This is a genomic window from Winogradskyella rapida (assembly GCF_042675845.1).
GTDB classification, from domain to species: domain Bacteria; phylum Bacteroidota; class Bacteroidia; order Flavobacteriales; family Flavobacteriaceae; genus Winogradskyella; species Winogradskyella rapida.
Map to the genome: position 1 here is coordinate 704,668 of NZ_JBHTKM010000063.1, position 57,671 is coordinate 762,338.

Sequence of the window (57,671 nt, forward strand, 5' to 3'; positions counted from 1 at the left end):
AGATGGCTTCAGTACTTGGGCTGGCCCTATAAACTTTACTACAGAAATAAGTTGCCCAGAAATTACTGGTTTAACAATTGATAGCTTTACAGATACCACAGCAAACATAAGCTGGACCCCAGGAGATATTGAAACAGCTTGGGAAATTGTAGTTCAAACTAGTGGCACTGGTACACCAAGTTCAGGAATCCCTACATCAACAAATCCTCATTCATGGTCTGGATTAACAGAATTAACAACTTATGAAGTGTACGTAAGAGCCAATTGTGTTTCGGATGGCTTCAGCACTTGGGCTGGTCCTATAACCTTTACCACTACTTGTGGAGCTATTACTCCACCATATTCTGCTAATATGGAAATAAATGTACCCGACGTCTGTTGGAAAGAAGCGGGAAGCGGAGAAGTTAATGCTGGTCCCGGAGACATTGGTGAATCAGACTGGCGTGGATACAGATCATATGCTTTTGGACCTTCTAATGCCATAAATCTATATAGTAATAATGATAGAGAATGGCTCTTGTCCCCAACTTTCGATTTGACTTCTGGAGGGCCATTTCAATTAGAAATTAATGTAGCTGTTACAAATTGGAATTCAACAACTGCTGATGACTCAATGGGTTCTGATGATGAAGTACAGTTATTAATCACTACCGATGGCGGCACCACATGGAATAATTTAACGACTTGGAACGCGGCAAACGAACCTGAGGTTACTGGAACAGAATATACAGAAGATTTATCATCTTACTCAGGTAATGTACAATTTGCAATTTGGGCTTCTGATGGAACAATTGACGACTCAGAAGATTATGATTTCCATGTTGGGAAATTTAAGCTAGGAAGTCTCAAAGACACTGACACCCAAGCCAAAAACCCTAACAGCTCAATTGCATCTAACACTATTATTGCTTCCAATGTCACTACAGTTGCTACATCAACGGATGCATTTAGCTTTATTATTGAAGACCTAGCCACTTCAGATTTTTTACCAACAAATGTTACAAGTATGCGTTTTGTACCAGGCCTGAATAACACCGCAGATTGGACAGACCACATTCAAGGCATTACACTTTATGATGAGAATTTAGTAGATTACACACCTACTACTACAATTACCGATACAGCTATTATTTTAGATTTTGATACTCCTATAGCAATAGCAAACGGTACCGCTTTGGAATTTGTTTTAGGGTTCTACTTAAACACCAACAACATTGTTGATGAAAGTATTATTCAATTTCAAATAGACGCTGCTTCCAATGGTTTTGTAGCCGATAACAACGGTTCTGGTTTTGCTGATCCTTTTTCAGGCACTGTTATTGGTGAAAACATCACACTAGATGTAGTATCCACTGAAATTGCTTTCTCTGAACAACCTTCCAATACATACGTAAATGAAATAATGACACCAGACGTTACTGTAGCTGCTATTGATACAAATGGAAACATTGACGTTAGTTATGATTTGGATATCGAAATAACTTCTACTGGTTCCTTAATCGGAAGCCCTATAACAGCAACAGCCGCTAATGGTGTTGCAACATTTGCAGGTTTAACTCATACAGTAGTAGACACTGGATTAGTATTCACTGCTGATGATGATTTACACCCAACAACAACTAGTAGTGCTTTTGATATTGAAGCCATACCTGTTGGACCTGTCGTTATTGCTATTCAAGATTTTGATGGAACTACTCCAGAATGGACATATACTAATGAGATTAGCTTTTTCGATAACACATGGGGTAGTGATGGCTTTTATGGTATAATTAATATTACCTCCGCTTCACCAATAGATTATGAAAATATGCAAGGGAACATATTAGGAGAAAATGACCTAGATGATGAAGACGATAATGGAACATCAGGATTTGCCACTACAACATTTGCAACGATTGACATTTCAACCTATAACAATGTAGAATTAACTTTCGATTGGGATGTTGTGGGTTATAACGCTAATAATGATGATGCTCGATATGAAGTATTCTTTGATGGTGTTGGCCAAGGTACGGTTTATCTTTTAGATGGCGATAGCAGTACTGAAACCGATGAAGGAACAGTTACTGTTTTAATCCCTAATACAGTAAGTAATGTATCTCTAGAAATTGAAATTAGAAATAATGGAGGTGGCGGTTTTTCTGGATTTGACAATTTCAAACTTGAGGGAGAAATGATTCCAACCTCAAACACCTACACCTACAACGGCACATGGTCACCAAGTGACCCTAATGGTACAACGACTGCCAATGATATTATTGCCGTGACTTCCGGAAATGCTATTATAGATACAGACACTTCTGTAAATAATATTACAGTTTCAGCGGGTGCAGCACTTACAGTTAATTCTGGTGTTACCCTAACGGTTGGTGGTGCTGAAGGTTTAACCTTAACGTCAACATCTACGAGCTACTCGAGCCTAATTTTAGATGGTTCTATCTCAGGTAGCATCTATTACGAACGTCATGTCAATGGAAACGCAGGTTTAGGGGACACAAACGCGGTAGGCGATAATGATCTCATTAGTCCGCCACTATCTGGTGAAACCTTTTCTGATTTTGCTACTGCAAACGACAGCAATTTATTAGCTAATCCTTCTGACCCTACAGAGAAAGCATTTGCGCTTTTTAATAAAACTACAGGGGTTTATGAAAATTATAATACAAGTACTAATGCTAGCACTTTATTAAACGCTGGTACCGGATTTAGAGCTACAACCTCTAATACCGCTACCCTCAGGTTTAGTGGAACTGTTGAGACTGCAGATTTCCCTATTGATATTATTCATTCTGGGCCTGCTTATGCCGAATGGAATTTAATTGGTAACCCTTATCCTTCCTATATCACTATTGAGGACTTATTAAATCATGTTGTTGGTAACGAAGAGGGTACTGACATTAAAAACATAGATTTATTAAATGACACTTCTGGTATTTATGGCTATGACGGTAATGAAGATAATGGATGGGATGTTATTAATTTGGCCAATGCCCCAGGACGCTTAATGACGCCTGGGCAAGGTTTCTTTGTGGCTGCAGATGCAGATCAGGTCGCAAACTTTGATTTTAAATTTACGACAGCCATGAGAACTTCTGGTAGTTCGGATGACTTTATTGTTGGTCGTACTGCTGATGTCTTGACTTATTTAGAGTTAATGGTTCAAACTGAAACAAACCAATACACAACACAGCTATACTTTAACAGCAATGCTTCACGAGGCTTAGACCCTGGTTATGACGCTAAAGTATGGGGAGGAACAGTACCGAGTTTCGCTCTATATTCACATTTAGTAGAAGACAATACAGGATTACCGATAGCGCTTCAATCTTTAAATACCACAGATCTAACTGATGTTACGGTACCTTTAGGGGTTCATGCTAATCAAGGTGAGACCCTTACATTTAATATCGATAGCGCTCATTTACCAGAGTCTACTTTAGTTTATTTAGAAGATACTGTAACCAACACTTATACCTTACTTAACACTAATGATTACGTCTTAACGCCAAACAGCAATATTACTGGTATAGGACGTTTTTATCTACACCTATCGAGCAATACATTATCATTACAAGATAATGCTGTTACAGCATTAAATATATATACCAACACTGCAGATCAAACTATTGTTATCTCTGGTCAGATTAATGATAAGACAACCGCTACTATATATGATATGCAAGGTAGAATAGTAGTGCAATACACCTTAAACAGTAATGAAACCGTTCAGACACTTGACACAAAACATATGGTGAAAGGTATTTATGTCATAGACCTAAGTAACAAAACGCAAAGTAAAACCCAAAAGATTATTATAAACTAAAAACAGCTACATAAGCACTCATTTTAACGTCACTTTTAACATTTAAACGGTTAAATATAGAATTATTAAGATGGGTGCTTTTATTTATTTCAATATTATATATATTGCAACAAAATACAAGTATTGAAACGGGGATAACAACAAGATTTTTAGCCCCACTTCATCTGATTTTGGCTTATTAATTATGATTTTTAAACGTAAAAGCTTACATTTAAAAAATTGAATAATTTAAGCTTAAATTATTATTTTTGAACTCAAAATTTAGGGCAAGAGCCATGAAGAAAGATAACAAGACCGATAAAATTACAAGAAAAGAAGCCATTTCTAAAATGGGTAAATATGCTGCATTAACGGCAGTAGGAACGTTTGTGATCTTAAACCCATTATCATCTCAAACACAATCAACCCCTCCTGAAACTGGGGGAAACCCGTTCGGTTAAGGATAATATTTTGAATACGCACTTAGCACCAACATTATGCATGTGCTTTGGTGATTATTGGGTCTTATGGTACACCACCTCCAATAGTTATAGCATTATCCATTCTGATTATAAACAACTTTTAGATGCATACTTTTCCTCAAATACTGAGTTCGAGTATGCATCTCAAGTTTTAGAGGTTTTTTCAGAGCAAGAAAGAATAAGGCTTTTAGAACATATAGGCCTATATCTAAAAAACTGCAACATCCCACTTACGTTACCCCTTAAGCCTACTGGAACACTAGATTCCACAAAGCGGAAAATTGTAAAATATTACCAAATTGCGTCGAAGACCATTAAAATTTCGTTTTGTTCAGAATTGGTTTTAAAGACCATCCACCCCGCCCTAGCTCAATATACTACTGCCCCCACGCATTACGATGTTAATTTCGATATCTATTTAAAGGAGAATACGCTCTTTTTGTATCAAAATGAAAAACTTATAACTTCTGTTTTAAAAACAGATTACCATCATATTCAGGGCAAATTTATGATGCGCTTACTTTGCACTATACACCATAAAAAAGAAGCGGACTGGATAGGAACTTTACATGGTTCTACAATTACAGATGGCCATTCCTCTATTTTATTTGTTGGAAAGTCAGGTAGTGGGAAAAGCACCTTATCGGCCTTATTAGCAACACATGGCTTCCAATTATTAGCCGATGATGTTTCGCCGTTATTATCTAAAGATCAACACATCTATTACAATCCATCGGCCATATCCATAAAAGAAGGGGCTTTTAAAGTCTTACGTCCTTTGGTAAAAGGCTTTGAAAATTTAGACATTGTAAACTTTAATAAGGTAAAAGGTCAATTAAAATACCTCCCCTGCTCACAGCCTAAAGCAACACACTACCCCTGTAAAGCTATGGTTTTGGTGAATTATAAAGCCGACTCTGAAACACAACTCGAAGAAACCTCTATAAAAGAGCTTTTAGAAACCATTATTGAAGACTCTTGGTTATCACCGAACCCTATACATGCTGAGCAATTTTTAAATTGGTTAAAATCTATTAAATTGTATCGACTAACATATAGTAATACGGATAGTGTTAATGAAACCGTTGCAACACTATTTACACAGCTTTAAGACTGCTGAATTTTAAATGAGTTAACCATTAACGTCCTTTATGAATCCTATTATAAGCACGGATAAAATTATAGCAAACATCTTGAGTTTTGAATACCCAAGAAGTGCCTTAGAGAACCAACTGCGTGAACCACATTTTAATTGGGATGCTATTGTTGTTGAAGGAAGTAAACAATTAGTTTTACCTACCATTTACTGTAGGTTAAAAGCTAAAAACCTATTAGATATCCCCCCTGCTGACTTAGTACATTATTTAGAAGAGATCACTTCTATTAACAGGCAGCGAAACCTTAGAATATTAGCGCAAGTCCAAACTATTTCTAAGATTTTAAAACAGCATCATATTGATCATGTTTTTTTAAAAGGGACCGCACTTTTAACTTTAGGGTGTTATGAAGATAATGCGGAACGAATGGTTGGAGATATTGATATTTTAGTTGAAAAAGACCAAGTTCAAAATGCCTTTGAGCTATTAAAACATTCCGGCTATCCTAAAACCAATGGCTTTGATTATGAAACGAAAGATTATAGACATCTTGATCGCTTAATCTCAGACCACGAACTTGCAGCTATAGAAATTCACTCTGAACTTTTCAAAAAAAAGCATTGGTCCATCATAGAAGTGGAATCGGTTTTGCAAACTAAGACTCTTAAATCTAATATCCCCCTACCCAACCTAAAGTACCTCAGCCTTCACATCATCTTAAGTTGGCAACTTAATGATCACGGACACTACTATAACACCTATAGTCTTAAATCTATTTACGATATACTCGCTATAAAAACGCATAAGGACCGTCCGCTATTGGACGCATTATTAAACCTAAAATACGTTCAATCGTATTTTGAATTGGCTAAACTTAATTTTATTGACGTCTCAGAAATTTCGTCTAACCGTTACATGCATTATAGAGGAAAATGTCATTTCTTGACTAGCCGATATCGGAGTTTACAAACGGGATTGACTTTTTTGAAATCCACTCTTAAATTTATTGGAAATCGACTCCATTTACTCTTTACGAACACAAGCTATTTGAAACATATCATAGCTCATAAAATTCTAAAAAGATAAAAATTTCAGTAAAAATCATTACAACTTCTATACTGTAACTGTCTATTACATTTTACTACCATAAACAATAGCATTTCAAGTTATTATATTCATAAAACTTCGTAATATTATATGGAAAAACATAAAAAAAACGATCATAATTTTAAAATAATCCTGTATTATTTTTTTTTGTCAAAAAAAATAATAAGTTTACAGCAATGTTTGTTTTGTAATCCATAAAGTTTACCTTTGACCAAAATCATTTTTATATGAAAAAATTACTTTTACTCGCATTCATATTAACTCTTAGTTTTTCATCTTTTGCACAACGCTACAATGAAGATTGGACTTTAAGTTTTGGAGTCAATGCCTTAAATACGTTAGGAACACAATCTCCTATTAATAGTCCTGATGATTGGAGTTTTCAAACCCCAATTTCTGCGGCTATCGAATTTAGTTGGGTACCTAATTTAGCCATAGAACAAGCAATAACTTTTAATGGTTTTAAAGAAAGTTCTAGAGTAGATTTCGGTGATATTGAAGAAAACTATAATTATGTTTCTTTAGACACTAATGCAAAATATTATTTTAGAGAATTAATTTTTGGACGTGGACGTCATTTGAGTTGGTTTGATATCTATGCTAATGCTGGTTTAGGTTTTTTCCATATTGAAGATTCAAACGTATCATTTAATTTAGGGGGTGGTGTTCTTTTTTGGTTAAATAGAAATCAAACATTTGGAATTAGAGCGCAAACTCTTGCTAAATTTGCTTTTAACAATTCAGATGCTGGCTATGAAAACAACCATTACCAATATCATTTACAAGCTGTATTTAGATTATAAGTTTATACGCTATAACATATATAAAGGTTCACTATTAAAGTGAGCCTTTTTTATTACCCTATATTTCTGAAGGCCAACACGGGTTACCCATATATTTTCACTCTAACTCTATTTATGGAGCTGCACACTCAAAACAACTAATAGCCCGCAAACTTAAAGTTTAACATCTGTTTGATCAGTTTATAAAGTACCGGAAATTGCTTGTTAAATTCGGCAGGGGTTTCTATAAAATTTTCAAGCAATACAGCAAAAAACTCATATTGATTGGTATAAGCATAGGCTCTAAAATATTTAGAAGCAATAAGCTTACGCCGTACACTTTCGTTATTTTGAAGGTATCGCGTTAAATTCTTAAAACCTTGATTAAATATTAAACTACTAATATCATTACGTTGGGCAGCATTTAAATGTACCGCGTGTCCAAACTCATGAATTCCAAGATTTAAATTATCATCTCCTATTTTATAACCGTATTTAAAATCTTCCCAAGAGAAAACAATAGCCTTATGCCTCGGATTAGTTTCACCTTTATGATAAGTCCCATTAATTTCTGAATAATAGACTTGCGGATAAATGATTACCGTTTCAATGACTTCTAATAAATAATTCTTAAATCCGAATGTTAGCATAATTGCTGTTGCTGCAATCGTTACTCGCATTTGTTCTGTAACCTCCAAATCCGAATGTCCCACAAATTCTTTTTCCTTAATAAACGTCGCTACTCTGTGATGAAAATACGCCTGTTCTTTCTTTGCTAATTGATTATAAAAAGCACTCTCTTTTTGTAAGATAGAAAGTTGTTTCGGCGTCAATCGATTTCGTTTTAAATAGACATGTGCAAACACAGGTTTCTTATAAAATGAGGCGTAATAAAACTGGAAGAGCCAGGCTAGACGATACAAAATATAGCCAACAAGTAGCACAAGACCCAAAGGCCAAAGCCATGTTGATAAGAGATTATTTTCGAGCGTATCGTGCACTATTGGTAACAGCATTCACAAGGCTTTAAATTCATGAAGCTAAATCTAAACTATAAAAATTGAACGACAAAAAAATACCACACTACAATATCTCGTAGTGCGGTATTTTATAAGCATTATTTTTATGATGTGACTTGAAATTTTTAGTGCAACTTAACCTTAATAAAGAAGGCCAACACCCCATCTATTTATGGGAAAATACCACGTTGAATATATGCTTTTTCAATACGTTGTATAGCAATACAGAATGCTGCCGTTCTTAAATCTACACGTTCATTTTGCGCATAATTATAGACACGATTGAAAGAGCCATTTAATTTTTTACGAAGCTTTTCTAAAACCTCTTCTAAATGCCATATTTCACCACTTCGGTTTTGTAACCATTCAAAATAGCTACCAATCACACCTCCTGAATTACATAAAATATCTGGAATAATGATAATCCCACGTTCTAAAAGAATTTTCTCTCCTTCAACGTTTGTAGGACCATTAGCTCCTTCAGCAATTAATTTGGCCTTAATACGTGGGGCATTCTCTTTAGTAATTTGATTTCCTAATGCTGCTGGAATACAAATATCACAGTCAATAGCAAAGAAATCATTCTTATCTACAAGTTGAGACTTTGGAAAATCCATCACAGTTCCACCTTTCTTTTGTGTGTAGCTAAACAGGTTTTCAACGTCAATACCTTCTTGGTTTTCAATACTTCCTTGAGCATCTTGCACACCAACTAATTTAGCTCCGTCCTGCTCTAAGAAAAGCGAAGCCCAATACCCAACATTACCAAAACCTTGAACAATAAAACGTTTTCCGCTTAAGTCCATGTCATTTCTCTCTGCCCAGAATTTAATAGTTAAATAAACCCCAAATCCCGTTGCACGGTCACGTCCTTCCAGTCCACCACTTCCATCGGGCTTACCGGTAACAACATGTTGGTTAGCACTACGCAAGGCTGGAGGTCTCGTACTCATATAAGTATCGGCAATCCAAGCCATGGTCTGACTGTTGGTATTAACATCTGGCGCAGGAATATCATGTTCTGGTCCAATATTATCCGCAAGAGCGTAAGTAAAACGACGTGTAATACGTTCTAACTCTGATTGTGAATATAAAGACGGATCTATTTTTATTCCTCCTTTACCACCACCGTAAGGCAAACCTGCTAATGAGGTTTTCCATGTCATCCACATAGCTAAGGCACGTGCCGCATCTAAGTCTACAGTAGGGTGATAACGCAAGCCACCTTTATAAGGACCTAAAGCGCCATTATGTTGTACCCTATACCCTGTAAAAACTTCAACATTACCATTATCCATTTTCACTGGGAAATTAACTAAAATTTCGTTGTTGGTAATGCTTAATATTTTTCTAATGTTTGGATGTAGGTTGATGTGATCCGCAGCACTGTTAAATTGCTCCATGACGTTATCCATCATTCCTTTTAAAGGCACAGCCTTCTTTTTAACCTTTAACTCCTTTTTTGAATTTTCCATTTATGCGTATCTTATTTTTAGAATTACATATAATTTTGCCGCAAAAATAACAAATTCTTAAATAACAAGCGTTTTTTTATCAAATAACTAATTAAGCTTTTATCGCCATATTTGTTTTTTGCACTTATTATTACCGAAATAGCTTGTACAACGCTTAAACGCTGAGGTTTTGCTTCTGTTACTTTTAAGACTTTATTTCATTATCTAAGGTAGTCTTCTCATCATTAGCCATATAAATGGTCCGAGTTGGGAAGGCCAAATCAACACCTTCGGCCTCAAAGCGCTTCTTTGCACTTTCATAAACGTCGCATTTTAAGGTGAATGAATTCCCAAAACTTGAAGACCAAGCCCAAGCTCTAATCACTACCGAAGAATCGTTGAATTTTGTTAAGGCCGTTTTTACGATTGGTTTGCCTTGTTGTTTGTCTGATTCAGAACGGTTATCATGAATTAACGGATGATTTTCACATTCTTCCTGAAGTATTTTTTTTGCTAAGGTTACATCGCTGTTATAGGTGATACCGAGTTCAATATGCTCACAGCACTTCAGCTCTCCTAAATCGTAATTAATTAACTTTTCTTTATTTATAACCGCATTAGGGATCACGATCATTTTATTCTCAAAATTTCTAATTACCGTATGACGTAAGGTAATGTCCGTCACCGTTCCTACCATGGTATCCGTTACTTTTATAACATCCCCTATTTTAAAGGGCTTAAAGGACACGATAAAAATACCTCCTACTAAATTAGATAAGGCTTCTTGAGAAGCCACCCCCGCAATTAAAGCTAAAACACCCGCACCACCTAAGGCCGTTTGCGCTACGCCTTTTAAGGATGGAAAGGCCATTAATGTAAATAACAAGCCGATAAAGCAAATGACAAACACAGACACATACCTGAGAAACTTGTAGGTTGTAGGATCAAAATCGTGAGTGACCTTTTCATCAATACGATGCTTAAACCACATATTACAAACGGTAGCCGTAATAATAGTGATTACTGTTACCGCTCCAATATAGCTGGCCAACTTAAAATAATCAACCAATAGCTGATCTTTGTCTCTATCTACAAAAACGGCACTCAAGGCTATAATCCCTAAAATCAACCACAATAGATTAAGCGTAATCCGCACTAATTTCATAGATCTCACAGGAGCATCGGGTAAGCGTTTGGCTTCCTTTTTTACTAACCACTTTATGATAAACTTTGTTGATAAACGCAGTAAAATCACAGCAGCGATAACCGCCAGAACGTAAAGAATTAAATTTTTATAGGTACTTATAAACTCTATCATAATAACTGAAATTTAAACGGATGAAGGATGCCTTCTCCTAAGCAATAATAAGGTATTAAAGCTACACTTAAGAAGAAATTATAGCAGTATTACTTATAGCTTACGCTTAGCTTCTAAAATGCCTTTCAGATTAAACACCACAAGGTGATCTACAATTTGTGCTAAGGTATATTCTTGGGTTAATTCGCGATTAAGAAGTAGTATATCTATTTTATAAATGTTAAGCAGACAAAATAACCTTAGGTCTACGGAAGCCACAATATCGCCAGATTTTTGCGCTTCTTTTAATAAATTTAAAACAATGGTAAAGGTGACATAATCACGTTCGTGCTGGTAGCGCTTAAAGGCTTTAGGATAGTATTTTTTCAATTCTATGTAAAACGTTGTGGAATTCGTCGAGAGTTGACGAATTCCATAACGATACATTAAAATGACTTTTTTTAAGGGTGAAATATCGCGATTTAGAATTTTATTGAAAACGGCATGATGCCCTTCAAAAATAAAATCGACACTTTTTTCAACCAAATCTTCTTTACTCTTATAATGCACATACAGGGTCTTTTTGGAAATGCCGAGATGATTAGAAATATCCGCCATTGTGGTACTTCTAACACCGTAATTTTTAAAGATAGGAATAATACTGTTTAACATATTTTCCGCTGTATGGACAATTTACAAAGCGTCAAGAATTTAATTCAAGATTATTTCCAACCTCCACCTAGAGCTTCGTAAAGATCTACCACCGCAACCAATTGTTGTAATTGGCTATCAATGCTATTAAGCTCTGCACTTAAGGCACTTTGTCTTGCGGTTAATAAATCTAAATAGTTAGCATAACCGTTTTTAAGTAATTCTTCTGAATTGGCTTCTGCAATACGCAAGGCTTCCACTTCATTCTTTCTGAATTCAAACTTTTTCGTTTCAGCTTTATAAGCATATAAGGCATTAGAAACCTCACTTCCGGCCACTAATAAGGTCTTTTTGAAATTCAACAACGCCGTTTCTTGATTGGCTAAGGCCACTTCCTTCTGAGTTTTTAACTTTCTTTGGTTAAGCAAAGGTTGTGTTAATCCCCCAACCACCGTTGCAAACAGCGAATTAGCACTTAACAAATTATCTAACTCTAAACTCTGAAGCCCTCCAGAAGCTGTTAAGGTCAATGAAGGATAGAAGCTACTATTCGCTACGTTGGTAAGCTCAAAATTCTTAATTAAAGAATATTCAGCCGCCATGACATCCGGACGATTACGCAACAATAATGTTGACACTCCTAATGTCAGTTCTTGATCTATCTTTTGCGTTTGCAAAGGACTTCTTTCTAATTCCTGAGGCGTTCTTCCTAACAAAATACTCAACGTATTTTCAGCTTTAAAAATGGCCATCTCAATATCAACCTGCAAGGCTTTAGCACTATTGTACTGCGCTATATTTTGGTCTACAGCAACCTGAGTTACTTGTCCGGCGTCTTTTAACGCTTTAATGGTCTCTACACCACTCGCTCTTGTTTCAATGGTCTTTTTAGTCACTTCTAACTGGGCATCTAAAGCCAAGAGGTTGTAATAGGTATTCGCAATACTAGAAATCAGTTGCGTTTTCACCGCTTGATGAGCCGCAACGTTTTGCAAATACTCCGCTTGAGACGCACGCTTCCCAGATCTTATTTTTCCCCATACATCGGCTTCCCAAGATAAATTGGCCGTGATATCATAGGTGTCTAAACCACCACTAAATATAGTACCAAACTGACTATTTTCAGAATATTCTTGATGCGTGTAATTAGGCCCAACACTCAAGGTTGGCATAAATCCTGCCTTACCTTGTTTGGCGTATGCTTCTGCCGCAATCATTTGCTGAATGGCAATACGTACATCCATATTATTCTGCAGCCCGTCTTCGATATACTCTTGAAGGTAAGGATCTGTAAATAAATCTTTCCAAGAAACCTCAGCGATAGACACACTATCGGTAGGCAGGTTCTCTGTTCTATAAAGCGCTTCTGTTTCAAGATCTAAATCTGGCCTTACATAGTCTTTTGCTACAAAACAACTTTGTAATGTAAATGCCACGACTAATAATAAAGCAGCTTTACTGAAATGTCTATGTTTTATAATTCCTGTCATAATTCTTAATCTTCAATAGTTTGTACTGCGGGTTGGCCTGAAACTTTTTCTTGCAACCACTGAAATAATATAAATAATATTGGAATAACGAAGACTCCTAATAAGGTTCCGATTAACATTCCTCCTGCGGCTCCTGTTCCAATAGAATTATTTCCTTCTGCACCTACACCTTTTGCTAATACTAATGGCATTAAACCTAAGATAAAAGCGAAAGAGGTCATTAAAATAGGACGTAAACGTGCCTTAGCACCATGGATTGCTGCATCTACAATACTCTCGCCGTTTTTACGACGTTGCAGCGCGAACTCAACAATAAGAATTGCATTCTTGGCTAATAACCCAATAAGCATAATTAAGGCAATTTGGAAATAGATGTTGTTTTCTAATCCTAAAAACTTCGTACTTATATAGGCTCCAAAGACACCAAAAGGCAACGATAATACCACTGCAAATGGTAATAAATAACTCTCGTACTGGGCACTTAATAAGAAATAAACAAACAGAATACTTAAGATAAATATAAAGGTGGTTTGGTTCCCGGCACTTACTTCTTCTCTTGTTAATCCTGAATAAGCAATAGTATAGTTACTTGGTAATTTTGCGACTTCTTCCTCAATAACTCTAATAGCATCACCCGTACTAAAGCCGTCGTTAGTGGCTCCAGAAATACTGGTAGAGTTTAATAAATTAAATCGTGTAACCGATTGCGGACCATAAACACGCTTTAAGTTTACAAACTGAGTGATCGGTGTCATTTCACCTGAATCTGTTCTTACATACATGCTATTTAAAGCACTCTCATCGGCTCTATCTTCTGGCAAGGCTTGAATATAAACTCTAAATTGTTTTCCGTATTTAGAAAAATCAGAAGCATAAATTCCACCAATATAACCTTGTAAAGTAGAGAAAATACTACTTACAGAAACGCCTTTTTCTTTTGCTAATGGTACATTAACTTCCATTTCGTACTGTGGGTAGTTGGTACTAAAAGCCGATTGTGCGTATTTAATTTCTGGATGACTCATTAAAGCCATAGCAAACTCTTTATTCGCTTTATCTAGGTCTTTAAATTCGCCGCCAAACTTATCTAATAAATTCACTTCGAATCCTGCCGAGTTACCAAATCCACGAATACTTGGTGGAGAGAAGAAAATAATGTTTGCTTCTGGTAATCCTGCCGCCACACCAAATAATTTTCCGGTAATGGCCTGAGCAGAAAGTGAAGGATCTTCACGATCAGTCCAATCTTCTAGCTTAATAATCCCCATTCCGAAGTTAGATCCTGCACCGTTAATTAAACTTCGTCCTTTAATAAAGTTAACACCAACAACGCCTTCCATATTTTCTATTTTGGAATATAGCTTTCTAGTCACGGCATCTGTTCTATCTAAAGAGGCCCCTGCTGGCAATTCAATATTTGCAAATATGATTCCTCTATCTTCATTCGGCACAAATCCTGTTGGCGTTGTAGTCGAAGCCCAATAGATTCCCACACCTGCAATAATTAAAAGCAATACCGATACAAATTTTCTTCGGTATAAAAACTGAAGTGATCTTCCGTAACGTTCTATAGTAGCATTAAAACCACGATTGAATAAGGTATAAAAACGTTTTAATGGCCCTTTACCTTTTAATTCTTCATCTTCTTTATGCTCTTTTAAAAGTAAAGCACATAAGGCAGGACTTAAGGTTAAAGCGTTTACGGCTGAAATAAGAATGGCAATAATTAAGGTTACCCCAAATTGCTCATAAAACACCCCTGTAGGTCCGGTTACAAACGTCACAGGAATAAATACCGCTGCCATAACCAAGGTAATGGATATAATGGCACCAGAAATCTCATTCATAGCAGTTAAGGTTGCTTTTTTCGGATTGTGTTCTCCTTCATCCATCTTAGCATGCACCGCTTCCACGACCACAATAGCATCATCCACCACAATACCGATGGCAAGGACTAAGGCAAATAGTGTTAATAAGTTGATGGAATAACCAAAGACATTTAAGAAAAAGAAGGTACCGATAATAGATACCGGAACGGCGATGGCCGGAATTAACGTAGAGCGGAAATCTTGTAAAAAGATGAATACCACTAAGAATACCAACAAGAAAGCTTCTAATAAGGTATGTACTACTTTATCTATAGATGCATTCAAGAATAAACTGGTATCATAAGGCACAAAAATATCTAAACCTTCAGGTAAATCTGCTTTTACATCTTCTAAAGTTGTTTTAATATTTTCAATAATTTCTTGGGCATTAGAACCTTTAGTTTGAAAAATCCCCATAAAGACTGCTGGATGTCCTAAACTCGTCGCATTTGCCGCATAAGATTGTGCATCTAATTCAATAGTCGCAACATCTTTTAATCTCAAAAACTCACCATTACCTAAGGCTTTAATCACAATATCACTGTACTGTGCTTCGTCTTTAAAACGTCCACTATAAGTTAAAGTGTACGAAAAGGATTCTCCGTTATTCTGTCCTAATGATCCTGCTGCAGCTTCTAAATTTTGTTCTGCTAAAGCAGCTGAAACATCAGAAGGTATAAGGTTATAAGCCGCTAATTTTTCAGGGTTTAACCATATACGCATCGCGTAATCTTGTTGCGAAAATAAACTTACATCACCAACACCACCAATACGTTGCATGGCAGGGATGACGTTTATCTTTAAATAATTCTGAATAAACGTGGCGTCGTAATTTTCACTTTCAGAATACATGGAAATAAACATTAAAGCACTGGTTTCTTGCTTCTGAGTTATAACTCCGGTTTGTGTAACTTCTGAAGGTAATAATGGCGTTGCTCTCGCTACACGGTTTTGCACGTTTACCGCCGCAATATCCGCATCCATTTCTTGATCGAAATACACCGTAATTTCTGCAGTTCCGGTATTAGAAGCCGTAGAGGTAATATAGGTCATTCCCTCAACTCCGTTTATTTGTTCTTCAATAGGAATGATAACACTTTCTAAAACCGTTTCGGCATTTGCACCGGTATAACTTGCCGTAACCTTAATGGTTGGTGGCGCAATATCTGGGTACTCTTCAATAGGTAAGCTGGTGATACTAATAACGCCAAGCAAAACTATGATAATAGAGATAACTGTTGAAAGCACAGGTCTTTCAATAAATGTTTTTAACATAATTACTAAGTTTGTTCGTTAATTAGTTTCTAAATAAAGTCTCGATAGGGGCAATAGCCTCTTCAAACGGTGTTTCTTGTGGCGTAATCACCATTCCAGGACGTAATTTTCCAACTCCAGAAACCACAATTTTATCCTCTGCCGATAAGCCCGATGCTACAACGTATAAATTATCTACAGTGCCTTGAACGTCAATAATTGAAGTTTCAATTTTATTATCGGCTACCAGTTTAAAAATCATCACATTTCCTTGTTGCTCAAACGTCGCACTCTGTGGAACAACGATTGCATCTTTATACTCTACAGGAAATCTAATTTTACCACTATTTCCGTTGGTTAAAATTTCATTAGGATTATCAAAAGCAGCTCTAATTTTAATGGTTCCTGTACTTTGGTTGACTTGACCTGTACTTGTTTGAATACGTCCTTTTTCAGAATATTCTTTACCATTTGCTAAAATCAAAGTTAAATCTGGCGAATTTTTAATACGCTCAGCCTTAGTTTTCCCTTCTGATTGTTGCAGATGATTAATGTACTGCGCTTCATTAAAACTAAAGAACGCATAGACTTGGTCAATTTCGCTTACTGTAGTTAATGGTGAAGCATCACTAGGACTAACTAAAGTTCCTTCTCTAAAGTTTATAGCACCAACGTAGCCGTCAATAGGACTTTTAATAGTTGCATACCCTATATTAGCCGTTACCCCACTGTAGTTTGCTTTTGCTTGTGCTAAATTGGCCTTCGCTGTTTCTAATTGTACAGCACTAATAATGTTCTTTTCAACCAATGGAATTAACTTATCCACCTCAACTTGAGCCACATTAATACGCGCTTTAGCCGCACCTGCATCTTGATTTAAAGACTGTGTTTCTAACTTAAACAACACTTGTCCTTTACGTACTTTTTGACCTTCATCAACTAAAACATCTTGAATATAACCCGATGTCTTTGCTCTAACATCACTATTTACAATACCTTCAATCGTGGTAGGGTATTCTTTATAACCCGTTACGGTTTTAGTTTGTAATGACGTCACAGGAATAGTTGGAGGTGGCGCTTGAGTAGCAGCAGCTTGTCCTTCTTTGTCTCCACAGCTTAAAACAAGGAAAAATACACCGAGTGCTAAAATTGAGTATAAATTATTCTTTTTCATTTTTTATAAGGTTTAAATGGTAATATGGTTCGTTATTATTTTAGTTTTTAATTCTTTTATAGAAGTGGTAGCCCCATCTAAAAAGGCGATATAATCGTTATGAAAATTTAAATCAAACCGATCTTCATCTCCGTCTTCGAGTTGCTGATTAATGGTATCCTTATAGTTTTTTATCTCTAAGTGTAAGCCTTTGATGTCTTCCCATTCTTTCACCATATTATCAATGTGCTGAAGTATGGAATCCTTATTGATAATAAAATACTTCTTACGATCTCCCGTTTTGGTGAAGTACACAATCTTTTTAAGATCTTGAAGATGGTTTAAATGTGTAGAAATGGTACTCTTACTCGCACACAGAATATTCACCATATCTTCAAAGGTGACCCCTTTTTTACCGGTGAGAATGATATAAGATAAAATTCTTGCAGCAACAGGAGCCAACTGCTCTCTTGTTTCTAAATGCACCCCTAGCTTTTCAACTAAGGCCATTTTTTCTTTACAAATAGTATTCGTCATTGTTCACTAATTTCTTGTTATGGATATGAAAAAAATACAACATCCACATCATTTAGTTTGCAAATATACCAATTGGTTCGGTACTAACCGAACCAAACGAAGTTAACAATTTGTTAAAACACTTTAGACCATAAAAAAAGCCTGCACACAATATGTACAAGCTTTTAACTATAATTTGTTCGTCAAGTTTTAGACGACTTCTTCTATCTTTTTGGGCGAGGTTAAATGCAGAATAACATAACCTACAATTGCAGAAATAAAGGAACCGATAAGGATTCCTATTTTTGCCGAATCTACATATTCTGGTGATGAAGCAAAGGCTAAACTTGCAATAAAAATAGCCATCGTAAACCCGATTCCGGCTAAGAAAGCAACACCTATAATTTGAATAAATTTAATATCACTTGGCACTTCAATAAGCTTAATTTTTTTAGCTATAAATACAATGAGGGTAATTCCAATCCCTTTTCCTAAAATTAAACTGATGATAATATTAATCACTAAAGCCGTATCTAAACCTTCAGATCCACTGATAAGCACCCCTGCATTGGCTAAGGCGAATATTGGGATAATGAAATAGGCCACCCAACCATGTAAATTGTGTTCTAAGTGCTGTAATGGCGACTGAAATTTAGCCGACCAATCATCTAAATCGTCAATTAGTTGAATTTGTTCTGTAGACAAAATAGGCGCCTTCAGTATACTCGCTTTCTTTATACGCACAAAGATACGTTCTAACTGCTCTACAAAAGTCGCGGTCTTAATCTTTTGACGAATTGGCACAGAAAAGGCCAATAAGATCCCGGCCACCGTTGGGTGTAATCCCGCTTTTAAGAATAAAAACCATACAGCAATACCTAAGAAAAATAACAAGAATCTAGAATAAATCCCTTTATAAGATAATACATATAAAAAGGCCAATAAGGCTGCGGCAATAAGGAGTAAGGAAATTTTAATAGTACCACTATAAAATATAGCAATTACAAGTACCGCCCCAATATCATCTACAATTGCAAAAGCGGTTAAAAACACCTTTAAACTTAAAGGCACACGGTTTCCTAAAACATTTAAAATAGCTAATGAAAAGGCAATATCTGTAGCCATTGGGATTCCCCATCCTTTGGTAGTTTCAGGATTTTGATTAATCAATAGAAAAAACAATACAGGAACAATCATTCCCCCTAAAGCCCCAACTAAAGGAAAGGCTATTTTTTTAGGTGAATTTAACTCTCCAATAAGCAGTTCTCGTTTTATTTCTAAACCGATAAGGAAAAAGAAAATTGCCATTAAGCCATCGTTAATCCAAAGAATTAAAGGTTTTTTAAATTCAAAACTTTCAGTAACGATTCCGACATCATATTGCCAAAGATCTCTATAAATATCACCAAACGGAGAATTAGCCCAAACTAATGCGATAATAGTGGCCAGCAATAGCAAAATACCACTGAAACTTTCAAATTGAACGAATTTCTGAAATGGGGTGAGAAATACTCTTCTGATCATAAATATTGATTTGATACTTTATTGGTTAATTCCAAAGATAAGATAACGAGATTTTAAAAATAACTGAATTGCAGTCCTTTTTTAATCCATATCTCATTGATTAATTATTTTATTTATTTCTTAATGAAGTGCACTTTAGCTACAATTTCCAAAGTACGTTTATCTTAACAAGATAGTAAAACGATTATGTTTTTCATAATCGAAGCGTCAAGAACCTCATTATTTCAGACTTAAAACATGTTTAAGTCTTAGGTATTACGCCCTATAAAGGCATCTATTGAAAACCGTCCTGGACCGGTTAAAAGTAAAGTTATATAGCCAATACCATATAAAAGTCCTTTCTCCATAACTCCAAATCCATCTCCAATATGAACTATAAAAACCGCAACGAGCATGGTAACAATTAATGGGATTAAAGCCCAACGTGTTGCCAAACCGAGCACTAACAATAGGCTACAAATTACTTCTGCAAAAACAGCCAAAACTAATGAAGGTAAAACTCCCACACCAAACGGATCTGCAAAACGCAATTCCTCACCACTAAACAAGGTATTCCACTTACCAATACCATGGCCAAAACACATACCTAATCCTAAAAACACTCTTAAGATTAAAAGTCCTATATCGGTTAAAAACCGATGTCTATTGCTACGAAGTGAATGCATTAATGACTAAGATTAAAAGTTGCTAATGGCGCTCTCTTCCCTACACTTAACGTTAACACGTTAGCGTTTAAGGTGTAATTTTGCGCTGTATTAAAAACGGCTAAAATTTGAGATTCATTTATTTTAGACTTTAAACACATCATCTCTGTCGTGGCCAATTCTGAAAATTGAATACGATATCCTTCTTCTATTGTATAACGTCCTGTAAAGGTATTACACCCCGCATTTCCGCTAATCCTATGCGTCTCCACATCTAGAGTAAAATAAATCTGCTGCCCCTCTTTAAGCTTACCTTCTACAGTCGCACCGTTTAAAGTTGATAAAACCCATTTGCTATTCTCTAGCGTTTGCTGTGTTTCATTCTTGCTTGTTACAGCAGATGCTGTAGGTGTTCCTTTAGAGCTGCTACAGCTTAAGCCCAAAACAAAAACTAAAGAAAACAGTATTGGTGTGATACGCATTATTGGTAAAAATTGATATTTACAAATATAGAGTTAGTTCAAAATCATTAAAGCAACCAAAGATTAAAGTATTGTTAAAACTAAGTTAGCAACAGTCCGTAATGTCGAAAAACTTCGTCTTTATAAGCCTCTTTTTACATGGACGTACTCATTCCCTTTTCAAAAGGGTCTATTGCTAATACCTTCAGCAAAGCTTTAAAGACGACTATGTCAATTTAACCCAATTGAAATAAAATTCCTTCAAAAGAAATCCGAGAAAGGACTACTCCTCTGAAAAGCAATAGATGGAAAAAAATATAATACAATTCATCACAAACTAGGTCACTTTAATTCATTTATTGAAAGGGTAATCTTATCTTCGCGCATTCTTAAAATTAGACTTATGAAAGTTCGCGAGTATTTTATTTTAATTTCAATTGTAACGACGTTATCGTTAGTCATTATAGCCCAATATTGGCCTCCAATACTATGGGCATTTTTGGTGGTAGCGCCTTTAATTATAATGGGAATCTTTGATATTTTTCAAAAATCCCATACCATACGACGAAACTTCCCTCTATTAGGACGTTTTAGATACATCTTAGAATCTATCCGACCTGAGATTATGCAGTATTTTGTAGAAACGGATACGGAAGGGCGTCCATTAAATAGAATTTTAAGATCCTTAATATACCGAAGAGCTAAAGGCGAAAATGACACGGAACCTTTTGGAACGCAAATGGACATTTACCACTCGGGTTACGAATGGTTAGAGCACTCCATGTATGCTAAAACCAATCCTAAAGACATTGGGGAATTTCCACGTTTAATTATTGGTGGAAAAGATTGTAAACAACCTTACTCTTCGAGTTTATTAAATATCTCTGCCATGAGTTTTGGTTCGTTAAGTAACAATGCCGTCCTAGCCTTAAACAAAGGCGCTAAAATGGGAAATTTTGCTCATAATACGGGTGAAGGGGCAATCAGTGATTACCACTTAGAACATGGTGGCGATTTAATATGGCAAATTGGAACGGGTTACTTTGGATGCCGACATGACGATGGGACGTTTAACGAAGTTACCTTTAGAGAAAATGCTTTGCGTCCTCAAGTAAAAATGATAGAGATTAAACTTTCTCAGGGGGCGAAACCTGGACATGGAGGAATTTTACCTGCCTCTAAAAACACCGAGGAAATTGCAAAAATAAGACACGTAAAACCGGGTATTGCGGTACACTCTCCACCTTCACACTCTGCATTCTCAGATCCTATACAATTTATGCATTTCATAAAAAAACTGAGAAGCCTTTCTGACGGTAAACCAGTTGGATTTAAACTCTGTTTAGGGAGAAAGCAAGAATTTATGGATTTTTGTGAAGCTATGATCTTTACAGGAATTCGTCCTGATTTTATTACTGTTGATGGTGGTGAAGGAGGAACAGGAGCCGCTCCTGTAGAATTCTCAAACTCTATGGGAATGCCATTAAGAGAAGGACTTATTTTTGTTCACGATACCTTGGTTGGTTTTGGACTTAGAAACGATATTAAAGTTATTGTGGCCGGAAAAATAATTACTGGTTTTCATATGGCGAGAGCCTTAGCTTTAGGCGCTGACGGTTGTAATAGTGCAAGAGCGATGATGCTGTCTATTGGTTGTATACAAGCCTTACAATGTAACACCAACACTTGTCCTGTTGGGGTGGCCACTCAAAATCCTTCCCTTGTAAAAGGTTTAGTGGTTGAAGATAAAGCACCACGTGCAAAACGTTACCATGAGGCTACAATTCATAGTTTCTTAGAGTTGGTTGCTGCAGCCGGACTTACAAGTCCAAAGGATTTACAGCGAGAACATATTAGTAAGCGTGTGGGACTTTACGATGTTAAAACCTATGCTGAAATTTATCCTAATATTGAGGAAGGTTGTTTATTAAATATTGATACCATTCCTGAAGAATATAAAAAATTCTTCCACCTCACACGTATTATGAAATAAAATACCAGATAGATTAGAACAATGCTTTCAGAAATGAAAGCATTTTTTTTATTTCTAGATCTAAAAAACGATGAGCTTTTGAAAGATGAAAACGCATTAATATTTCTCAAGTTGGTTTATTCTATTATCTTTATTACAACTGCAATTTAGCTTGCAACGAAAACCATTCAGTCATGATTAAACTCTTGAAATCATTTTAACACGCATCAAAACTCAATTTAAAGAATTATTAGACTTCTTTAAAAGCACCAATTTTTCTAAAGCTCTATTAGTAGGCATAGCCATGAGTACGCCTATAATTTTAGGTATTGCTTTTAACCAGTTTGAAATTGGACTTTCACTCTGCCTCGGCGCCATTTGGTGTTCTCCGAGTGATGTTAGTGGAAGTTTAAAACATAAACAAATTGGCATCTTGGCCTCTTCAGGACTTGTGGTAATCATTAGTTTTATTGGCGGTTACCTTAACATGACCAACTATTTGCTATTCCCTATTTTAGGACTACTTACCTTTTGTATTGCCTTTATTTCTATCTATGGTTTTAGAGCCTCCTTAATAAGTTTTTCTGGACTCTTGGCCTTAATCTTAAGTTTTGCTAATATCTCAAAAGGTTTAGAGGTTTATCAATTTGCATTGTTTGTCGGGTGTGGCGGCTTATGGTATCTCACCTTATCCACTTTATCTTACTACCTCAATCCTAAAGCGCAAACCGAAGAACTTTTGAGTAAAACCTTTTTACTCACGGCCGATTTTCTAGACACCAGACGTCAACTCATCGGAACACAACCCAACCGTGTGGCATTACAAAAGCAACTGATTAACCTACAGAGTGAGCTCATAGAACACCATGGCACCTTACGTGAAATACTCATCTTATCACGGAAAAATTCAGGAAAATCAAATTACAACAATAAACGTCTACTGGTTTTTATTCAATTGGTAGAAATCTTAGAAACGGCCATAGCCAATCCGGTAAATTATGAAAAAATGGATGCCCTTTTTGAAACGCATCCGGAACTTAAGGCCGACTTTCAACATTTAGTTTTAGAATTATCACAGCAATTAGGCGTCATTGCTAAAAATTATAGGGCGCAAAAGTTTCCTTCAAATAGCATCTTAAATGAACGTTTTAAAACCCTTGAACAAGACATTTTAAAATTCAAAAGTGAACCAAATCAAAAGGATTATGAACGTTATCTCATGCTTCAAAATCTATTAGATTACCAGTTGAAGCAAATTGAAAAAATTAAGAAGATAAAATGGCTATTGGGCAATCCGGAGTTAACCTCTAAAGATGCCTTAAGTAAAGAAAAGATGAATCGGTTTATTGTATCTCAAGATTATGATCCTCGGATTATTCTTAGAAACCTCAGCTTTAAATCTACAATTTTTAAGCATTCCTTACGCTTGGCCGTGGCGGTTATGCTGGGTTATGGCATTGGTTTAATGTTCGATTTCCCTAATCCGTATTGGATTATCTTAACCATTATTGTCATTATGCGTCCTAGCTATGGCCTTACTAAAACACGTTCTAAAGACCGTATTATTGGAACCCTGATTGGCGCCGCCATAGCAAGTGTTCTTGTTTTTTTAATCAAAGACCCTTACCTCTTTGGTAGCCTGGCCATCATCGCATTGGTGATCGCCTTTTCTATGGTTCAGAAAAATTATAAAGCCTCAGCAACTTTTATAACGCTAAGTGTTATTTTTATTTACGCCATCTTACAACCCGATGTTATTCAGGTTATTCAATTTAGAGTTATAGATACCGTAATTGGGGCTGCAATATCTTTTATAACGATGCGCTGGTTATGGCCGGCTTGGTCCTTTATGGAAATTGGTACGCCTATTACCGAAGCCATTAAAGCCAATAGCGCATTCTTTAAATCCATAAGTACTTTTTATATCAATAAAGGCGCTGTACCCACCAGTTTAAAGGTAAACCGAAAGGACGCTTTTGTACAGATGTCTAATCTGAGTTCGGCCTTTCAACGGATGGCACAAGAGCCACAATCGAAACAAACACATATTGACGAGATTTATGAGCTCGTAGTTATGAATCATAGTTTTTTATCCTCACTATCGTCTATCAATACCTTTATACAACATCATAACACAACGGCTGCTTCAGATCAGTTTATAGCTATTTCTGAACAAATTTTAAGTCATATTGATAAGGCTTATGAGCACTTAAAACAAATTGATTTTGAAACCTTCAATTCTACAAGTTCTAAATCCAACTTTAAGAGTGCGCCATTAGATTTTTCTGCAGATCAACTGACCTACAATAGTATTATGGCCTCTAATAACCAGCACATCCACAGGGAAGCGCATTTGGTATGGGAACAACTGTATTGGTTATACGGTTTAAGTGAGAAAATGCTACGATTAGCGTCTAAATATACCTTAGAACCACAAGACGCTTAAACATTAGAAATAAAACCACCATGCTATAAATGAAAAAAGATGAAAGTTTCCTTTCATCTTTTTCTTGTGCATGAGATGACTCTAATTAATCTTAGCCGCTTCTCTTAAGATATTCTCCGTTAACGGTTTTTTAGAACAAATGGTATTTAAGACAAGTTCAAAGCCTCCTTATAATGTTCCGAACGACTTAGTAAAATTGTTTCTAGAAGTCTTGTAACATCTGCTTGCCATTTTCTAGCCATATCTAGCTCTCCGCTTAACCCTGTTTCCGTAAGGCTATTAAAGAACTCTAAATCTATTCGTGGTTGACCAGCACTTGGAGAAAAGGTTAGTAATACCTTGTCTATAACCTCGTTTGTTTTGGCCCCGTCTTTAACACGTCTTGTGGCTTTATTAACGTCGCAAACTTCAATGGTTTTTAAGTCTACAGATTGTGATTGTACCACACCATTAATCGTTTTGTGAAAGAATAATATATTTGTTTTAATATCTAAACCAATCGCAAAGTTGCTTTGTGCATCGACACGTGTTAAGGTACAATTCTGTTTTGTCGCCTCGGCTTTTAAAGCTTTTTTTAATTGGCGTTGTTTTTTATTACTACCGTATATGAAAAGTACAAACGGTAAAATGATGATAGCAATAACTATTGCATCGATTATAAATAATCCTGATCCCATAATTTTTGAATTTTAAAAGGGTAATTTTTAAGTTGTATGTATTAGTATGTAGGAGGTGTAAAACCTCGATAAGAAGTGTCTAGTTTAACTATAGACAGACCAATACTTACCAAAAGGTATGAAAAGGATACAGTGTTTTTTTTACGCGTAGAATTTTAAAACCGTGCCAACCTGATTTAAGGTATTGTGCAAACTGCACTTTAAAAACTTGCAGACTGCGATGGCTAACACCATAGATCTTAACCAGCTTTTTATTAGGCGGACCAGGTTCTTCACTTAAAAGGTTTAAGACTCTATAGTCTGATGTAGGCGCATCGAAAAATGCGTTTGGAACTATAGAAACCTGAGAGATTTCATCTTCAGACTGTGAACTTAAACTTTGTTTAAAAACATCATTATGGTCACTGGGAAATTGGTGTGCATTGGCAAGGGTACCAAGCAGAACACAAATCCATATGATAAACGTTTTAAACATGTTATAATTTAAATGCAGCTACAAAGGAAAAGCATATTTTTGAATTATTTGATAAATTGCTGTTAATTAATTACCGAACGTATTTCAACTTTATTAAGTTTATAGCAGTCGCCTTGGCTTCTACGACGTTAAATTTATATTAAAAGCGCATTTGGCCATACTAAATACGGCAACATTTAGTTTTTTTCATTGAACGAGCTTAGCTATGGAACAGACCTTAATTCGACTGAAATTTTAGGGATTGAGTTAATCCTTTTTTAAATGCATTAAGCCATTTATTTTAAGACCCTTATCTTGTTGTTGTCTATGCTGTTAGTACTAGCGGCTTGCAGACCTTTAAAATTAATTAGTAGGAAGCAAAGCACTTTTGAATGAATCACGTTTTATGAACATAAATAAATCGCATATCCCACTTATCGTTACAACCCTTTTTGGCATCATATTATTGGCCTTGCAAAAACCGGTAACCGATTCTCTGGTTAAAAAGAGTGATAAGCTTGATGCCCGATATTCCAAAATATACAACATTAAAAGCACGCATTTTTTACCTGAAATTTTAAATGAGATCAGTGGCTTTACTTGGTTAAGTGAAAATGTATTCGCATGCATACAAGATGAAGATGGCTTTATTTATATTTATGATGTTGCTAAGAAAGACATGATTTCTACCATTAAATTTGGTACTTCAGGAGATTATGAAGGCTTAGCAATTAACAACAAGGATGCCTATGTGATGCGAAGCGATGGCACTATATACGGCGTGGAAAATTTTAGAAGCGATAGCCTCCATGTTACAAAATACAAAACGCTCTTCTCTGGAGATCATAATATTGAAAGCTTAACCTATGATAAGGATAACGACCGTTTATTAATAGCGCCAAAGGATGAAGGACTTTACAACGACAACGAAAAATCGATTTATCAGATTCCATTGCAGACCTTAGTTATGGATAGTCTCCCAACGATTAAAATTGATTTAAATGCGGCTATATTTAAACCTTATAAGCATAAAAAAATTCACAAGACCTTCAACCCTTCTGATATTGCCGTCCATCCTATAACCAAAGAGATTTATGTCTTAGAAGGAAAAGATCCGAAGCTTTTAATTTTGAATTCGGAAGGAAAACTATTGCACTTACATCCCTTAGATGAACGTAAGTTTGGACAACCTGAAGGGATTACTTTTAGTCCTGAAGGACGTTTATTTATATCTAATGAAGCTACAAAAAGTGGAAGTGCTACTATTCTAGAAGTGGAATTAAAATAGTTTCTGTCAAGCTTGGCCGCAATTAAACCAAAAAGATGCGTAGGGGTATCATGCCTCTCTATTCGCTCCGCTTTGAAAATAGTTGCAACAAAAAAACGCTCAAGCAAGCTTGGCCATAATCTAACCAAAACGAAGCGAAGGGATTGCGATGCATCCCTATTCGCTCCGCTTTGAAAATAGTTGCAACAAAAAAAACGCTCAAGCAAGCTTGGCCATAATCTAACCAAAACGAAGCGAAGGGATTGCGATGCATCCCTATTCGCTCCGCTTTGAAAATAGTTGCAACAAAAAAACGCTCAAGCAAGCTTGGCGTTTTTTCTTATGAAACTATTTATTCGTGACCGCGAAGGGATTCGAACCCCCAACCCTCAGAGCCGAAATCTGATATTCTATCCAGTTGAACTACGCAGCCCTAATTCCTATTTAAAACAGGAATTAATTTATTTAAGACAGTTTTGCCTTTACAATATTTGAAATGGTTTTTCCATCCGCTTTACCAGCCAATTCTTTACTTACCATTCCCATTACTTTTCCCATATCTTTCATACCCTCAGCACCTGTAGACGCAATAGTCTTCATAACCACAACAGTAATTTCTTCCTCGGTTAATTGCTTTGGTAAAAACTTTGCAATTACTTCAGCCTGTGCCAATTCTGGTTCTGCTAAATCTTTACGATCTTGCTCTAAAAATATAGCAGCGCTATCTTTACGTTGCTTGACCATTTTAGATAAAATTTTAATCTCTTCTTCTTCAGAGATCTCTTCTTTAGAACCTGTAGCGGTTTGTGCAAGTAATATTTCTGACTTTACAGCTCTTAATGCAGCTAAAGCTGTTTGATCCTTTTCTTTCATCGCTGCTTTCATAGCAGTCATTACATCAACTTGTAAACTCATAGTGTTGTTCTTTTATTAAGAAGCGCAAAGATACTAAAACTTTCGTTTTTGCGACTACAGTTGGCCTTTAATAAATGGCTATTTCTAATAAAAAAAGCCTCAAAAAAAATATTTTTTGAGGCTTTAGTATAAGCTGTTAATAACTTTGAATAATCTCGAGATTAGTCTACATTATCATGTAAAAAAGAATTATTACTTCTTAATTGAATATCGTCATTATCATCAGTTCCGACAGACATTCTAGAGCTCGTATTTTCAGAAGAATGCTGTGCATCTTCTAAATTCACTCCTTGACGTTTGTAAGCCGGTACCTTTTCAATTTCGTTGATCTTAGCATTGTTGAACTTATAGTTGAAATCTTTCATTTTTCTTCTACGTTCATCGGCTCTAGAAATTAACAAATCTGAAATAGGACTATTCATTGGGTCAATCTCTTCTTCAGGCGCTGTATTAGGCTCTGGAGCGGCAATCGTTTTCTTTTCAAAAGTAATCTCTTCCTTGACCTCCTTTTTCTCTGTCTTAGTGTTAACTGGAGACTGCACCGTATCAAAATCATTTAAGCTGTAGCGCTTTTCACCTTGCTCATTAACTTTGGCTGTAGATCTAATTTCTACAGGCTCATTAACGTCTATATCATTTACCTCTTCATCTAAACTAAAGAAGGTTTTATTCTCTTGCTTTGGTGGCTGCTGGTCTTCAACAGGTTTTGGTGTTGAATTAGACAGGGGCAAATCGAAAGTTAGGGTAATCTGCTCTTCTGGTTCAGACTCTACAGGCTTTGTTTTATGCTCTACTGGTGTAATGATAAATTCTTCTGGCTCAACCGGAGTTTGTGGTTCTGGTTTAGAGTCTAAGACTTCTTCATAGACAATATTCATGCTTTTTAAGAAATCTGTGGTCTTAATAAGATCAGCTTCATGACCTGTTTCGTCCTCAGTTTCATTTGAAGGCTCTTCTAGATTTTCTTCATCTAGTAACGTATGACGAACAACAGGCGCCTCTTTCTTTTCTTCTAATACGATATCTGGAGTGATGATAGCAGGCGTTTTTTCTTGCGTGCTAATTCCTGGCTCTTGAGTTTCCTCTAAAGCGTGTATCACTTTCTTAGTTTCTGTATTAGAGATTTCGTTCTGTTGATCTATATTAAAACCCGTAGCAATGATGGTTACAGAAATAGATTCTTGTAATTCTTCATCTTCACCAACACCCATAATGATATCTGCACCATGTCCAGCTTCATTTTGAATATGATCATTAATCTCACCTATTTCATCAATAGTAATTTCCTGAGAACCAGAAACGATCAGCAACAATACGTTTTTAGCTCCTGTAATTTTATTATCGTTAAGTAACGGCGAATCTAAAGCATTCATAATTGCTTCTTGTGCTCGCGTTTGCCCTGATGCCGTTGCCGACCCCATAATGGCAGTACCACTATTACTCAATACCGTTTTAGCATCACGTAAATCAATATTTTGTAAATAGTGATGCGTAATAACTTCAGCAATACCACGAGATGCGGTTGCTAAAACTTCATCGGCTTTAGAGAACCCAGCTTTAAAACCGAGGTTTCCATAAACTTCACGAAGTTTATTATTGTTAATAACGACTAAAGAGTCTACATGTTGACGTAATTTTTCAATACCACGTTGCGCTTGTTCATTACGCATTTTACCTTCAAACTGAAAAGGCATGGTGACAATCCCAACCGTAAGAATATCTAATTCCTTAGACATCTTAGCAATAACAGGAGCTGCACCCGTACCTGTACCACCACCCATTCCGGCAGTAATAAATATCATTTTAGTGTTGGTATCTAACATTCTACGAATGTCCTCTGAACTTTCAACAGCGGCTTGTTCTCCAACTTCAGGATTGGCACCAGCGCCTAATCCTTCCGTTAAATTAACGCCAAGTTGTATTTTATTGGGAACACCACTATTCTGTAGGGCTTGAGAATCTGTATTACAGATTACAAAATCTACCCCTTTGATCCCTTGTTGAAACATGTGGTTGATAGCGTTGCTACCACCTCCTCCGACACCTATGACCTTAATGACATTTGATTGGTGTTTTGGCAAATCAAATGAAATATTTCCAAATTCGTTGCTGTTACTCATAATTATTATGGGTTTACTATTTATTCTATTCTTTTTCAATTGGGGCAATTTTTCAACTGCCCTACTCTTCTCTTATCTCTCTTAAGGCAATTTAGAATTACCCTATTGTACTACTCTGTTTTATCTAAAAAATCTTTAACGCGTTCCGTTAATTTATCTAAAAATGAACGGCGTTCTTTTACGGGCTCGACTTCCACCTCTTCTTCTGGCATCGGTTCTACAAGCTCTGGCTCTGCAACAACTTCTTCTTCTACCACAACCTCTTCTTCAATAGCTTCGGCTTTTTTACGCTCTTGACGTTTTAAGCCATCCATAACTAAACCTACAGCGGTTGCAAATAACGGACTCGCAATGTCTTCATCACTACCACCAGCTAAATGCTCATTAGGATAACCGATACGTGTATCCATCCCTGTGATGTATTCTACTAATTGCTTTAAATGCTTTAGTTGTGCTCCACCACCGGTTAAGACAATCCCTCCAATCAGTTTTTTCTTCTGCTCTTCGTGACCGTAATTTTTTATTTCTACATACACCTGTTCTATAATCTCTACCACTCTGGCATGAATAATTTTAGACAAGTTTTTTAATGTTATTTCTTTTGGCTCACGTCCTCTTAACCCTGGAATGGAAACAATTTCGTTATCCTTATTTTCTCCTGGCCATGCAGACCCAAACTTCACTTTTAAAAGCTCTGCTTGCTTTTCTATAATAGAACAGCCTTCTTTTATATCTTCAGTAATGACGTTTCCTCCAAATGGAATCACTGCTGTATGACGAATAATACCGTCTTTAAACACGGCCAAATCAGTCGTTCCACCTCCAATATCAATTAAAGCTACTCCGGCTTCTTTTTCTTCTCTACTTAACACCGCATTAGCAGATGCTAAAGGTTCTAGTGTGATGCCCTCTAAATTTAAGCCCGCACTTTTTATACAACGGCCTACGTTTCTTATGGAAGAGACTTGGCCTACAACCACATGAAAATTCGCTTCTAAACGACCACCATACATCCCGATAGGTTCTGTAATTTCAGCTTGACCATCAATTTTATACTCTTGTGGCAAAACATGAATAATTTCTTCCCCAGGAAGCATTACCAATTTATGCACTTGATTAATTAACCGATCTATATCCTCTTCATCAATTACCACATCAGAATTCGGTCTGGTAATATAATCACTGTGTTGTAAACTACGGATATGCTGACCAGCAATGCCCACAGTAACATCTTCAATTTTTTCAGAGGCTGCTGCTTCTGCTTCTTGAACGGCTTGCTGTATAGACTGAATGGTTTGGGTGATGTTATTAACAACACCACGATGCACACCCATACTTTTAGCCCTACCTAAACCTAGAATCTCAACTTTATCGTACTCGTTTTTGCGACCAATCATGGCCACAATTTTTGTGGTTCCTATATCTAAACCTACTGAAATATTATGTTTGTCCATAGCTTACTTTTTGGTGCAAATAACTTGTTTATCAAATTTTAAATTCACGACATCATAGTGGTCTAAAATTTGGTCTTTAAACGCCTTCTGATAAAACGCTTTAAAATTGTTAATCTTTTTCTCGAGATTTTTTAAAGTTCCTAAATGAACTTTAAAATTACTTTTCCGAATTTTAAAATCGATAGTGTCATCCTCATTTTGATGGATTTCAATAACGTGTTTTTTTAAGAAATCATCTTCGTCTGCAAATTTCGCAAATTGATAGACAGTTTCAAGCTTATTTTTCTTAATATTTCCGGTAACAAGTGGAACTCTTGCTGCATAGTTAACAGACAAAGGCATAAAGCCACCTTCATCATCGATATAATATGAGGCATTGGTATGAACTCTTGCTATAGGTTTTTTTTGTTCTACTTCCGCTGTAAGCCCGCCGTTTACTGACATAAACACTTCGGCCTGCTTTATCATTGGATTAGAATTTAGGGCAGTCTCTAAGGCATTCAAATCTATAACTTCTTTAGGCAGCTCTGCAACCGGTTCTTCATTAAGTATTAACAATTTACTAACATTTACTTCGGTGATAAACATCCTGTTAGCTCCCAAAAATGTGATTTTTGGATCCCCAACTTTACGCACCTTGTTCCTTTGGTTAGAAAAAGCAAATAAAAAGCTCACCAACACAAGTAACCCAATGACTTTTATGTAATTAAAATTAATTTTTGACATCGAAAGCTTCTTTTATACGTTTCACTTCTTGTCCTATATCTCCAGCACCAATAGTTAACACCACTTGGGCCTTAGATTTCTCAATTTCTTTAATAAGCGCTGCCTTTTCCACTAAAGCTTTACGCGGGTTTTCTATCTTATCTAAAAGCCACTGCGAGGTCACCCCTTCTATAGGCAATTCTCTTGCCGGATAGATGTCCAAGAGTAACAGTTCATCAAACTTAGAAAGGCTTTCTGCAAACGCATCGGCAAAATCTTTAGTTCTACTGAATAAATGCGGTTGAAAAATGGCTAATACCTTTTGATCAGGATACATTTCTCTTACCGCCTGATGCACGGCTTTAATTTCTTCAGGGTGATGAGCGTAATCGTCAATAAACACAAAATCTTCTGTCTTTATTTGATAGGTAAATCGACGCTTCACACCTTTATAAGACGCTAAACCTTTTTTTAAGTCGTCATAACCACATCCGTATTCTGCCGCCATCGCAATAGCAATAAGCGCATTAGATAAATTATGACGTCCTGGTAATTGAAACCTAAAATCCTGTTCTATACCTTTAGGTGTCTTAATATCGAAGACGTAACTTCCGTTTTCTATCGTAACATTTTGCGCGCTATAATCCGCTTCTTCTTCAACCCCATAGGTAATACCGTCTAATGGTAAACCTTGTTTTACAAACAATTTCCCGCCCGGCTTAAGACATTCTGAAAAGGCCTTAAAACTTTCAACCAAAGCTTCCGCACTTCCATAGATATCCAAATGATCGGCATCCATAGAGGTAATGCTAGCCAAGTTTGGCGATAAGGCTAAAAAGGAACGATCAAATTCATCCGCCTCAACGACGGTAACTTCAGTACCATTCAAGATTAAGTTAGAGTCGTAATTTTCACTTATACCACCTAGAAAAGCCGTTACAGGACTATCACAAACGTTTAAGAGATGCCCTAAAATACTCGTCGTAGTGGTTTTACCATGCGTTCCGGCTACAGCCAAACAAAAGGTTTGTTTTGTAATGACCCCTAAAATAGCAGAGCGCTTAAGAATGTTGAAATTGTTGGCTTTAAAATATTCTAATTCCGAATGGCCTTTAGGAATTGCCGGTGTATATACCACTAAAGTTGATTCAGCTTCTAAAAATGAGGTTTCAATTTCTGAAACATCATCATTAAAATGAATCACAGCTCCTAAATCTTGAAGCGCACTGGTAATCTCTGTCGGGGTTTTATCGTAACCGCCAACATGCTTACCATGGGCCACAAAATAGCGTGCAATGGCGCTCATACCGATGCCACCGATGCCAATAAAATAGACGCTATTTATACTTTCGAAATTCATTATTTATGCAACATTTTTTCAACCTCATCTACAATATCTCGTGTGGCGTTGACCAAGGCTAAAGCTTCAATATTTTTACTTAATTCTTCTCGTTTAGTTTTATCTGTGATTAGTGCTGAAAATTCTTTCTGAAAATCAGCTTCTAAATCCTTTTCTCGTATTAATATAGCCGCCTCTTTATCTGCAATAGATTTGGCATTTTTAGTTTGATGATCTTCCGCAACATTAGGCGACGGAATAAAAACCACCGGTTTTCCTACAATACACAATTCTGAAACCGATATAGCTCCTGCTCTTGAGATTATAATATCTGAAGCAGCATAAGCCAAATCCATTTGATTTAGAAAAGCATGCACCTGAACATTCTTGTGCGTATCGTATTTGCTATACTGCTCATAGTATAATTTACCACATTGCCAGATCACTTGGATGTTTTGAGCTTCAAAAAAATCAATATTCGCTTCTATAAGCTGATTAATTCGTCTTGCCCCTAAACTTCCTCCGAGCACCAATAACGTTTGTTGCTCTTTATTCAATTTGAAAGCCATTTGACCTTCAGCACGTTTATCTTTTACTTGCAACAAATCCTTACGAATAGGATTTCCTGTAAGCTTAATTTTCGCTTTTGGAAAAAAGCGTTCTAAACCATCATAAGCAACACAGATCGTATTTACTTTTTTAGACAACAACTTATTTGTGATGCCTGGAAACGAATTTTGCTCTTGAATTAAACTCGGGATCCCATTAGAGGTTGCCACTTGTAATAGAGGTCCACTAGCAAAACCACCGGTACCCACAACAGCATCGGGCTTAAAGCTTTTTATAATTTTACGAGATCGCCATAAGCTGCTCATCAATTTAAACGGAAAAGCTAAATTCTTCAGGGTTAACTTACGCTGAATTCCAGAAATCCACAAGCCTTCAATTTTATATCCTGCTTGAGGCACCTTATCCATTTCCATACGATCTGAAGCCCCAACAAAAAGGAATTCGGCATCAGGGTAACGCAACTTTAATTCATCTGCAATAGCCACTGCAGGATAAATATGCCCTCCTGTACCTCCTCCTGAAAGGATAAATTTGTATGTTTTAGTTTGCTTCAATCTCTACTTATTTTTTAAATCGTTTCGCTTAAAATAGATAGCGGATTATCGTCTGCTATTTCCTGTTCTTGCTCTCTTTCTTTTAGCACTTCGCGCTTAGCGCTAACACTTAGTATAATTCCGATGGATAAACAGGTCATCCAAATGGATGTTCCACCGCTACTAATTAAGGGTAAAGTCTGACCCGTTACCGGAAACAACTCTACCGCAACACCCATATTTAATAAGGCTTGAAATACGATAGGCAATCCCACAGCCAAGACCAATAATTTACCGAAGATGGTATCCGATTTATGGCTTACCACAATAATTCTAAACAACAACCACATGTATAAAACCAAAAGAAAAACACCACCATATAAGCCATACTCTTCAATAATAATGGCAAAAATAAAATCTGAAGACGACTGTGGTAAGAAGTTCTTCTGAATACTTTTCCCTGGTCCTAAAGGTGTAATCCCTGTCGCAATAGCAATTTTGGCTTTCTCTATTTGGTAATCTGCTTCAGTATCTTCTCCATTTGAAAAATTTTCTACACGACTAATCCAAGTGTCCACACGGTTAGGCATGGCCCCTGGAAATGCTTTAGCCACTAAGATAAATATGGTTAAGGCCACAAGACCACTCAGCACCATTAAAGATAAATACTTAATAGGATACCCTCCTATAAACGACAGCATCATAATCATCGTAAATACGATTGCTGTGGTAGAGAAGTTCGCCGGAAGGATTAACATTAAGATTAAAAAAACGGGAGCCCAAAGCGGCAAAATAGTTTCTTTAAACTGAATCTCTTTATCCTTTATTTTAGACAGGTAACGTGCTACATACACCATTAAAACTACGGCCGCTAAAGTTGAAGTCTGAAAAGACATACCTACAATAGGAATTTGTATCCAACGACTGGCATTAGCACCTTCTATTGTAGTGCCTTGCAACATGGTTACCAATAAGAGCACAAACACAATAGGCACCATAATAATAGATAATCCTCTAAAGTATTTATACGGTACTTTGTGCACACCAAACATAATAACAAAGCCTAAAAACAAGTGCATAAAGTGTTTTATAAAAAACGAAAACGTACTAGAGTTCCCGCCATGGTAGGCCAAATTACTTGCAGCACTATAAACAGGCAAAAACGAGAATATAGCCAACAACGTGACTATAGCCCAAATGGCGCGATCTCCTTTTATTTGTTTAAATAGGTTTTGCATGCTTTTTTAATCTGTCCTGTAACTGCAGGTTATTCTCTATATTTTTAAGGTTTACTTATCGTTCGGTATCCAACCAATGAATTATAAATTTCTTACTGCTTTTTTAAACTGACGACCACGGTCTTCATAGCTCTCAAACAAATCGAAACTTGCACAAGCTGGTGACAATAACACATTATCTCCTGCGCTTGCCAATTTGTAAGCTAACTTAACGGCTTCCGTCATGGATTGCGTTTCAACAACCTGATCAACCATGTTACTAAAGGTCTTAACCAACTTGGCATTATCAGCACCAAGACAGATAATCGCTTTTACTTTTTCGTTAATAAACGGAAACAACTCTCTATACTCATTCCCTTTATCTACACCTCCAACAATCCAAACCGTTGGTGCAGCCATGCTTTCTAATGCAAAATAAGTGGCATTAACATTAGTGGCTTTAGAATCGTTTATATACTGAACTTTATTAATTTTTAAGACACTTTCTAAACGGTGCTCTACCCCTTGAAAGTTCTCCAGACTATCACGGATGGTCTGTTTTCTTATCTTCAGTAAATGCGCAACAGTAGAAGCTGCCATCGCATTCTTCACGTTGTGTTTCCCTTCTAATGCTAAATTATTTGCTGGCATAATGATTTGGTTATTATCTATTGTTATTATTATCTCGTTTTGGCGTAAATACGCCCCCTGCTCCATCACTCTTGTTAAGGAAAAGGGTAATTTTTTAGATTGAATTTGATGCGTTTTTAAATACTCAGCGATGACCTCATCATCGGCATCATAAATAAAGTAATCGGCTTCGGTTTGATTTTCTACTACTCTAAATTTTGAAGCGATATAATTTTCAAATTTATAATCGTAGCGATCTAAATGATCGGGAGATATATTGGTTAAAACCGCAATCTTTGGTTTAAAACCTTTTATATCATCTAACTGAAAACTACTCACTTCTAAAACGTAGTTGTTATGATCTTCTTCAAGAACTTGCTTCGCAAAACTATCGCCAATATTCCCCGCTAAGCCTACATCTAATTCTTGTTTTAGAATATGATGCGTAAGACTAGCTGTGGTGGTCTTGCCGTTACTTCCTGTTATAGCCACCAAAGTAGCTGTTGTAAACATTGAAGCGAATTCAATTTCAGAAACCACTTGTATTCCTGCAGCGCGAATTTGTTTTACCAAAGCCACACGTTCTGGAATCCCAGGACTCTTCATAACGAGGTCTGCATTTAGAATTTTTGATTCTGTATGCTGTTCGTCTTCAAACTCAATCTCATTATTTAAAAGAACGTCTTTATATTTTTTTTTAATCTCTCCTTTATCAGAAACAAAAACACGGTATCCCTTCGCTTTTCCTAAAAGCGCTGTTCCCACACCACTTTCACCTCCACCAAGAATGACGAGCCTTTTCATTATCTAATTTTCAAGGTTACCATGGTTATAATTGCAAGCAAAATACCTACAATCCAAAACCGTGTTACAATCTTACTTTCATGGTAACCCGATTTTTGATAATGGTGGTGCAATGGCGACATTTTAAAAATACGTCGGCCTTCACCATATTTCTTTCGTGTGTATTTAAAGTAACTCACTTGTAATACCACTGATAAATTCTCGGCTAAGAAAATTCCGCACAACACAGGGATTAACCACTCTTTACGAATCGCAATAGCAATAACAGCTATAATTCCGCCGATTGTTAAACTTCCTGTATCTCCCATAAACACTTGAGCCGGATAGGTATTGTACCATAAAAATCCAATTAAGGCTCCTACAAAGGCCGCGATGTAAATAGTAATTTCTTCTGCTCTTGGGATGTACATTATATCGAGGTAGTCTGAAAACACAATATTACTAGACACCCAAGCAAAAATCCCTAAGGTGAGTACAATTATTGCAGAGGTTCCGGCGGCGAGTCCATCAATACCATCCGTAAGATTTGCACCGTTAGACACTGCTGTAATAATAAAAATACTAACCAAAATAAAAACAACCCATGCATACTTCTCTAAGCTTGGACTGATCCACGTAATTAAATCTGAATAATCAAATTCATTATCCTTTAAAAACGGAATCGTAGTCTTGGTTGACTTTTCTTCTGGCTTAAACAACTTAGCCCCTTGTACCCCAGGATTGGCTGCTCTTAACTCATTTTGTTGTTGTATTGGTAGCTTTTCTTTAATGGTAACATCATTATTAAAGAATAAAGTGGCCCCAACAATAATCCCTAGTCCCACTTGACCAAGAACTTTAAATTTTCCTTTTAGACCTTCTTTATCATTTTTAAACTTCTTAATATAATCATCAAGAAAACCGATTGCTCCCATCCATAGGGTGGTTACAATTAACAGAATGATGTAAATATTTTCGAGCTTAGCCAACAAAAACACCGGTATCAATGTCGCGAGGATAATAATTACGCCTCCCATTGTTGGAGTTCCCGCTTTTTCTACCTGCCCTTCTAAACCAAGATCACGAATGGTTTCTCCCACCTGCTGTCTTTGTAAAAAGCCAATAATACGCTTCCCGTATATCGTAGAAATTAACAACGACAAAATCATAGCCACCGCTGCTCTAAAGGTTATAAACCCAAAAAGTGACGCTCCTGGCAATTGAAACTGTTGCTCTAAATATTCAAATAAGTAATACAGCATTCTTAGTGGTTATTTTCGTTTTTTATTTCTCTAATTGTTTTAAATACGTTTGAACGATTTTATAATCGTCAAAATCAAAGCGCTCTCCTTTTATTTCTTGATAGGTTTCATGTCCTTTTCCTGCGATAAGAATAATATCCTTTTCACCTGCCATCTGACACGCTGTTTTTATAGCTTGCTTCCTATCGGTGATGGCTAATGTTTTATTAAAATTTTGCGCTTGCACTCCTTTTTCCATGTCTTCTATAATGGTTTCAGGCACCTCACTTCTTGGATTATCACTGGTTAAAATTACCTTTGTACTTAAAGCCGATGCGATATGCGCCATTTTAGGACGTTTGGTTTTATCTCGATCACCACCACAACCCACTACCGTAATAAGGGTTTCATTCTTAGTCCGGATATTATTGATGGTTTCTAACACATTTTTTAAAGCATCTGGCGTATGCGCATAGTCAACTATAGCGGTAATTCGTCCTTCAGAAATAAAATATTGAAAACGTCCGGAAACATTTTCGAGCTCACTAATTAATCGTAATATTTCTTCTTTCTCTAGGCCTAATAACTCTGCAGTCCCATAAATCGCCAAAATATTATAAGCATTAAAACTTCCTATAAGACGCGTCCACAACTCACTATCATTAACTTTTAATAACAAGCCTCCAAATTCATTTTCTAAAATTTGCGCTCTATAATCGGCATAATTTTTTAAGGCGTAAGTATATTTTTTAGCTTGGGTATTTTGCAACATCACCAAACCATTTTTATCATCGCTATTGGTTAACGCGAAAGCTTCACTTGGCAACTGATCGAAAAAGGCTTTTTTCACATCCCTATATTCCGCAAAAGTATCGTGATAATCTAAATGATCATGCGACAAGTTTGTAAATATGCCACCTTCAAACTTTAAACCTTCTGTTCTTTTTTGATGGATGCCATGAGAACTCACTTCCATAAAGCAAAATTCCACTCCGGCATCATTCATTAAGCTTAAATACTTATTAATGGTCAAGGAATCTGGTGTGGTATGCGTGGCTTTAAACTCTTGATCATCAACCATGATTTTCACGGTAGACAAAAGTCCCACTTTATACCCAGCCTTCTTAAAAAGTTGATATAACAAACTTGAAATGGTCGTTTTACCATTAGTTCCTGTTACTCCAACTAACTTTAGATTCTCTGAAGGATGCTCATAAAAATTGGCTGCCATATAGGCTAAAGCCTGATGCGAATTCCCAACTTCTATATATGTAATTCCGTTTTCAAGCGTCTCCGGAAGTGCTTCACAAACAATTGCTGTCGCTCCACTTTTAATCGCCTTATCAATATACTGATGTCCATCGGTTAGCGTTCCTGAGATTGCTACAAAAACATCGTTAGTTTCAACCTGTCGTGAATCAAACTCAATTTTATGCACAGGAATACCTGTACTCCCCACCACAGCATTGATTGTAACCTTATACAATATGTCTTTTAAAACTGTCATGATGCCTCTAATACTATAGTTTGATTGGTTTGTAACACCTTGTGCCTAACGACCGACTGCTTTTTAATAACACCACTCCCTGTTAATTTCACTTTTACATCCACATGTAAATTTTCTAACAAGGCAATAGCATCCATAGCCGGCATCCCAACAACACTCGGCATTAATTGTTTATATTTTCGTGAATTTTCATAATAACGCTCATAATCCTTACTCACTATCTGATCGTTAAAATCTAAAGTTTCCACCTCATCCACTATTGGTGTATCGGTATAAATCTTTTGTGCAATTCTTTTAAATACCGGTCCGGAAACATCCGCACCATAAAATCCAACTTTCGTACTTGGTTGATGCACCACAACGATACACGAGTACTTAGGATTCTCGGCCGGAAAATATCCTGCAAATGACGACACGTACTTTCGGTTTTTACGCCATTCTTCATAATTTGCATAATCCGTTCTGGCCGTTCCGGTTTTACCTGCCATTGAAAAGGTTTCAGAATACATTCGTTTTCCTGTTCCCTTAATAACAACATTCTTTAACATGTCTTGCACCTCCGCTAAGGTTTTATCAGAACATATTTTATCGACTAAAACTTCCTTTTCAAAAACTTCAATATCCTTATCAAACGATTTTACCGCCTTTAAAAATCTTGGCTTTATTAACTCCCCATCATTAGCAATAGCGTTATAAAATGCCAAAGTTTGTAATGGTGTCATTCTAAGATTATAACCATAGGCCATAGAAGGCAAAGCATTCCGACTCCAGTTGGAAGCTCCTGGTTTTGGAATATCAGGTTTTCCTTCTCCTATAATAGCCACTCCCAAAGTCTTATCCAGTCGCCAAGAACTTAAGCGATCTAAAAACTTTTCGGGTTGCTTGGCATAATGATCATCTATAATCGTTGCCAATCCAATATTTGAGGACACCTCTAAAGCTCGTGCTGCAGAGATTTTACCATAACCACTACCCGAATCGGTAATTACACGTCCGTAAAAACTTTTTCGTCCTTTCTTAGTATCTACCACTGTAGCGGTATCAATAACCCGATCTTCTAAAGCCGCCATCATAGCCATGACTTTAAATGTAGAGCCCGGCTCATGACTTTCTCCAACCGCATAATTTAAGCGCTCGTAATAATTCCCTTTTTTGTTTCTTCCAAGATTAGAAATCGCTTTAATCTCTCCTGTTTTCACATCCATAACAACCACACAACCGTGATCTGCTTGATAATACTCTAACTGCTTTAACAACGAATGATGTGCGATATCTTGAATATTAACATCTATAGTGGTATAAACATCATAACCATCTTGAGGCTCTACCTGATCGAAATCGGCAATAGGCTTCCACTGCCCATTTCCAATTTTCTGCTTTAATCGTTTCCCATTCTTACCTTGTAGGTATTTCACTCCAAAAGCACCATCAATTCCTGGTCTTGTATAATTCCCGTTTTCATCTTGGCGCTCATACCCAATGGTACGCTCTGCTATTCCACCCATAGGATGCTCGCGTCGCGTGGTTTGCTCCACAATCAATCCCCCCTTAATTGCCCCAAGGTTTAACAAAGGGAAATTACGGATTCGGATATAGTCTGAATAGCTAATATTCCGCGCCAATAAGAAATAACGATTCTTATTTTTTCGGGCTTTTCGAATTATATTTTTATAATAGGAAACCGGCTTTTTCTTATAATAAGCATGAAGCGAATCTGCTAAAGCACCGATATACTTTTCAAAAGTCACATCTTTAGCTTGGACAGCATCAATTCTTATATCATATTTAGGAATTGAAGTGGCCAACAAACTACCATCTGCAGAATACACATTACCACGGTTAGCAGGGATATCGAAATTTTCTAAGGTTCGCTTTTCCGCTAGCGCTCTATACGCATCCCCCTGAATAAACTGTATGCTCACCAATTTAAACACAACAGCCAAGGCGAATACAAACATGCAGCCTGTGACGAAGTACAATCTGTGTAATATGTTTTTTTCTGTGATTGCCAAAGTTTATTCTTGTTGTGATTTTACTATAATTTTAGTTGGAGGATTTAAGGATATCCCAATTCCTTTTTTCTTCATTTCAGCCTCTACAAAAGACTCTTTTTTAAGCTGCATTAACTTCCCTCGTTTATCTACAAAAGCAGAACGCAACTCTTTTACTTCATTTGTTAACCTTGCAATCTCGTACACTTTTTGATCCGCACTATGCGAACTTGCAATCATAATAATTGCTAAAACGGAAATAAAAATGATGATACGCCAATTTTTAAACGAATCATCACTGACCAGAAACTTCCCTTTTAATATGCCGTAGACGCCTTTCATCATATTTTTTTAGCAATCCTTAGCTTTGCACTTCTTGCTCTATTATTCACTTTTATTTCTTCTCTAGACGGGACAATTAAGCGCCCCACTTTTTTTAAAGGCACCTCAAAATTACCAAACACATCGCGCTCCGGTTCGCCTTCAAACAAACCATTTCTTATAAAACGCTTTACCAAACGATCTTCTAAAGAGTGGTAAGAGATAAAACTTAAACGCCCGTCTGTCTTTAAGACTTCTGGCATTTGAAGCAATAACTCTTTTAAAACTTCAATTTCCTGATTCACCTCAATACGGATGGCCTGATAAATTTGCGCCAAGACCTTATTTTCTTTTTGGTGATTTAAAAACGACTTTAAAACCGCTTTTAACTGTTCGCTTGTTTTTATTTCAGTCTCCTTTCGTGCTTCAACAATAACTCTTGCCATTGCCGGAGCCTGCCTTAACTCGCCATACTGAAACAAAACAGCTCTTATTTGCTCTTCGTCATAATTATTAATAACCTCATAAGCAGACAACTTACTGTCTTGATTCATTCGCATATCTAAATCGGCTTCAAAACGGGTTGAAAACCCACGCTCCGCCACATCAAACTGATGCGAAGAGACGCCAAAATCAGCCAAGACACCATCCACTTCTTTAACACCATAAAATCTTAAGAAGCGCTTAATGAATCTGAAATTTTCATTAATTAACACAAACCGTTCATCATCGATAGCATTCTCTAAAGCATCTTTATCCTGATCGAAGGCGTATAATTTCCCTTGAGGACCTAATCTTGATAAGATTTCACGACTATGACCTCCACCTCCAAAAGTGACATCTACATAAACACCGTCAGGCTTAATTGCTAAACCATCTACTGTTTCCTTAAGTAATACTGCATTATGATAATCCATCGACGTCTTCATCTTGCCCCATGACTTCCTCGGCCAAATCAGCAAAATCTGAAGCCGCGTCATCAATAGCTTGTTCGTATTTATTTTTATCCCAAATCTCAAGAATATTTACAGCAGAGGCCAAAACCACTTCTTTTGTAATCCCCGAAAAACCAATAAGATCCTTCGGAATTAACAAGCGACCAGCACTATCTACCTCAACCATTTTAACTCCCGCCGTAAAGCGTCTGATAAAATCGTTATTCTTTTTTTTAAAGCGGTTTAGCTTATTCAGCTTCTCCATCATTTTATTCCATTCAGACATCGGATACAATTCTAAGCACGGCTGAAAAACAGCGCGCTTTAAAACAAAACCATCTTGCAACGCTGATGAAAGCTGCTTTTTAAGTACAGCGGGTATCATCAACCTTCCTTTGGCATCTGCTTTACATTCGTATGTCCCTATAAATGAATTCAAAAGATATTCTTAACTACTTTAACGATTCAAATTCAAAGATATTGAAAAAAACACCACTTTTTACCACATCTTACCACATTTGTTGATAAGTTTTACCACTGAGGGGTCTAAAATTCGTTCAATGTCAATAAATTCGTCTTGCGAGCAGATATTAATTTGGTGGGAATTATTAACACCGAATTAGAAACTAGCCTTTAGTAAAAAAAGACTGATATTTTATGCAGATTATATATATTCTAAAGGATTTAGTTATATTTGTTTTTAACACATAAGTACGAATTTGCACATGGCACACCTTTTAAAAAAAGAAAAGGAATTTAGATATATTGAAGTAGGCGAAGGCAAACCAATTATAGTGTTGCATGGTTTGATGGGTGGGCTTAGCAATTTTGATGGCGTTACCAAATACTTTAGTTCTAAGGGCTACAAGGTTATCATCCCAGAACTACCTATTTACAGTATGTCATTGTTAAAGACCAACGTAAAGAGCTTTGCAAATTACCTCAAAGACTTTATTGAATATAAAGGCCTAGACGAGGTTATTTTGTTAGGGAACTCTTTGGGCGGGCACATTGGCCTGTACCATACCAAACTATACCCTTCAAAAATTAAAGCCCTTATCATTACGGGGAGCTCTGGCTTGTACGAAAGTGCAATGGGCGGAGGCTATACCAAGAGAAGTGACTACGAGGTTATGAAGAAAAAAGCACAAGAAGTGTTTTATGACCCTGAAGTGGCTACTAAAGAAATTGTAGACGAAGTTTACGAAACAGTAAATGACCGTAATAAACTTATTAAGACTTTAGCGATTGCCAAAAGTGCCATAAGGCATAATATGGCTAAAGATTTACCTAACATGACTACACCTGTGTGTATCATTTGGGGGAAAAACGACAATGTAACGCCTCCTGAAGTTGCGGAAGAATTTCATGAGCTTTTGCCGGATTCTGAATTATATTGGATTGACAAATGCGGACATGCCGCTATGATGGAGCATCCAGAAGAATTCAATAAAATCTTAATACAATGGCTAGAGAAACGCGGTTTTTAAGCGTTTAGCAACCCCAATTCTAAAAACGAGATTGCTTCTCTAAAACAAGGTGCAAGATCCTTAACGTTTAATTAAAAACAGATCCTACTTTTATAGGAACTTAAGATGAAAATAAAATCAGCCGAATTTGTAGTTAGTAATTCTGAAGTGGCAAAATGTCCTAAAAACAACATGCCCGAATACGCTTTTATAGGCCGAAGTAATGTGGGAAAATCTTCATTGATTAACATGCTTACCGACCGTAAAAGTCTTGCTAAAACCTCAGGACGACCAGGAAAAACGCAACTGATTAATCATTTTGCTATTAATGACACGTGGTATTTAGTTGATTTACCAGGATATGGCTATGCCCGAGTTTCAAAAACTTCAAAGAAAAAATTTCAACAATTTATTACCAATTATTTTGAGCAGCGCCAGCAGCTTGTTTCTGCTTTTGTTTTGGTAGATATTAGACATAAACCTCAACCTATAGATTTAGAGTTTATGCAATATTTAGGCGAAAGTGAGATTCCGTTTGGTATTATTTTTACTAAAGCAGACAAATTAAAGCCAAAGGCTATTGAACGTCATGTGGAAGACTACTGCCAAGAACTTTTAAAATTCTGGGAAGAACTCCCTCCTTATTTTGTAACCTCTTCTTCTAAGAGTATTGGTAAGGATGACGTTTTAGATTTTATCAGTGCTACTAACGATGAAATTGAACAACTTCGCGGGGCCTAAACGCTGAACAAAACTATTCACTTACAAGAAAAAGATTATCACAAAATAATACTTTACTACCGACTTCTATAGTGGAAGTTGTAGCATAAGACAACCTCGTATTGCAATCCTTTAAACCCGCAAGGAAGCGCTTTTTATTACAACCCTATTAGCGTTGAGCTGTAGAATGTTTAAGTGAATTGACACGTCCTCATCCACATTACTGCTATAAGGATTATTAGCACCACTTAAAGTATCTCAGTGAAATTGTGTATCATAAACAGGTGAATCCCCGTTTAAAACAGCCTTAAAAACAGAAGAAGCGGATAGATTAAAACATAAAACCTCTAGGTCTTCACATCCAAAGCATCTCGTAAAGCATTACCCACTAACATAAATGCCATAACGAGCAGCATGATACAAAACCCAGGTATTAAGGCTAAATACGGTTTACCTAAAATAATATAATTGTAGTGATCTTTTATCATAGCTCCCCAACTTGCCATTGGCGGTTGCGCACCAATCCCCAGAAAACTCAATCCGCTTTCTATTAAAATCGCTGCTGCAAAATTAGCGGCAGATATGACGATTAAAGGTCCAAAAATATTAGGTAGTATATGTTTTGTGATAATTCTATAATCATTATATCCTAAAGCTCTTGCTGCTGTAACATATTGCATTTCTTTGGCGCTAATCATTTGCCCGCGCACCACTCTCGCCACTTCTACCCACATGGTTAACCCTACGGCAATAAAAACCTGCCAAAAGCCTTTTCCTAAAGCCAAAGTAATCGCAATAACTAATAATAAGGTAGGGATTGACCAGGTAATATTTATAATCCACATAATTAGGGCATCAATCTTCCCTCCGTAATAGCCTGCTAAACTCCCCATAATAAGTCCGACAAAAAGCGAAATAAAGACCGCCACAAATCCAATAAAAAATGAAATTCGAGATCCGATTAAAATCCGACTCAAATAATCCCTTCCATACTTATCCGTACCAAAGCGGAATGTTCTATGACTTATAAAGGATTTATAATCTGAATTTGGAAAACGCGACAAGGCGATTTCTTTTTGCTCTCCCATTAAGCCATCGGAAGCGTAAGCCGTATAATGCAAAACATCTTGTTCTACCCGATATGCTGAAATAGGAATTTCAGTACTTGTATTGTGTTCGCCAAAGAACTGTTTAGACCACCAATTCTGATTAGAAGTTATTCCTGAAGGAATCGTTAACATATCTACCGCGAACCCAGGAGTTTTAGAATGAATAGATAAGTGCATCTGATTGGCATTCTCAGAATGGTCTGGCGCCACAATATAAGCCCCTATAGACAGTAAGCCTATACTGATAATAATAAGCAAACTAAAAACGCCCCAAAAGTTCTTTTTGAACTTCTGAAGCGCTAAGCTTGTTAATGAATTATTTTTTTTTGCCATTCAGCATATCAATTAGGAACACATTAAACCTTTAACACTTGCGTTATAGGCAAAGTTACTCCTTTTTATAATTCTTTAATTCTTTACTGAGTTTGCCATACTTCCTCCAAGACCATGAACTGCTTTTATATCGCTAAGAACGTTAATTGCCTCTTCAACATAAACGTCTTTAGATAAACTTTTATGCCATCTGTTACGTTTTTCCATAAGTACAGAATCATTATCCATTAATTTCAATTCGTACGGTAATGACGTAAAGGTTAAATCGGTTTGGTATTCTGAAAGTTTAGAAAAGCGTTTCGCCTCTTCTTCATTAATTTCCATTTCCTTTTTATAGGTTTCGTAATTTAAAGAATACGCTTCACGGTCTCTAATTTTCTTAACCCACTGTGCATTCGCATCAATAAGTTTTAATTGTTCATTACTTGCCATTCTTGCTTTACTCTTTGCTACGGTTGTGTCGTAATCAAAATAATCAGTCCACACCTCATAATCGGCAGCATCAATCTTATCCCATGGTAAAGGGTTTTCCTGATCTTTTTCTCCGATATCAATATAGCTATAACGGTCTGGCACCACAACATCACTCTTCACTCCTTCTAATTGGGTAGAGCCGCCATTAATTCTATAAAACTTTTGAGTGGTAAACTTTAAAGCTCCCATATCGCCAGCAGTATTATTCTTCACCATGCGGTTAAGATCCATAACAGTTTGCACAGTTCCTTTACCATAGGTTTGCTTGCTTCCAATAACAATTCCTCTTTTATAATCTTGCATAGCTGCAGCTAAAATTTCAGAGGCTGAAGCCGACAATTCGTTCACTAATATCACTAAAGGACCATCCCAAAGAATTGACTTGTCTTTATCTTTTAAAACTTCTTTAGCCTCTCCTGTTGTTTTTACCTGAACTACAGGACCTTCTTCAATAAATAAACCTGCAATATCCACCACGGTTTGTAGTGATCCACCACCGTTATTTCTTAAATCCATAACAAGACCTTCAACACCTTCTTTCTTAAGACGAATAATCTCTTGTTTAATATCTGAAGCAGCATTACGCTCATTATAATCTTCAAAACTGATATAGAACTTTGGCAGGTTGATAATTCCGAAGGTTTTCCCTTCTTTTTCAACAATTGAAGACTTTGCGTAAGTCTCTTCTAACTCAACCACATCTCTTTTAATATCGATATCCTTTACCGTTCCATCTACCTTTTTTAAGGTTAGCGTCACAACCGTACCTTTAGGACCTTTTATAAACTTAATAGCATCATCTAAACGCATGCCAACCACATTGACCGCTTCTTCTTCATCTTCTTGCTTCACTTTTAAAATCTGATCACCAACTTCTAATTCGTCCGCTCTCCAAGCTGGACCACCGCTGATAATCTCATTCACCATAATACCATCCACCTTCTTTTGTAAACGTGCGCCAATACCTTCAAATTTTCCAGAGATATCTCTATCAAAACGCTCTTTATCTTCAGGTGCAAAATAAAAAGTATGCGGATCAAACTCTTCTACTATGGCATTGATATAAACTGCAAACCAATCGTTACGACGTCTATCATCAATATAATCATACAACTCATCTAATGATTTTTTAGTAGACAATCTGGCTTCTGCTTCAAGTTCTTTTACAGACTTTTTAGTTAACGTACTTTCTTTTTCATCGGCATCTGCATCTAAATCTTGTTGCGCTAAAGCATCGTCGTAATTCGCAATGGTTGAAAATTTCAATTGCTTTCTCCAACGCTATTTCATTTCACGCTTACTCGTTACATAAGTAAGTTTTTTGTAATCGGCGTTATAGGTTTCGTTCTTAGAAAAATCAAAAGGCTTCTCTAAAAGACCTTTATAAATTTCCTTAGATTCTGCAATACGTTGTAGTAAACGCTCGTGTGTTAGGTTGAAAAACGAAACATCATAGGCTTTGATCTGATCATCAATTTGATTTCTATAGGCTTCAAATTCTTTTATATCAGACTCATAAAAATAACGCTTAAACGGATCGAGGTTATTTAAATAATCATCAAACACTTCAGATGAAAACTTATCATTAATATCTTTTGGCTCAAAATGCCCTTGATCGAGTAGATAAGTGATTAATTGAATTAATAATCGATCCTTATCTGGATCCTCAAATTTCTTACTCGTAAAACTGCATGAGGCTACGGCGATAAGCAATGCCAGCAATAAAAATTTATATTTCCCTTTCATTTTTCTTTTTGCTTTGTTTATGGTCTATTAAAGGTAAATTGGGTTTGCCTAACTCCCATTTCTTATTTTAAATATACGAAGAACAGATCTTGAATACGACTTAAAATGTCTTTACAGAATGAAGTAGGCTAACAATTTTTCACTAAAATAGCTGAAAAAACCATGCCATAAAAAATCGAGACCCTATTTTTTTGTTAAAGCTAATATTATAGCGCTTGTATTTCATAATTAGCATTGTTATTGCTTTTTTTTAGGTTTTACTTAACAGTGAAATTGAATTTATAAGGCTAAAATCTGCAGCTTTCAATTTTTCAATATTAGACTTAAAGCCTCATACAACTTCTTAAGATTACAAACGCATTATCTAGAATTAAACAAGCCGGCCTATTCGCTACGAAACGCCGCCTTTTTTATTACTTTTACAATTCATTTAAAATTAGTCTAGAGATGTCTAAACGCCCTTTAATTTTAGTTACCAATGATGATGGTATTACAGCGCCTGGTGTACGAACTTTAATTTCTGTTATGAAAGAACTCGGTGATGTTGTTGTGGTAGCACCAGACAGTCCGCAAAGTGCCACCGGACATGCCATTACCATCAATTCTACCTTACACATGGAAAAAGTAACTATTGACGGGGCTCAACCTGAATACAGTTGCTCAGGAACGCCGGTAGACTGTGTAAAATTAGCAGTTAATGAAATTTTAGACCGACGTCCGGATATTTGTGTTTCAGGGATTAACCATGGCTCTAACTCGTCTATCAATGTCATTTACTCTGGAACAATGAGTGCTGCTGTAGAAGCCGGTATTGAGGGGATCCCTGCCATTGGCTTTTCGTTATTAGACTACAATTGGGATGCCGATTTTGAACCTTGCAAACCTTTTGTAAAAAGCATTACCGAACAAGTCTTACAACACGGTTTACCTGACGGTGTGGTTTTAAATGTGAATTTACCTAAATTGAGCAGCGAGGCTATAAAGGGTATTAAAGTATGCCGACAAGCCCGTGCCAATTGGAAAGAAGAATTTGACAAGCGCACCAACCCGATGGGACGTGAATATTATTGGCTTACTGGTAAATTTGTTAATATGGACAAAGGAGAAGACACCGATGAATGGGCTCTTGAAAATGGCTATGTTTCTGTTGTACCGGTTCAGTTTGATTTAACGGCACATCACGCCATTCAGCATTTAAATTCATGGTCCTTAAACAAATAAAAAAGCTCAAGTAAAAGATATATGAAAAGAGAAATATTAATTGGATTTTTAATTGGAGTTGTAGCCTCAGTATTTGGATTTATTTTCGGGATTCAGATCTTTGGAAATTCAAGTGATTGGGGGCTTGTCGTTGAACGCTCTATTAATCAAGGTTTTTTTACAAAACTGATGAGTATCGGTGCCGCATTAAATTTAGGCGTCTTTTTTCTATTTTTAAAGAAGAATAAAGATCAAAGGGCCAAAGGGGTTTTAATCTCTACAATTTTAATGTTAATTATTACGATGGCTATTAAATTTCTAAATTAGTATGAAATACTATATTATCGTTGGTGAAGCCTCTGGCGACTTACACGGCTCTAATCTTATGAAGGCCTTGCTAAAAAAAGACCCGCAAGCCGATATAAGATTTTGGGGAGGTGACCTTATGCAAAATGTTGGTGGCACCTTAGTAAAACACTATAAGGAACGCCAATTTATGGGATTTGCTGAAGTTATTTTTAACCTCAGAAAAATCCTAGGACTCATTTCGTTTTGCAAAAGCGATATAGAAGCTTTCAACCCTGATGTCATCATCTTTATAGATAATTCTGGTTTTAACCTGAGAATTGCAAAATGGGCCAAAACCCAGAATTTCAAAACACACTATTACATCTCGCCTCAAGTTTGGGCTTCTAGAGCTAGTAGAGTTGAAAACATTAAACGCGATGTTGATGCTATGTACTGTATTCTTCCTTTTGAAAAGGATTTCTACAGCACCTACAATTACGACGTCAACTTTGTAGGCCATCCACTAATTGATGCCATTGCAGATCGGCCTCAAATTAATGAAGCCGTGTTTAGAAAAGAAAATCAACTTAGCGAACTTCCTATCATTGCCTTATTACCCGGAAGCCGTAAACAAGAAATCACCAAGATGTTAGGGGTAATGCTCAGTTTAGTGGAAGACTTTAAAACCTATCAGTTTGTTATTGCTGGGGCACCAAGTCAGGACTACGACTTCTATAAACCTTTTATCAAATCAGAGAACATTAAATTCATTCCTAATAAAACCTACGACCTCTTAAGTATATCTTATGCAGCCTTAGTCACTTCTGGGACGGCCACTTTAGAAACGGCCTTATTTAAAGTCCCTCAGGTGGTTTGCTATAAAGCCAATGCTATTTCTTATCAGATTGCGAAGCGGATTATTACTTTAAAATACATTTCCTTGGTCAATCTTATTATGGACCGCGAAGTTGTAACTGAATTAATTCAAGGCGATTTAAATAAAAAACGCTTAAAAAAAGAATTATTAGCTATTTTAGATTCTGAAAAACGCGACCAGATGTTTTTAGATTATTATGAGCTAGAACAAATATTAGGAGGACAAGGCGCAAGTGCTAAAGCTGCCGAGCTTATTGTTTCTTCTATAAAATCTTAACGATCCCAATCTTTTCTATGAGAACCTTAATACCCATTTTTGTACTTCTATTATTTGCAAGCAGTTGCAAGTCTAAAAAAACAACCTCAAAACACTCGAGAAACACCCCTAGTGTTAATGTTAACACCACTGCTAAACCTTCTGCTGAAGCTAAAAGCATTGTAAAATATGCCCAATCTTTTGAAGGTACACGTTACAAATATGGAGGAACAACAAAAAAAGGTATGGATTGCTCGGGGTTGATTTACACCAGCTACAAAAAACATGATATTAGTCTCCCAAGAACTACTTCTGGACTCAAAAGTTATGGGGACTGGGTTGATGTTAAAGAGGTCAATGTTGGTGATTTGGTATTTTTTGCGACTAGTAAAAACAGTCGGAATGTTAACCACGTTGGTATCGTGACGAATGTAAGAACTGGAAATGTAGAATTTATACACGCTTCTACCAGTAGAGGGGTGATGATTTCTTCATTAGCCGATAGGTATTGGTACTTTGCTTTTGTGCAAGCCCGCCGTGTTTTATAACACCTCACAAACACTTATTTCAGCACAAACTCCGACAACAAAAACCACAAAAACATTATAACATAAGGATTTTTAGTAACTTAGAAATATGAAGTTACTAAATTTCACCGTCATAAAACTAACACTCTGTTTGGTTACTGGAATTCTAGTAGCGCATTATTTCACGTTAGATACAGACCTTATTCTTTACATATCTATAGGCTTAACGCTAAGCCTGTTGGTTTATAATTTTCTCATCTCAAAGCTTATTTATAGCCCTATAACCTTTGGGACCCTAAGCTATTGCTGTATGTTGAGTTTAGGAGTAACAAGCTATCACATTCAAGATGAAAAACGCCATCCTTCACACTATAGTCATTTAGAACCATCGGATACCCCAGAAACGCTGGTTTTTCAAATTAAAGCCCGCTTAAAACCTGACCATTATAACGACAAATATATTGTAAGTTTAAAATCTTTAAACACGCATAAGGTTACAGGCCAACTCCTCCTCAACATACGTCGAGACACGCTTATAAAACCCATAAACGTTGATGACGTATTTGCAACTAAAGCAAGATTACAAAACACAGCAAGCCCAAAGAATCCCTATCAATTTGATTACGGTAAATATTTAGCCTTTCAGCATGTACATCATCAAATCTATTTACAAACCGCTGAACTTTTACCACTTTCCAACACCAAACGCACCTTATACGGCTATGCAGATGCCTTGAGAGTACACATAAATTCTAAACTTGTTACGGCAGGTTTTAAGGATGATGTTTTAAGCATTATGAATGCTTTGCTATTAGGGCAACGTCAGAATATAGATAAAACACTTTACAATAGCTATGTCAATTCTGGAACCATCCATATCCTAGCGGTTTCGGGCCTTCATATAGGGATTCTACTTTACCTTCTTAATTTTTTATTTAGCCCCCTACTCTATCTTAAATACGGTCATTTTATAAGACCTTTTCTTTTAATTCTAATCCTGTGGTCCTTTGCTATTATTGCGGGCTTAAGACCCTCCGTAACACGTGCTGTCACCATGTTTAGTGTAATTAGTATCGCCATGCACCTTAAACGGCGAACCAATATTTATAATACCCTTGTGACTTCGGCATTTTTTATCCTTCTCTTTCAACCGAATTTTCTATTTGCTGTAGGTTTTCAAATGAGCTATTTGGCTGTATTAGGAATTGTTGCGTTACAACCGAAACTCTACGCCCTTTGGATTCCAAAATTCTATATTCCTCGTAAATTATGGACGATTATGACTGTTACTATAGCGGCCCAACTCGGTGTTTTACCTATAAGCTTGTTTTACTTTCATCAGTTTCCGGGCTTGTTTTTTATTTCTAACCTTGTTATCATTCCATTTTTAGGTCTTATACTTGGTTTAGGCATGTTCATTATTGCCTTAGCGCTATTAAATCTTTTGAGTGATGAGATCGTTATCTGTTACAGTTTCATTATTGACTGTTTAAATTCATTTATTGCGTGGGTTGCGCAATTTGAAAGTTTTCTATTAAAAGACATTCCATTTTCTCTACTCCAATTGGTGTGGTGTTACGCTTTATTGGTTAGCATAATTCAAGTACTAAGAACCTATCGTTACAAATGGGTAGTCCTTAGTTTAGTTCTCGTAATTGGAGGGCAATCAAAGGCGCTTTATCAAACCCTACAATCCCCTACTGAATCCTTTATCATTTTTAATCAAAGTCGGCATACGGTGATTGGCCAGCAAAAGGATCAGACCTTGGCAGTCTATCATAATTTAGAACCCGACCAACAACCTAACCATACAACAATTCGAAATTACAAAGTAGGTGAAGCGATTAAAGACGTCACCTTCCATAAGCTCCAACCTGTTTATCAACACCATGATAAAATCTTACTTGTTATTGACAGTCTAGGAGTTTATAACAAGCTCTCATTCGCGCCTGATTATATTGTGTTACGAGATTCGCCACGACTGAACTTAAACCGACTTATAGACCAACTAAATCCTAAACTAGTTATAGCAGACGCTAGCAACTACAAGACTTATGTAGAACGATGGAAGCTTACGTGTAGGGATAAAAAAATCCCCTTCCATTATACCAATGAAAAGGGAGCCTTTATTATAAATAGCGCTGCTATTATTCCTTGAACGTAGGTTCAAAAGCCTTATAATAAGCATTAAACTGTTCTTGAGAAGTCATTTCCTTATGCTTATCGCTCTTAAATAGCTTTAAATACAACTCTAATTGTTGTGGCTTTAAATACCCCGAAATCGGAGAAATAAACCCGCCTTCTTCATCAAAAAACACCATTGTAGGATAGGCTTGAATTTGTAAAAAACGAGAAAATTCGTGAGCACTATTACGTCGGTTTGCTTTTTGTGGGTCGTAACTTGGGTTTTCGAAAACCTGACCTTTATAGGTTAACTTAGAATTCCCTTCAGCATTAAACTTTACAGCATAATAATGTTCATTAATATAGGCTGCTACATCTGGATTTTGAAAGGTATTTTTATCGAGCATTTTACAAGGACCGCACCAATTGGTATAGACGTCCATAATAATTTTTTTAGGTTGTTCTTTTTGAAGTTCTAAAGCTTCATCTAAAGTGACCCAATCGATTTCTTGTGCAATTGCTGTAAACGATAATGTAAAAACAGCAAGGAGTGTTAAGGATATATTTTTTATCATGTTATATGTGTTGCAAAATTTGATCCGAACTTACAAAAAATGCTCCTAAAGTGGAGCATTTAATAGATTTTTAACGGTTTATGTTAACGTACACCGTGCATTAATTTCTTTAAAACAGGGTTTAAAAAGAAGATTAATAAGCCCGCAATAACAGGAACAATCGTAAATATTAAGAAGAATGTAGACAAACTGTATTCTTTAGTAATATTCTCAATCTGCCCTCCTAACACGGCTGCTAATTTGTTACCAATAGCAATAGCGAGGTACCACATACCAAACATTAGAGCAATCATACGCCCAGGAACCAACTTACTTACATAAGACAGTCCAACCGGAGACAGACATAACTCTCCAAGGGTATGGAATAGATAGGCTAATATTAGCCAAATCATACTCACTTTTACACCATCTACAATACCAGCGGCACCAAAGGCAAGTAAACCAAATCCGAGCCCCATAATACTTAAACCTAAAGCGTATTTAGTAGCCGCACTTGGATTGTATTTACTCTCCCACCATTTAGAAAAGAAAGAGGCAAAAACAATAATAAAGAATGAGTTTAAGATGCTAAACCACGATACCGTAATTTCTACTTCCTTATCTCTAACATGGGTTACAGTTGCTGCTACCACCCCATTATCACGGTTTAAAATTACCGCTTGTTCTTTAGTGGCTTCTAAGCGTTCGGCATCTAAAAATCCGAACTCTGTACCATCATTATTTTTTGGTGCAATATGAAGTTTATCACCAACATTAAACGTTAACGGCTCTGCAATAGATGTTGTACGTGTTACGATTTCATGGTTCGCATCAACCTTTGTATTTTCTGAAACCGGAATATATAGAAATTGCAATTTACCATCCGCGTCTACTTTTTGTTTTCCTGAAGCATCAACATCTGCTGTTTTAATGGCAGAATATGTAACATCGTAAGCTACGGTATTAAAATCTCTATTTAACATCCAACCTACAATACCCCACATGAACAAGAAACAAATAACCAATACAATATTAGACCCTGGAATCTTTGTAAATGTTTTCTTCCATAAAATCACCAAAACATAAGAAATGATAATTAAAGGAATCACTGTTAGTAAGGTGTTAATAACGTTGAAAATTGTTGCCGCACTTCCGCTTAACATTCGATCTACATTATCTCTAGCAAAAATCACTAAAGACGAAGCGCCTTGCTCAAAAGACATCCAAAAGAACACCGTAAAAAAGGCAAAGATGATAAAGGCAATCATACGATCTCTCACCACGGCTGTATATCGTAAAATACGACCAATAACAAGAATTAAGAATAACACTAATGCAAATAATACTGCGGTATACTGTCCTTCAAAATCACCAATTTGAAAGAAAGAGAACATGTCAATCCCTGCAATTTTAGACATTGGATCGTTAATTGCGTAACCCAATCCGATCACAGAAGATATAATAATTAAAACTTTATCTAACGTTGTAAATGGATTTGGACGTTCTTCCTCATCTTCAACAGCCACTTTAGGCGCTTCAGAAGTCGACGCTTCTACCGTATCAACCTCAATAGCTTTTGCGGGTTTAGCACCAATCTTTCCAAATAACGGACCAGATAACCAAAACTGAATAGTACCAAGCAGCATAAACACACCTGCTAAACCAAATCCGTAGGCCCAACCTACTTTTTCAGCTAAGTACCCACATAACATCATTCCGAAGAAGGCCCCGGCGTTTACCCCCATATAATAAATGGTATAGGCTCCATCTTTCTTCTCAGGATTTTTCTTGTACATATCCGAAATGATAGACGTCATGGTAGGCTTAAAGAATCCGGTACCAATAACTAAAAGGAATAAACCAAAGTACAATGAAAACTCTGTTTCAATAGCCATAGAAGCATGCCCTGCCGTCATAATTAAAGACCCAATAATTACGGCATTGCGATACCCTGTGTATTTATCGGCAAGCCATCCCCCAATAATTGGTGTAATGTAAAGTAGCATGGCGTAGGTCCCAAAGAGAGCCCCAGCATTCTCTACTGTCCATTCCCACCCCGGGTTATACCCAATGGCGGCCATGGTTAAGAAATTAACTAATAATACACGCATTCCATAAAATGAAAAACGCTCCCACATTTCAGTAAAAAATAGTACAAAAAGCCCCGCAGGATGCCCCAGGACCTTGTCTTTAAACAGGTTTTCTATGTCTGTATTCATAAAATAATTAATTTAGTTAGTAGACTAAAACCCTTACGCAGTAGCTATACAACGTAAGGGCCTTAGTAATGAAGTATTTAAAAATTTATTTAGTTATT

Annotated in this window: 46 protein-coding genes, 1 tRNA gene and 1 pseudogene (1 of these 48 running past the window's edge); 15 read left to right on the forward strand and 33 right to left on the reverse strand. The window is 36.4% G+C overall.

Annotation, left to right across the window (positions count from 1 at the left end; genetic code table 11):
- From ACFQ13_RS10565 to ACFQ13_RS10585, 5 genes are all read left to right on the forward strand, one after another.
- A partial coding sequence (locus tag ACFQ13_RS10565) for a T9SS type A sorting domain-containing protein (RefSeq protein WP_386117083.1) occupies positions 1 to 3,823 on the forward strand: 3,823 nt, incomplete at its 5' end.
- A gap of 275 nt (positions 3,824 to 4,098) precedes the next feature.
- Entirely contained in the window at positions 4,099 to 4,263 is a 165-nt protein-coding gene (locus ACFQ13_RS10570; protein ID WP_386117086.1) for a hypothetical protein, read from the forward strand.
- 10 nt (positions 4,264 to 4,273) lie between these two features.
- Positions 4,274 to 5,395 (forward strand): hypothetical protein, encoded by a 1,122-nt coding sequence (locus ACFQ13_RS10575; protein WP_386117088.1) that lies wholly within the window; start codon positions 4,274 to 4,276, stop codon positions 5,393 to 5,395.
- 40 nt (positions 5,396 to 5,435) lie between these two features.
- Positions 5,436 to 6,467, forward strand: coding sequence for a nucleotidyltransferase family protein (locus tag ACFQ13_RS10580; RefSeq protein WP_386117090.1), 1,032 nt, complete (start codon positions 5,436 to 5,438; stop codon positions 6,465 to 6,467).
- 248 nt (positions 6,468 to 6,715) lie between these two features.
- Positions 6,716 to 7,291: a hypothetical protein gene (locus ACFQ13_RS10585; protein WP_386117093.1), complete on the forward strand. Its 576-nt coding sequence runs from the start codon at positions 6,716 to 6,718 to the stop codon at positions 7,289 to 7,291.
- Between the two features lie 137 nt (positions 7,292 to 7,428).
- Here ACFQ13_RS10585 and ACFQ13_RS10590 read toward each other — a convergent pair whose 3' ends face one another.
- The 11 genes from ACFQ13_RS10590 to ACFQ13_RS10640 all read right to left on the reverse strand — a co-directional run bounded on the left by ACFQ13_RS10590 (position 7,429) and on the right by ACFQ13_RS10640 (position 20,622).
- The gene (locus ACFQ13_RS10590) at positions 7,429 to 8,271 is read right to left on the reverse strand and encodes a zinc-dependent peptidase (RefSeq protein ID WP_386119426.1); all 843 of its coding nucleotides are present in this window, start codon (positions 8,269 to 8,271) and stop codon (positions 7,429 to 7,431) included.
- Between the two features lie 188 nt (positions 8,272 to 8,459).
- Positions 8,460 to 9,764 (reverse strand): Glu/Leu/Phe/Val family dehydrogenase, encoded by a 1,305-nt coding sequence (locus ACFQ13_RS10595; RefSeq protein ID WP_386117094.1) that lies wholly within the window; start codon positions 9,762 to 9,764, stop codon positions 8,460 to 8,462.
- 184 nt (positions 9,765 to 9,948) lie between these two features.
- The gene (locus ACFQ13_RS10600; protein ID WP_386117099.1) at positions 9,949 to 11,061 is read right to left on the reverse strand and encodes a mechanosensitive ion channel family protein; all 1,113 of its coding nucleotides are present in this window, start codon (positions 11,059 to 11,061) and stop codon (positions 9,949 to 9,951) included.
- 93 nt (positions 11,062 to 11,154) lie between these two features.
- Positions 11,155 to 11,712 (reverse strand): TetR/AcrR family transcriptional regulator, encoded by a 558-nt coding sequence (locus ACFQ13_RS10605; protein ID WP_386117106.1) that lies wholly within the window; start codon positions 11,710 to 11,712, stop codon positions 11,155 to 11,157.
- A gap of 50 nt (positions 11,713 to 11,762) precedes the next feature.
- Positions 11,763 to 13,181 carry an efflux transporter outer membrane subunit gene (locus ACFQ13_RS10610; protein ID WP_386117109.1) on the reverse strand — a complete coding sequence of 473 codons (1,419 nt, stop codon included), beginning with the start codon at positions 13,179 to 13,181 and terminating at the stop codon, positions 11,763 to 11,765.
- A 5-nt stretch (positions 13,182 to 13,186) separates the two neighbouring features.
- On the reverse strand, positions 13,187 to 16,324 hold the full coding sequence (locus tag ACFQ13_RS10615; protein ID WP_386117112.1) for an efflux RND transporter permease subunit: 3,138 nt from the start codon (positions 16,322 to 16,324) through the stop codon (positions 13,187 to 13,189).
- A gap of 22 nt (positions 16,325 to 16,346) precedes the next feature.
- The gene (locus ACFQ13_RS10620; protein ID WP_386117115.1) at positions 16,347 to 17,477 is read right to left on the reverse strand and encodes an efflux RND transporter periplasmic adaptor subunit; all 1,131 of its coding nucleotides are present in this window, start codon (positions 17,475 to 17,477) and stop codon (positions 16,347 to 16,349) included.
- A gap of 12 nt (positions 17,478 to 17,489) precedes the next feature.
- Positions 17,490 to 17,993: a GbsR/MarR family transcriptional regulator gene (locus ACFQ13_RS10625; RefSeq protein WP_114310678.1), complete on the reverse strand. Its 504-nt coding sequence runs from the start codon at positions 17,991 to 17,993 to the stop codon at positions 17,490 to 17,492.
- A gap of 189 nt (positions 17,994 to 18,182) precedes the next feature.
- Positions 18,183 to 19,496, reverse strand: a complete 1,314-nt coding sequence (nhaA, locus tag ACFQ13_RS10630; protein WP_386117118.1) for a Na+/H+ antiporter NhaA — start codon at positions 19,494 to 19,496, stop codon at positions 18,183 to 18,185.
- 248 nt (positions 19,497 to 19,744) lie between these two features.
- Positions 19,745 to 20,161: a DoxX family protein gene (locus tag ACFQ13_RS10635; RefSeq protein WP_386117121.1), complete on the reverse strand. Its 417-nt coding sequence runs from the start codon at positions 20,159 to 20,161 to the stop codon at positions 19,745 to 19,747.
- Positions 20,161 to 20,622, reverse strand: coding sequence for an META domain-containing protein (locus tag ACFQ13_RS10640; protein ID WP_386117124.1), 462 nt, complete (start codon positions 20,620 to 20,622; stop codon positions 20,161 to 20,163). The genes ACFQ13_RS10635 and ACFQ13_RS10640 overlap by 1 nt, the downstream gene beginning before the upstream one ends.
- Before the next feature lie 382 nt (positions 20,623 to 21,004).
- Between ACFQ13_RS10640 and ACFQ13_RS10645 the strand changes: the two genes are divergently transcribed.
- Positions 21,005 to 22,594, forward strand: a complete 1,590-nt coding sequence (locus ACFQ13_RS10645) for an FMN-binding glutamate synthase family protein (protein WP_386117127.1) — start codon at positions 21,005 to 21,007, stop codon at positions 22,592 to 22,594.
- A gap of 283 nt (positions 22,595 to 22,877) precedes the next feature.
- Positions 22,878 to 25,019 (forward strand): FUSC family protein, encoded by a 2,142-nt coding sequence (locus ACFQ13_RS10650; RefSeq protein WP_386117129.1) that lies wholly within the window; start codon positions 22,878 to 22,880, stop codon positions 25,017 to 25,019.
- 146 nt (positions 25,020 to 25,165) lie between these two features.
- Here the strand turns inward: ACFQ13_RS10650 and ACFQ13_RS10655 are convergent, their stop codons facing one another.
- Together ACFQ13_RS10655 and ACFQ13_RS10660 are read right to left on the reverse strand one after the other, a co-directional pair.
- Positions 25,166 to 25,696 carry a hypothetical protein gene (locus tag ACFQ13_RS10655; protein WP_386117131.1) on the reverse strand — a complete coding sequence of 177 codons (531 nt, stop codon included), beginning with the start codon at positions 25,694 to 25,696 and terminating at the stop codon, positions 25,166 to 25,168.
- A 106-nt stretch (positions 25,697 to 25,802) separates the two neighbouring features.
- On the reverse strand, positions 25,803 to 26,171 hold the full coding sequence (locus ACFQ13_RS10660) for a hypothetical protein (protein WP_386117134.1): 369 nt from the start codon (positions 26,169 to 26,171) through the stop codon (positions 25,803 to 25,805).
- Positions 26,172 to 26,556: 385 nt separating this feature from the next.
- On the opposite strand from ACFQ13_RS10660, the gene ACFQ13_RS10665 reads away from it, so the two are divergent.
- Positions 26,557 to 27,438: an SdiA-regulated domain-containing protein gene (locus tag ACFQ13_RS10665; protein ID WP_386117137.1), complete on the forward strand. Its 882-nt coding sequence runs from the start codon at positions 26,557 to 26,559 to the stop codon at positions 27,436 to 27,438.
- A 338-nt stretch (positions 27,439 to 27,776) separates the two neighbouring features.
- Here ACFQ13_RS10665 and ACFQ13_RS10670 read toward each other — a convergent pair.
- The 15 genes from ACFQ13_RS10670 to mraZ all read right to left on the reverse strand — a co-directional run bounded on the left by ACFQ13_RS10670 (position 27,777) and on the right by mraZ (position 44,117).
- Positions 27,777 to 27,850 (reverse strand) — tRNA-Arg (locus tag ACFQ13_RS10670).
- Between the two features lie 32 nt (positions 27,851 to 27,882).
- Positions 27,883 to 28,332 carry a GatB/YqeY domain-containing protein gene (locus ACFQ13_RS10675; protein WP_114310687.1) on the reverse strand — a complete coding sequence of 150 codons (450 nt, stop codon included), beginning with the start codon at positions 28,330 to 28,332 and terminating at the stop codon, positions 27,883 to 27,885.
- A 161-nt stretch (positions 28,333 to 28,493) separates the two neighbouring features.
- Entirely contained in the window at positions 28,494 to 30,452 is a 1,959-nt protein-coding gene (ftsZ, locus tag ACFQ13_RS10680) for a cell division protein FtsZ (RefSeq protein WP_386117140.1), read from the reverse strand.
- Positions 30,453 to 30,562: 110 nt separating this feature from the next.
- Complete coding sequence (ftsA, locus tag ACFQ13_RS10685; RefSeq protein WP_114310689.1) at positions 30,563 to 31,906, reverse strand: cell division protein FtsA; 1,344 nt, start codon at positions 31,904 to 31,906, stop codon at positions 30,563 to 30,565.
- 3 nt (positions 31,907 to 31,909) lie between these two features.
- A complete protein-coding gene (locus ACFQ13_RS10690; RefSeq protein ID WP_114310690.1) occupies positions 31,910 to 32,632 on the reverse strand; it encodes a cell division protein FtsQ/DivIB in 723 nt (240 codons plus the stop codon).
- Positions 32,619 to 33,971, reverse strand: a complete 1,353-nt coding sequence (murC, locus tag ACFQ13_RS10695; RefSeq protein WP_386117144.1) for a UDP-N-acetylmuramate--L-alanine ligase — start codon at positions 33,969 to 33,971, stop codon at positions 32,619 to 32,621. The genes ACFQ13_RS10690 and murC overlap by 14 nt, the downstream gene beginning before the upstream one ends.
- The gene (gene murG, locus ACFQ13_RS10700; RefSeq protein WP_386117147.1) at positions 33,971 to 35,074 is read right to left on the reverse strand and encodes an undecaprenyldiphospho-muramoylpentapeptide beta-N-acetylglucosaminyltransferase; all 1,104 of its coding nucleotides are present in this window, start codon (positions 35,072 to 35,074) and stop codon (positions 33,971 to 33,973) included. Before murG ends, murC begins: the two co-directional genes overlap by 1 nt.
- 14 nt (positions 35,075 to 35,088) lie before the next feature.
- Positions 35,089 to 36,291 (reverse strand): FtsW/RodA/SpoVE family cell cycle protein, encoded by a 1,203-nt coding sequence (locus ACFQ13_RS10705; protein ID WP_114310693.1) that lies wholly within the window; start codon positions 36,289 to 36,291, stop codon positions 35,089 to 35,091.
- A gap of 81 nt (positions 36,292 to 36,372) precedes the next feature.
- Complete coding sequence (murD, locus tag ACFQ13_RS10710; RefSeq protein ID WP_386117150.1) at positions 36,373 to 37,704, reverse strand: UDP-N-acetylmuramoyl-L-alanine--D-glutamate ligase; 1,332 nt, start codon at positions 37,702 to 37,704, stop codon at positions 36,373 to 36,375.
- On the reverse strand, positions 37,704 to 38,945 hold the full coding sequence (gene mraY, locus ACFQ13_RS10715) for a phospho-N-acetylmuramoyl-pentapeptide-transferase (RefSeq protein WP_114310695.1): 1,242 nt from the start codon (positions 38,943 to 38,945) through the stop codon (positions 37,704 to 37,706). The genes murD and mraY overlap by 1 nt, the downstream gene beginning before the upstream one ends.
- 22 nt (positions 38,946 to 38,967) lie before the next feature.
- Positions 38,968 to 40,431, reverse strand: coding sequence for a UDP-N-acetylmuramoyl-L-alanyl-D-glutamate--2,6-diaminopimelate ligase (locus tag ACFQ13_RS10720; RefSeq protein ID WP_386117153.1), 1,464 nt, complete (start codon positions 40,429 to 40,431; stop codon positions 38,968 to 38,970).
- Positions 40,428 to 42,389, reverse strand: a complete 1,962-nt coding sequence (locus ACFQ13_RS10725) for a penicillin-binding protein (RefSeq protein WP_386119428.1) — start codon at positions 42,387 to 42,389, stop codon at positions 40,428 to 40,430. Before ACFQ13_RS10725 ends, ACFQ13_RS10720 begins: the two co-directional genes overlap by 4 nt.
- Before the next feature lie 57 nt (positions 42,390 to 42,446).
- A complete protein-coding gene (locus ACFQ13_RS10730; protein ID WP_114310698.1) occupies positions 42,447 to 42,767 on the reverse strand; it encodes an FtsL-like putative cell division protein in 321 nt (106 codons plus the stop codon).
- Positions 42,764 to 43,660, reverse strand: a complete 897-nt coding sequence (rsmH, locus tag ACFQ13_RS10735; protein ID WP_386117156.1) for a 16S rRNA (cytosine(1402)-N(4))-methyltransferase RsmH — start codon at positions 43,658 to 43,660, stop codon at positions 42,764 to 42,766. The genes ACFQ13_RS10730 and rsmH overlap by 4 nt, the downstream gene beginning before the upstream one ends.
- Positions 43,647 to 44,117: a division/cell wall cluster transcriptional repressor MraZ gene (gene mraZ, locus ACFQ13_RS10740; RefSeq protein ID WP_114310700.1), complete on the reverse strand. Its 471-nt coding sequence runs from the start codon at positions 44,115 to 44,117 to the stop codon at positions 43,647 to 43,649. The genes rsmH and mraZ overlap by 14 nt, the downstream gene beginning before the upstream one ends.
- 286 nt (positions 44,118 to 44,403) lie before the next feature.
- On the opposite strand from mraZ, the gene ACFQ13_RS10745 reads away from it, so the two are divergent.
- Both ACFQ13_RS10745 and yihA read left to right on the forward strand, forming a co-directional pair.
- The gene (locus tag ACFQ13_RS10745) at positions 44,404 to 45,168 is read left to right on the forward strand and encodes an alpha/beta fold hydrolase (protein WP_114310701.1); all 765 of its coding nucleotides are present in this window, start codon (positions 44,404 to 44,406) and stop codon (positions 45,166 to 45,168) included.
- Positions 45,169 to 45,273: 105 nt separating this feature from the next.
- On the forward strand, positions 45,274 to 45,888 hold the full coding sequence (gene yihA / locus ACFQ13_RS10750; RefSeq protein ID WP_386117161.1) for a ribosome biogenesis GTP-binding protein YihA/YsxC: 615 nt from the start codon (positions 45,274 to 45,276) through the stop codon (positions 45,886 to 45,888).
- Positions 45,889 to 46,214: 326 nt separating this feature from the next.
- On the opposite strand, the gene ACFQ13_RS10755 is transcribed toward yihA, so the two are convergent.
- Positions 46,215 to 47,309 carry an ABC transporter permease gene (locus tag ACFQ13_RS10755; protein ID WP_386117163.1) on the reverse strand — a complete coding sequence of 365 codons (1,095 nt, stop codon included), beginning with the start codon at positions 47,307 to 47,309 and terminating at the stop codon, positions 46,215 to 46,217.
- Positions 47,310 to 47,384: 75 nt separating this feature from the next.
- Positions 47,385 to 49,529: pseudogene (locus tag ACFQ13_RS10760) on the reverse strand (carboxy terminal-processing peptidase).
- A gap of 447 nt (positions 49,530 to 49,976) precedes the next feature.
- Here ACFQ13_RS10760 and surE point away from each other — a divergent pair.
- The 5 genes from surE (at position 49,977) to ACFQ13_RS10785 (ending at position 54,834) form a co-directional block, all read left to right on the forward strand.
- Positions 49,977 to 50,750, forward strand: a complete 774-nt coding sequence (gene surE, locus ACFQ13_RS10765; protein ID WP_386117166.1) for a 5'/3'-nucleotidase SurE — start codon at positions 49,977 to 49,979, stop codon at positions 50,748 to 50,750.
- A gap of 21 nt (positions 50,751 to 50,771) precedes the next feature.
- The gene (locus ACFQ13_RS10770) at positions 50,772 to 51,056 is read left to right on the forward strand and encodes a hypothetical protein (protein WP_386117168.1); all 285 of its coding nucleotides are present in this window, start codon (positions 50,772 to 50,774) and stop codon (positions 51,054 to 51,056) included.
- A gap of 1 nt (position 51,057) precedes the next feature.
- Positions 51,058 to 52,170 carry a lipid-A-disaccharide synthase gene (lpxB, locus tag ACFQ13_RS10775; protein WP_386117171.1) on the forward strand — a complete coding sequence of 371 codons (1,113 nt, stop codon included), beginning with the start codon at positions 51,058 to 51,060 and terminating at the stop codon, positions 52,168 to 52,170.
- 17 nt (positions 52,171 to 52,187) lie between these two features.
- On the forward strand, positions 52,188 to 52,697 hold the full coding sequence (locus tag ACFQ13_RS10780) for a C40 family peptidase (protein WP_386117174.1): 510 nt from the start codon (positions 52,188 to 52,190) through the stop codon (positions 52,695 to 52,697).
- Positions 52,698 to 52,785: 88 nt separating this feature from the next.
- The gene (locus ACFQ13_RS10785; protein ID WP_386117176.1) at positions 52,786 to 54,834 is read left to right on the forward strand and encodes a ComEC/Rec2 family competence protein; all 2,049 of its coding nucleotides are present in this window, start codon (positions 52,786 to 52,788) and stop codon (positions 54,832 to 54,834) included.
- Here the strand turns inward: ACFQ13_RS10785 and ACFQ13_RS10790 are convergent.
- The 3 genes from ACFQ13_RS10790 to ACFQ13_RS10800 form a co-directional block, all read right to left on the reverse strand.
- On the reverse strand, positions 54,824 to 55,375 hold the full coding sequence (locus ACFQ13_RS10790) for a thioredoxin family protein (protein ID WP_386117179.1): 552 nt from the start codon (positions 55,373 to 55,375) through the stop codon (positions 54,824 to 54,826). The two genes, ACFQ13_RS10785 and ACFQ13_RS10790, sit on opposite strands and share 11 nt — an antisense overlap.
- Before the next feature lie 83 nt (positions 55,376 to 55,458).
- Entirely contained in the window at positions 55,459 to 57,573 is a 2,115-nt protein-coding gene (locus ACFQ13_RS10795; protein ID WP_386117180.1) for a peptide MFS transporter, read from the reverse strand.
- A gap of 89 nt (positions 57,574 to 57,662) precedes the next feature.
- Positions 57,663 to 57,671, reverse strand: partial view of a peptide MFS transporter gene (locus ACFQ13_RS10800; RefSeq protein ID WP_386117182.1) — the end only. It continues 1,821 nt past the right edge of the window; the window shows 9 of its 1,830 coding nt (coding positions 1,822–1,830); the start codon falls outside the window, past its right edge; the stop codon is at positions 57,663 to 57,665.

Coding starts and splice junctions, on each gene's coding strand:
- ACFQ13_RS10580 (WP_386117090.1), top strand. CDS start 5,436: ATGAATCCTATTATAAGCACGGATAAAATTATAGCAAACATCTTGAGT.
- lpxB (WP_386117171.1), top strand. CDS start 51,058: ATGAAATACTATATTATCGTTGGTGAAGCCTCTGGCGACTTACACGGC.
- ACFQ13_RS10620 (WP_386117115.1), bottom strand. CDS start 17,477: ATGAAAAAGAATAATTTATACTCAATTTTAGCACTCGGTGTATTTTTC.
- ACFQ13_RS10585 (WP_386117093.1), top strand. CDS start 6,716: ATGAAAAAATTACTTTTACTCGCATTCATATTAACTCTTAGTTTTTCA.
- ftsA (WP_114310689.1), bottom strand. CDS start 31,906: ATGGACAAACATAATATTTCAGTAGGTTTAGATATAGGAACCACAAAA.
- ACFQ13_RS10665 (WP_386117137.1), top strand. CDS start 26,557: ATGAACATAAATAAATCGCATATCCCACTTATCGTTACAACCCTTTTT.
- yihA (WP_386117161.1), top strand. CDS start 45,274: ATGAAAATAAAATCAGCCGAATTTGTAGTTAGTAATTCTGAAGTGGCA.
- ACFQ13_RS10600 (WP_386117099.1), bottom strand. CDS start 11,061: ATGATAGAGTTTATAAGTACCTATAAAAATTTAATTCTTTACGTTCTG.
- ACFQ13_RS10625 (WP_114310678.1), bottom strand. CDS start 17,993: ATGACGAATACTATTTGTAAAGAAAAAATGGCCTTAGTTGAAAAGCTA.
- ACFQ13_RS10675 (WP_114310687.1), bottom strand. CDS start 28,332: ATGAGTTTACAAGTTGATGTAATGACTGCTATGAAAGCAGCGATGAAA.
- ACFQ13_RS10640 (WP_386117124.1), bottom strand. CDS start 20,622: ATGCGTATCACACCAATACTGTTTTCTTTAGTTTTTGTTTTGGGCTTA.
- murC (WP_386117144.1), bottom strand. CDS start 33,971: ATGAATTTCGAAAGTATAAATAGCGTCTATTTTATTGGCATCGGTGGC.
- ACFQ13_RS10785 (WP_386117176.1), top strand. CDS start 52,786: ATGAAGTTACTAAATTTCACCGTCATAAAACTAACACTCTGTTTGGTT.
- ACFQ13_RS10635 (WP_386117121.1), bottom strand. CDS start 20,161: ATGCATTCACTTCGTAGCAATAGACATCGGTTTTTAACCGATATAGGA.
- nhaA (WP_386117118.1), bottom strand. CDS start 19,496: ATGATCAGAAGAGTATTTCTCACCCCATTTCAGAAATTCGTTCAATTT.
- ACFQ13_RS10615 (WP_386117112.1), bottom strand. CDS start 16,324: ATGTTAAAAACATTTATTGAAAGACCTGTGCTTTCAACAGTTATCTCT.
- ACFQ13_RS10660 (WP_386117134.1), bottom strand. CDS start 26,171: ATGTTTAAAACGTTTATCATATGGATTTGTGTTCTGCTTGGTACCCTT.
- ACFQ13_RS10595 (WP_386117094.1), bottom strand. CDS start 9,764: ATGGAAAATTCAAAAAAGGAGTTAAAGGTTAAAAAGAAGGCTGTGCCT.
- ACFQ13_RS10755 (WP_386117163.1), bottom strand. CDS start 47,309: ATGGCAAAAAAAAATAATTCATTAACAAGCTTAGCGCTTCAGAAGTTC.
- ACFQ13_RS10795 (WP_386117180.1), bottom strand. CDS start 57,573: ATGAATACAGACATAGAAAACCTGTTTAAAGACAAGGTCCTGGGGCAT.
- ftsZ (WP_386117140.1), bottom strand. CDS start 30,452: ATGAGTAACAGCAACGAATTTGGAAATATTTCATTTGATTTGCCAAAA.
- rsmH (WP_386117156.1), bottom strand. CDS start 43,660: ATGGATTATCATAATGCAGTATTACTTAAGGAAACAGTAGATGGTTTA.
- ACFQ13_RS10725 (WP_386119428.1), bottom strand. CDS start 42,389: ATGTTTGTATTCGCCTTGGCTGTTGTGTTTAAATTGGTGAGCATACAG.
- ACFQ13_RS10690 (WP_114310690.1), bottom strand. CDS start 32,632: ATGTCAAAAATTAATTTTAATTACATAAAAGTCATTGGGTTACTTGTG.
- ACFQ13_RS10570 (WP_386117086.1), top strand. CDS start 4,099: ATGAAGAAAGATAACAAGACCGATAAAATTACAAGAAAAGAAGCCATT.
- ACFQ13_RS10610 (WP_386117109.1), bottom strand. CDS start 13,181: ATGACAGGAATTATAAAACATAGACATTTCAGTAAAGCTGCTTTATTA.
- mraY (WP_114310695.1), bottom strand. CDS start 38,945: ATGCTGTATTACTTATTTGAATATTTAGAGCAACAGTTTCAATTGCCA.
- ACFQ13_RS10645 (WP_386117127.1), top strand. CDS start 21,005: ATGAAAGTTCGCGAGTATTTTATTTTAATTTCAATTGTAACGACGTTA.
- ACFQ13_RS10780 (WP_386117174.1), top strand. CDS start 52,188: ATGAGAACCTTAATACCCATTTTTGTACTTCTATTATTTGCAAGCAGT.
- surE (WP_386117166.1), top strand. CDS start 49,977: ATGTCTAAACGCCCTTTAATTTTAGTTACCAATGATGATGGTATTACA.
- ACFQ13_RS10720 (WP_386117153.1), bottom strand. CDS start 40,431: ATGACAGTTTTAAAAGACATATTGTATAAGGTTACAATCAATGCTGTG.
- ACFQ13_RS10650 (WP_386117129.1), top strand. CDS start 22,878: ATGAGTACGCCTATAATTTTAGGTATTGCTTTTAACCAGTTTGAAATT.
- ACFQ13_RS10770 (WP_386117168.1), top strand. CDS start 50,772: ATGAAAAGAGAAATATTAATTGGATTTTTAATTGGAGTTGTAGCCTCA.
- ACFQ13_RS10730 (WP_114310698.1), bottom strand. CDS start 42,767: ATGATGAAAGGCGTCTACGGCATATTAAAAGGGAAGTTTCTGGTCAGT.
- ACFQ13_RS10745 (WP_114310701.1), top strand. CDS start 44,404: ATGGCACACCTTTTAAAAAAAGAAAAGGAATTTAGATATATTGAAGTA.
- murD (WP_386117150.1), bottom strand. CDS start 37,704: ATGAAAAGGCTCGTCATTCTTGGTGGAGGTGAAAGTGGTGTGGGAACA.
- ACFQ13_RS10790 (WP_386117179.1), bottom strand. CDS start 55,375: ATGATAAAAAATATATCCTTAACACTCCTTGCTGTTTTTACATTATCG.
- ACFQ13_RS10705 (WP_114310693.1), bottom strand. CDS start 36,291: ATGCAAAACCTATTTAAACAAATAAAAGGAGATCGCGCCATTTGGGCT.
- ACFQ13_RS10605 (WP_386117106.1), bottom strand. CDS start 11,712: ATGTTAAACAGTATTATTCCTATCTTTAAAAATTACGGTGTTAGAAGT.
- ACFQ13_RS10655 (WP_386117131.1), bottom strand. CDS start 25,696: ATGGGATCAGGATTATTTATAATCGATGCAATAGTTATTGCTATCATC.